The organism is uncultured Roseicyclus sp. (assembly GCF_937892565.1).
GTDB lineage: Bacteria > Pseudomonadota > Alphaproteobacteria > Rhodobacterales > Rhodobacteraceae > Roseicyclus.
In genome coordinates this window covers 1-55,034 of sequence record NZ_CALAHQ010000035.1, presented here as the reverse complement: position 1 = coordinate 55,034, position 55,034 = coordinate 1, and the positions used below count along the sequence as shown (strand labels likewise).

The window sequence follows — 55,034 nt, the reverse complement described above, 5'->3', positions numbered from 1 at the left end:
CGCGCGCGGTAATCGGCGTGTTCGCCCACCACGATGGCATCATCCACGACAATGCCCAGCGTGATGATCAACGCGAACAGCGAGATCATGTTGATCGTCAGCCCCGCCGCCCACATCAGCGCAATCGCCGCCAGCATCGCCACCGGAATGCCCGCCGCCACCCAGAACGCGGTGCGCGCATTGAGAAACAGGAACAAAAGCCCCACGACCAGCGCCAGACCCAGAAGCGCATTGTCCACAAGAATGTTGATCCGCCCGGTGATCGCTTCGGCCCGGGTGCGGATCAGTTCGATGGTGGTGCCCATGGGCAGGGTCGCCTCCATCTCGGTGGCGACCTGTTCGACCAGCGCCTGAATGGCGATGGCATCGCCATCCTCGGACCGGTCGACGCGGATGGTGATGGCGGGATCATCGCCCACGAAATAGGCGCGCTCGCGGTCCATCCCTTCGGTCCGCACGGTGGCCACATCCCCGATGGTCAGGGTCGATCCATCCGCATTGATCCGGAGCGCAAGTGACGCGATGTCGGCCACCGAACGCTGCGCCGCGCCGGTGCGGATGCGCGCATTGGCCCCCGCCACATCGCCCGCCGGCGCACTCGAGGCGGCGGCTGCGATCACGCCCGCGATCTCGGACATGGAGATGTCATGCCGGATCAATCCGGCCGACGGCACCGCGACCACGGTTTGCGGGGCCGCGACGCCGCGAATGGTGGACCGGGTCACACCCACGGCAAACAGCCGGGCGGTGAATTCATCGGCAAAACGGCCAAGCTGATCGGGCGCGACCGGGCCGGAAATCACCACATCGGTGACATTGTCCCACCAAGCGCCGCGCCGCACCGCCGGATCATCGGCATCTTCGGGCAGATCGGCCACCCCATCGAGCGCGGCCTGAACCTCGTCGGCGGCGCGGCCCATGTCCCAACCCGGCTCGAACTCCAGCGCGATCGAGGCGCGCCCCTCGCGGCTGGTGGCCGAGGTTGCCGCGACACCCGGCACGGCCAGCAGCACCGGTTCCAGAACCGCGACAATGGCATCGTCCACATCTTCGGCACCAGCGCCATCCCATGCGATGATGATGTCGATTTCGTCCGAGATGACATCGGGAAAGAACTGCGCCCGCATTTGCGGGATCGCGGCCAAGCCGGCCACGACCAGCAGCATCAGCAACAGGTTCGCCGCCGTCCGGTGGCGGGTAAAGTAGCTCAAGACACCGAAACCGCCGGGCGGAAGGCTGCGCATCATTCTAGCTTCCCATCCGGCTTTCGATGCGCTCGACCATCTGGGCGGGCACTTCGGCCTCTTTCAACTGATCCAGCATGCGCGCCTTGACGTCGGCGGGGATGAAGCCGTTGGCCTCGACAAAAGCGATCAGGCGCGCGCGGCGATCGGGATCAAGCGCGATGGTCTGCGGTTCGGCCGGGGCAACACCGGCGCCCGCATCCCGGATCGGGTTGATGCGGATGCCTGCGCCCAGCACCGGCGTGCGCGCCAGCACGACCTCGCGGCCCGCCAGACCCGGCGCACGGATCAAGACCGCGTCGCCCTGACGGCGCAGCAATTCGACCGACACCCCCTCAAGCCGGTCCTCGGGGCCCAGAACAAGGATCTGGCCATCCGACCCCAGCGCCGTCGCAGGCAGCCGCGCCACCCCGTCCAGCGGCGGTTCCTCAAGCTCGACGCGCACGAAATCGCCCACCCGAAGCCCGCGCGGCACATCGATGCTGGCAAACAACAGCCGCCCCGATTGCCCCGCTTCGACCGCACCGCTTTCGCGCGTCAGCACCGCGCCCGAGGCCAGATCAAGCCCAAAGACATCAAGAACCACCCGCACAGGCGCCGCGGGCAAGCCAGCCCCGGCCCCGATCAATTGCGCATATTGGGCGGTGGAAATGCGAAACGCCACTTCAAGCGCATCGGGATCGATCAGCCGCGCGATCTGTTCGTTGCGGTTCACCAGCCGGCCCTCGACCAAATTGACACCGGCCAGAACCCCATCGAATTCGGCGCGCAACACCGTTTCGGCGCGCGCGCGCTCGGCTTCGGCCAAGGCGATGCGGCGGCGTTCCAGCGCCGTGTCGGCCTGTGCCAGGCGCGCTTGGGCCTGGGCCAAGGCCTGACGGCGCGACAGAACGGCCTGACCGGCATTGGCCACGGCCAATTCGGCATCTTCGACGCTGGCGGCGCTGCCGACGCCGCGCGCCAACAAATCTTGCTGACGCGCCAGCGCGCGGGCGCGCAGATCGGCCTGCACGCGCGCAGCAGCCACATCCTCGGCCGCCAGATCGACGGCACGGGCCGCATCGGCCAGTTCGGCATCGGCATCGCGCAGATCGGTGCGCGCGCTGGCCAGGGCCGAATCCGCCTGTGCAGGATCGATGCGCAACAGAACCTGACCCGCAGCCACCGCGCCGCCTTCTTCGAAACCGGGGGCCAATTCGATGACCATGCCTTCGGCGGGGGCCCGCAATTCCAGCGTCCGGCGCGACCGGATTTCCCCAAAGGCGGTCAAGATCGGGGTTTGCGTGCCAAGGGCAATGGTCGCGACCTCGGCGGCAAAGACACGTTCGCGCACAGGCATGCCGCCGCCCGCATCGGCCATGCGATCCTGAAGCGCGCCATAGATCGTGTTGCCCGCCATGGCGAGCAGACCAAGCGTTATGGCCACAAGGAACAGGCCCGTCAGGGCACGGCGGAAAAAGCGCATCTGAAACTGCCTATCTAGGTGGCTATGGCTGAACTAGGCCCGATCCGCGACAGGGCAAAGCACCTTTGTCACAAAGCGTGCAGTAAAAACGCAATCATTTCCGCCGCAGGTGTTCATCAAGCCGCGGCAGGATCTCGACGAAATTGCAGGGGCGGTGACGATAATCGAGCTGAAACTTCAGGATTTCATCCCATGCGTCGCGGCATGCCCCGCTGGAGCCGGGCAGCGCGAACAGATAGGTGCCCCCCGCAACGCCACCCGTGGCGCGCGATTGCACCGCCGATGTGCCGATCTTTTGGTATGACAACATCGTGAAGACGGTGGCAAAGGCCTCGATTTCCTTTTCATAGACATCGCGATGCGCCTCGACGGTCACATCGCGGCCGGTCAGACCCGTGCCACCCGTGGTCAAGATCACATCAATGCCAGGATCGGCCACCCAAAGCCGCAACTGGGCCGCGATATCGGCCCGGTCATCGCGCAGGATATGGCGCGCGGCAAGGATGTGGCCCGCTGTGGTCAAGCGCTCGACCAGAAGATCGCCGGATTTGTCTTCGGCCATGCTGCGGGTGTCCGATACCGCCAGAACGGCAATGCGCACGGGGTAAAAGGGGCGGGTTTCATCGATGCGGCTCATGCGTGCGCGGCCTCCCAGCCGATACGGGCGGCCAGCGCCGCGAAAACTCCCGATGTGGCGCGGCGCAGGCCCCGTTCCACGCGCGGTGATTGCACCAGCACCCGACCGATGCGGGCCGAAAATGCGCCGACCGCTGCATTGACCCAAAAGCCCCCCAGCGCAAGCACCGCCCCATATCCAAGGAACTGGGGCAAGACAGGGCGCGCGGGATCGATGAACTGCGGCACAAGTGCAAGGATGAACAAGATCACCTTGGGATTGGACAGGTTCACCACCAGCCCATCGCGAAAGGCCCGCGATGACGCACGCGGCGGCGCCTGTGCGCCAGTCAGGGGCGTGGCCCATGTTTTCCACGCAAGCCAGATCAGATAGCCCGCGCCGATCCAGCGGATCACGCCAAAGACCCAGGGAAAGGCCGCAAGCAACGCGCCCAGCCCGATGCCCGCCAGAAACACATGCACCATGAGGCCAAGGGAAATGCCCGCCGATGCCGCAACGGCCGCGCGCGGCCCGCTGCGCACGCCCTGGGCGAAACAGAACATCATGTCGGCCCCCGGCGTCAGGTTCAGCGCCAGCGCCGCAGGCAAGAACGCCAGAAACAAGACCGAATCGATCATCGCGGCCCGTCCAGCCGCGCTTTCAGCGCCAAAAGATCGGCCCATGCCAGCGCCTTGTCGGCCGGTTTGCGCAGCAGATGCTCGGGCGACAGCATCGCGATGGCGGGCCGGTCCAGCACCTTGGCCCAAGTGCCGCGCAGCCGGATGATGCCGCTGTGGCCCAAAAGACCCTGACAGCCATGATTGCCCATCAGCACCAGCACTTCGGGGCTGATCAGGGCGATGTGGCGGCGCATGAAGGGCACCAGCATCGCCATTTCCTCAGGGGTGGGCGGGCGGTCCTGTGGCGGGCGCCATGGGATCATCGGCGCGACATAGACCGGGCGTGCCGCACCGTCACCGCCGCGCGACAGCCCGATGGCGGCCAGCATCCTGTCCAACAGCTTGCCCTCGACACCCACGATCGGCCGTCCTTGCTGATCTTCCTCGCGGCGGGGGGCGTCGGTCACGATCATGACACGGGCATCTGACCTGCCATCGGCAAAGACCAGCCGCGTTGCGGTTTGCGCCAGAGGGCACAGATCAAAGCCTTCAAGCGCCATGCGCAACGCCGCCAGATCATGGGCCGCCGCCGCCGCGCGTTCGGCCAGCGCCACGGCATCGACCGCCAGCGTGGCGGGTGCATCGGCGATCATGACCGGCTTGGGGGGCGGGGCCACGGGCCCCTGGGCCGCTTGTGCCGCATCGGACAGGGCAAAGCGATCGACGGGCGCATCGAGAATCGCCTCATCGGCCCCCAGCTCGATCTGCCAATCGAGCATCGCCAGCGCGTCGTGATACCCCAGATCATCCATGCCCACAGGCTATGCCGGCCCGCGCGCCGATGGAAGAGCCGAACAGCTTGCCGCCCCACCCCACCCGCACCTATAAGCAGGAAACGCGCGCGACCGGGGCAGAGCCATGACGTTCAGCCAGACCCATCTTCTGGGGATCGAACACCTCCACCCGCTGGAGATCACGACCCTGCTGGACCGGGCCAATGCCTATGCCGAGGCCGAACGCGGCCGCCGCGACCATGGCCAGCCGCTCAAGGGGCTGACCCAGATCAACATGTTCTTCGAAGCCTCGACCCGCACACAGGCCAGCTTTGAAATCGCAGGCCGGCGTCTGGGTGCGGATGTGATGAACATGTCGATGGCAGCAAGCTCGCTGAAAAAGGGCGAGACGCTGATCGACACCGCGCTGACGCTGAACGCGATGCGCCCCGATCTTCTGGTTGTGCGGCACCCCCATTCGGGCGCGGTCAAGCTGTTGGCCGACAAGGTGAATTGCGCGGTTCTGAACGCGGGCGACGGGCGGCATGAACACCCGACGCAAGCGCTGCTTGATGCGCTGACGATCAAGCGCGCCAAGGGGCGGCTCCATCGCCTTGTCATCGCCATTTGCGGCGACATTGCCCATAGCCGCGTGGCGCGCTCGAACATTCATCTGCTGGGCAAGATGGAAAACCGCATCCGCCTGATCGGCCCGCCAACCTTGATCCCGGCGGGCGCAGCCGATTGGGGCGTTGAGGTTTATGGCGACATGGCCGAAGGGCTGAAGGGCGCCGATGTGGTGATGATGCTGCGGCTTCAGAAGGAACGGATGGATGGTGCCTTCATTCCGTCGGAACGCGAGTATTTTCACCGCTTTGGCCTGAACGCCGAAAAACTCGGCCATGCCAAGCCTGACGCCATCGTGATGCATCCGGGGCCGATGAACCGGGGGGTGGAAATCGACGGCACCATCGCCGACGACATCAACCGCTCGGTGATTCAGGAACAGGTCGAGATGGGCGTGGCCGTGCGCATGGCCGCGATGGAGCTTCTGGCCGAAAACCTGCGCAAGCGGCGGAACATGGGGGCGGCATGAGCGACGGCTGGGCCGAACACCTTGAACGCGGCGTCCATGCTTTGATGCGTCGCCTTGCGCCGCTCCGGACAGGGTTTGTTGCCATCGCATGTCCCGGCGCGGCCTGCTCGGCGGGGATGGCGCCCACCCTCGGGCCGGGGGCAAGGCGGGGGGTCATGGCATGACCGACACGCTCCACATCTTTGCCGTCACCCTGGGCACCGACCTGCGCCATACCCACCTGACGCGGGCCGAGGGGCTGGCGCCCGACCTGCCGCCCTTGACCGACTGGCTGGGGGCCGAGGTCGACGCGGACGAGATCGAGCTTTTTCCCGTCCGCGATCTGGGCGACATGGCGCTGTCTGACTATGTCACCATGGCTTTTGCGCCCGAAGACATCCCGCCAGAGGCCCAGCGCCGGATCAATGCGATCAAGGGGCATGTCCTGATGGTGCCCGAACGCGCCCTGTCCGAAGAACCCGCGCCGGGCAAACAGGCGGTGCTGATCGCCTCGCTGCCGCTGGCCCGGCCCGACCATGCCGCCCATCTGCCCAAGGCCGATGTCACGCCCCTGCCACGCCCGGCCCCGCCGCACCCGCGCGCAGCCAAGCCCGGCGGTTTGCGCCTGTGGCTGGTGGCGGGCCTTGTTCTTCTGCTCTCGATTGTCTTCCTCGTGGTGGTGTGATGGAAACGCCGCTCACCACCCGCACGGCCCTTGTGCCTGAAACCCCTCTGGGCTCGGGCGAGGCGGTGATCGCGCGCTTTCCGGCCGACCCCGCCACCTATTGGCGCGAAAACGCGTGGTTGGCTGTCTTTGCCATGGCGGGCGGGCTGGGCATCTTGTGGGCCGTCGGCAATGCCCATGTCTGGACCGGGGCGGTGGGCGGGTTGTTCGCCATCGCGGTGCGCGCGCTTTACCTGTCGTCGGACGAGACCCGGATGCGCTGGGACCTGACCGACCGCCGCCTGCTTGGTCCCGGCACAAGGGCCATCGCCCTGGGCACCATCGCAAACGTGAACACGATCTTTTCCGCCGTGCAGATCGTCACGGTGACGGGCGACAAGCATCTTTTGAAATATCAGCGCGATCCGGGCGCGGTAAAGGCCGCGATCACGCGCGCAGCCGGGCACCCCCGTGGCGGAATGGATAGCAAGACATGACCAACGCATTGCTGCGAAACGCGCGACTGATCGACCCCGAAGCGGGGACCGAAGGCTTGGGCTGGCTTCGGATCGAGGGGGGGCGCATCGCCGAAACCGGGCTGGGCCCGCGCGCGGGCGGGATGGATTGCGGCGGCGCCTGTCTTGCACCCGGCATCGTCGATATCGGCGTCAAGGTGGGTGAGCCGGGCGAACGGCACAAGGAAAGCTTTCGCACGGCGGGCCGCGCGGCGGCGGCGGGTGGTGTCACAACCATGGTCACGCGGCCCGACACCGCCACCCCCATCGACACGCCCGAGGTGCTGGAATTCGTCACCCGCCGTGCCGGACAAGATGCCGACGTCAAGGTGCGCCCCATGGCCGCCCTGACCAAGGGGCGCGCCGGGCGCGAGATGACCGAGATCGGGTTTTTGATGGATGCAGGCGCCATCGCCTTCAGCGATGGCGATGCGGTCTGTGCCGATGCGCGGGTTCTGTCGCGCTGCATGACCTATGCGCGATCCTTGGGCGCGCTGATCATCGGCCATCCGCAAGACCCGGTTCTGTCCTCGGGGGCTGCGGTCACCAGCGGAAAATTTGCCTCGCTCAAGGGGTTGCCGGCGGTGTCGCCCATGGCCGAACGCATGGGGCTGGAGCGCGATCTGGCCTTGGTCGAGATGACCGGCGTGCGCTACCACGCCGACCAGATCACCACGGCCGCAGCCCTGCCCGCGCTGGCGCGCGCCAAGGCGGCGGGGCTGGATGTGACGGCGGGCATCTCGATCCACCACCTGACGCTCAATGCCTTTGACGTGGGCGATTACCGCACCTTCTTCAAGGTCAAGCCGCCCTTGCGCGACGAGGATGACCGCATGGCGATGGTCGAGGCGCTGCGCACGGGGATGATCGACATCCTGTGTTCGATGCACACCCCGCAAGACGAGGAAAGCAAACGCCTGCCGTTCGAGGCGGCGGCATCGGGCGCGGTTGGCCTCGAGACGCTTTTGCCCGCCGCCTTGCGGCTCTATCATGCCGAGGCTTTGAGCTTGCCGGAATTGTTCCGCGCCATGGCGTTGAACCCGGCGCGTCGGCTGGGGCTGGAGCAGGGTCGCCTTGCGGTGGGCGCCCCCGCCGATCTGGTGCTGTTTGACCCAGACGTGCCCTATGTGCTGGACCGGTTCACGCTCCGGTCGAAATCGAAGAACACACCCTTTGACGGCCAGCGCATGCAGGGACAGGTTCTGCGCACATGGGTGGATGGCAATCTGGTCCATGACCGCAACGCAAAGACCTCGGCATGATCCCCGCATTGGAAACCGGACCGGCGCTGTTGGGTGTGGTGGGTCTGTTGGCCTATCTCCTGGGATCGGTGTCGTTTGGCGTCGTGATGGCGCGGCTGTTTGGCTTGGGCGATCTGCGCCAGATCGGATCGGGCAATATCGGGGCCACCAATGTCTTGCGCACGGGCAACAAGACGGCGGCCTTTCTGACCTTGGTGCTGGATGCGGCCAAGGGCGGCATCGCGGTCTTGATCGCGGGGGCGCTTTTGGGTGCGGATGCGGCACAGGCCGCGGGCCTTGCCGCCTTTCTGGGGCATTGCTACCCGGTGTTTCTGGGCTTTCGCGGTGGCAAGGGGGTGGCGACTTTCCTGGGCACGCTCTTGGCATTGTCCTTGCCTGTCGGTCTGGCGGCTTGCGCCACATGGGCTGTGGTGGCGGCCCTCAGCCGCATATCCTCGCTTTCGGCCCTGATGGCAGCGGCAAGCGCCCCGATCTGGGCGCTGGTTCTGGGCTTGCCCGATGCGGTGGCGCTGTTGATCGCTCTGGCGGTCGTGATCGGGCTGCGCCATGAGGGCAATATCCGCCGCCTGATCGCAGGCACCGAGCCAAGGATCGGGCGCAAATCCTAGGATCGTGCGCGCCGGTCAGTAGCGATAGCTGTCGTAAATCCGCGTCAGATCCCCGGCCCAGTCGCCGTTGAAATGCTCCAGCAACTCGTCGGCCGGAACGCGTCCGGTTTCCACGCTGTCTTTCAGCGCGTTCAGAAAATGCGTCTCGTCGGTGATCAGCCCACCCGCACCGGGGCGCGCGCGCGCCTTGAGACCGGCCTCCGACATCGCCACCGCCTCGCGCGCCAGATCATGCATGCGGATCTTGCCCACCACAGCCTGTAACCCATCGACCGAGGCCGCCACACGCAGCGCGTCGCGGGTTTCGCCATCCCATCCCTTGACCAGATCCCACGCGGCATCGAGCGCGGATTGATCATACATCAGCCCCACCCAGAATGCAGATAGCGCGCACAAGCGCCGCCAAGGGCCCCCATCGGCGCCACGCATCTCGATGTATTTCTTGACGCGTGCTTCGGGAAACACCGTAGTCAGATGATCGGCCCAATCGCTGAGCGTCGGCATCTCGCCGGGCAGCGCGGGCAGTTGCCCTTTCAGGAAATCGCGGAACGACTGACCCAGCGCATTGATGTATTTGCCGTCGCGGTAGACGAAATACATCGGCACATCGAGGACATACTGCACCCAAGCCTCAAAGCCGAACCCGTCCTCGAAGGCAAAGGGCAGCATGCCCGTGCGCGCCGGATCAAGATCGCGCCAGACGCGCGCGCGCCATGACTTGTGACCATTGGGCTTGCCATCGAGGAAGGGGGAATTGGCGAAGAGCGCGGTCGCCACCGGCTGCAACGCCAGCGCCACGCGCATTTTCTGCACCATATCCGCCTCGGAGCCGAAATCGAGGTTCACCTGCACCGTACAGGTGCGCCGCATCATGGTGGTGCCCATGGTGCCGACCGATTGCATATAGCCATCCATCAGCTTGTAGCGGCCCTTGGGCATCAGCGGCATATCTTCGTGCCGCCAGATGGGGGCCGCCCCCAGACCGATGAATTCGACGCCCAGACGGTCGGCCACCTCGCGCACGTCGCGCAGATGGTCGTTCACCTCATCGCAGGTCTGGTGGATCGTTTCCAGCGGCGCGCCCGAAAGCTCCAGCTGGCCACCGGGTTCAAGGCTGACATTGGCGCCATCCTTGGTCAGACCGATGATGTGATCGCCCTCGAGAACGGGGGTCCAGCCGAATCTCTGGGCCATCCCCTCCAGCACGGCCTTGATCGAGCGCGGCCCGTCATAGGGCAAGGGCGCCAGCGTATCGCGGCAATAGCCGAATTTCTCGTGTTCGGTGCCGATGCGCCATTGGTCCTTGGGCTTGCAGCCCGAGGCGAGATATTCGGCCAATTGGTCATGATGTTCGATCGGGCCGCCGCCGGATTGGGGAATCGACATGAGTGTTTCTTCTTCCGCGCTCGGGGATCGTCGGAGGCAGAGGTGGCCCGGTGGGGCTACTGTGTCAAGGCCGGAACGTTCGCACGCCGCCACAGGGTCTGTGTGCCCATGCGCGGGTTGGAGCGGGCGGTCAGCAAACGCTGCGCGCCCAAGCCCGGCAAGGTGGTAAATGCGTCAAACAGGGCATCGGCCCCGGCAGCGTCGATGGGGATGACCAGCATCTGCCCCGGTTCGGTCAGAATCCACGCGGCAGCCCCCTCATGATCGCGGCGCAGCGAGAGCAATGTCAATTCCGCCAATGACACAGCGCCGCCTGTGACGGGGCCCATGTAAAGGATGCGCCCCTCGATCACCTGCACCACGCCCGGCCCCTGACCTTCGGCGGCAAAACGGGCACGGCGGATCGCGGGGATCAGGGCAAGGGCCGCCAGCGCCATAAGCACATAGCCAAATCCCTGCACCACGGGGCCGGGGCGCGCGGCGATCCACAGGCCAAGCGCAATGACGCCGCACGCGGCAATCACCTCGGCCCAGCGGCGCAACAACACCGCTACCTCGGGGCGCAGAAACCCGGTCATGGCGCGCCCCCAAGGTCACGCGGCGATTTCAACAGCGCCAGATGATAGCAGCCAACGGGTTGAAACCCGATCCGCGTGTAGGCCCGCGCCGCCGCATCCGAGGCCGCGAACAGGATCGCCACCTGCGCGCCTTGTGCGCGGTCTTGGGCCAATAGACCCGCGACCATCGCGCCCGCGCGCCCGGCCCCGCGCAAGGCGGGCGGCACAAAGACACCGCCGACCTGCACCGCGCGCCCGGCGCGGGCATTGATCGCGGCCATCGCTACGGCGCGCCCGTCTTCGATCAGCAGCCGAACCTTGGTGCCCGTGATCGCCGCCTCGGCGCGGATGCGGGCGGCCTTGGCCAGATCGCCGGGCGGCGCTGTCTGCGTTTGTGCCATGTAGGTTGCGAACCAGTCGGCCAGCAATGTGCGATCGCCGTCGACGGGGTGGCGCAATTCCACCGGTGGCGCGGCAAGATCTGCAAGGTCCAACCGAAAAAGCGGCTGGTCTTCGTCAAGCTGCCAGAGCGTTGCGGGCCAGCCCAACGCATCGCGCAACACCGCCACCTGGTCAGCCGCGCCGGTGATGCCCTTGATCCTTCGCCCGGCGACCACGTCAAGCATGCGGCGCGCAAGCGGCGCGTCGATGCCGGGGGCTTGCAGCAACAAGAACCCGTCATGGGTCAGGCCCAAGACCGCCGCGATGCCGCTGTCGGCATCCGCCACCCAATAGGCCGTTGCATGGGCATGATCGGCCCCGCACAGGCCGTGCGCCTCGAGGTTGCCGAGCAGAAACATGGAGGTTTCGATCCGCGCCGCCAGAAAGGCCCGCAGCGCCGCCAGATCATCCGCAGCGGCGGGGCGGATCACGCCCAATCCCCCAGGCGTGCCTGAAACAGGGTCAGGGCCGCAACCGCCGCGGTATCGGCGCGCAGGATGCGCGGGCCCAGCGAAAGCGGCGTGACAAAGGGCAGACCGCGCAAGCGCGCGCGCTCGGCTTCGGAAAACCCGCCCTCGGGACCGATCAGGATGGCCCAGCCGTCACGCGGCGGGGCGGCGGCAAGGCTGGCTTCGGCACCCACCAGTGCCTCATCGGCAAAGATCAGCCCGCGCCCCTTGGGCCAGTCGGCCAAAACCCGGTCAAGGCGCTGCAGATCACAGACTTCGGGCACGAAGGTTCCGCCGCATTGCTCGGCGGCCTCGACGGCATGGGCCTGAAGACGGTCTTGCCGAATGCGTTCGGCATTGGTGAAATCCGTCTGCACGGGGATGATGCGCGCGGCGCCCATCTCGACCGCTTTTTCGACAATGAAATCGGTGCGCGCCTTCTTGATCGGGGCAAACATCAGCCAAAGATCGGGGGGCGCCATCAACGGCGCTGTCAGCATGTCGCAGATCAGCCGCCCGCCGCGTTTTCCGGCCTCGGCCACCAGCGCACGCCATTCACCATCGCGCCCGTTGAACAGCGCGACCCCGGCGCCCGCGTCGAGCCGCATCACGTTGAACAGATAATTCGCCTGGTCCCGCGACAGGTCAACCGTTTGCCCCGGCCCCAAAGGCTGGTCTACATAGAGGCGTATCTTGGGGCGGTCTGACATGGGGCACAGACTATGAGCGAGGCAAGCGAAACGCCAGAGGGGCAGGTGGCGGATGCCGTGCGCGGCAACTGGGTGGACCGTCTGGCCCCGCCCGCCACGCGGCCCTATCTGCGGCTTAGCCGCGCGGATCGGCCCATCGGCACATGGCTCTTGCTGCTGCCGTGCTGGTGGGGGCTGTTTTTGGCGGCGGGTGCAGGCGGGAATGGTCTGGCCCTTGCCGATCTGTGGCTTTTTGTGGGTTCGGCCATTGGCGCCTTTTTGATGCGCGGCGCGGGCTGCACATGGAACGACATCACCGACCGCCATATCGACGGGGCGGTGGCGCGCACAAGGTCGCGGCCCATTCCATCGGGACAGGTCAGCGTCAAGCAGGCGCTGATCTGGCTGGTGGCGCAAGCGGTAATGGCTTTTGCGATCCTTTTGACCTTCAACATCGATGCGATCGTTTTGGGCATCGCCTCGCTTGTGACGGTGGCGGTCTATCCTTTTGCCAAGCGCTTCACATGGTGGCCACAGGTGTTTCTTGGCCTTGCCTTCAACTGGGGGGCGCTGCTTTTGTGGACGGCGCAATCGGGCAGGCTTGGCTGGCCTGCGGTCTTGCTTTATCTCGGCGGTATCAGCTGGACGCTGTTTTATGACACGATCTATGCCCATCAAGACCGCGAGGATGACGCGCTGATCGGGGTGAAATCCACCGCGCGGCTGTTTGCGGACAACACGGCGATCTGGCTGCGTGGTTTCTTGATCCTGACCATGGCGCTGATGGCTGCCGCAGCCCTGATGGCTTTGGCAACCGCGTCGGCTTTGGGGCTGGCGCTGGCCGTGTTGGGGGTCGGGGGCATGGGCTTGCACATGCTTTGGCAGCTGCAGCGCCTCGACATCGACGACGCCGACACCTGTTTGCGGCTGTTCCGCGCCAACCGCGATACCGGGTTGATCGTTGCGCTGTTTTTCGCCGCCGCGGCGCTGGTTTGATTGAACCCGGGCACACAAGCCTGTAGGCCGCTCGAAAGACAGTCGCGTAACAGGCGCCGGGACAGCCATGATCCGATCCCCCCATTTGCAGATGATCGCGGCCTTTGGCCTTGCCTTGGCAATGGCGTTGGTCACGGCAATCGTCTTGGCGATGGCGATGGAACGGCGGTCGGTCGATGCGCTGAATGTCGCCCTGGCCGAAGGTGGCATGGATTGGGCGACGGTTTCGGCCAATGGCCTGCAGGTGTTTCTGGATGGCACGGCGCCGAACGAAGCAGCGGCCTTTCGCGCGGCGCAGCGTGCGGCGATGCTGGTCGATGCCGACCGGGTGGTCAGCCGGATCGAGGTGGCGCTGCGCGCGGATCTGCAACCGCCTCGCTTTTCGGTCAACATCTTGCGCGCGCGCGACGGAATTCAGGTGATCGGCCTTGTCCCAAGAGCGACGGGTGTCGAGCGGATCAATCAAGCCATCGCCGAGATCGCCAATGGCACACAGGTGGCAAACCTTGTGGAAACCGCCGATTTCGCGGTCCCCGCGCTATGGGAGGCCGCGCTGGACTTTGGGCTGGAGGCGCTCAAGCAGCTCCCGCGCGCAAAGGTGACGGTCTATGAAGACCGGGTCAAGGTGCAAGCCATCGCCGACAGCGCCGCGCAACGGATCGCCTTTCTGAGCGCGCTGCAAAACCGCAGCCCCGAGGGGATCGAGGTTGTTTTGGATATTTCCGCACCGCGGCCTGTCATCACGCCATTCCAGTTCCGTTTCACGATGGATGCCGGAACCGCGCGGATCGAGACCTGCGCAGCAGACACGCCCATCACGCAAGGCCGGATACTGGCAGCCGCAATCGCCGCCGGGGCACAGACCACAGCGGCCTGCACCATCGGCTTGGGTGTGCCATCACCGCAATGGGCCGACGCGGTCGTCGTCGCGATCCGGGCTTTGGCCCGGTTGGGCGCAGGCACGATCGCCTTTTCGGATGCCGATGTGACCCTGATCGCGGCCGAGGGCACCGCGCAAGATGAATTCGACCGCGTCATGGGTGAGCTGGCCAGCGCCTTGCCGGATTTCTTTTCGCTTGCGGGTGTGCTGGGCACACAAAGCGAAACCGGTGCCGCGACGGCAGGGCCCGCACGGCTGATCGCGACACTGGATGCTGAGGAGGGACGCTTGCTGTTGCGCGGACGCTTGCCCGAGGGCCCGGTCGGGCGCTCGGTGGAGGCCTATGCGCGGGCGGTGTTTGGACGCGACCGCGCCGATGTCGCGACGCGCATGGTTGACGATCTGCCGACCGGTTGGGCCGTGCGGGCGATGATCGGTCTGGATGCGCTGTCGCGGCTGACCGACGGAACCATGACGCTTGAACCCGACACCCTGATCTTGCGAGGCCGGACCGGAAACACAGAGATCGAATCGGACATCACGCGCTTTCTGAGCGAGGCGTTGGGCCCGGATGGGGATTTCCAGTTGCGCATCAACTATCTGGAACAACTTGACCAGACCGCATCGCTGCCCAGCCCCACCGATTGCCAGATGCGGATCGAAGACATCCAGCGCGCGACCAAGATCACCTTTGACCCCGGATCGGTCACGATCAACCCGCAAGCGGGCGCCATTCTGGACCAGATCGCCGAAGTGCTGCGCGATTGCCGACATGTCCCGATGGAAATCGCGGGCCACACCGATTCCCAGGGTCGCGATGAAATGAACCTGAACCTGAGCCGGTCACGGGCGAACGCGGTGCTTGACGGGCTGCTTGCGCGTGATGTTCTTGTGTCAAACCTGACGGCACAAGGGTATGGCGAAAGCCAGCCCATCGCCTCGAACGAAACCGAAAGCGGGCGCGAACAAAACCGCCGCATCGAATTTCGCCTGCTCGGGACGACCAGCGATGACGCCACAGCCGACGGCGGCGAAGCGGATCCGGCGACACTTGCGCCTATGCCCGCAACGCCCGAAACGCCAACCGGACCGCGCCCGATCCCGCGACCTGCGCAACGGCGCGATCAAGAAAAGGACAGCCCATGAACCGGCTTGAATTCGTGATCGCCATTGCGGCCATATTGTTTGTCGCCTTTGCGCTTGGCTGGCTTGCGCATTGGCTGCTGAGCCGCGTCCATCGGGTGAGCAGCGCCGATCTGAACGAATTGGAAGCAATGGCGAAGGCATTGCATGATGCCGAAGAAACCCGTGATCAGGCGACAGAATATCTGCAACAACGCGAGGCCGAACTGACCGGACAGTTGAGCCAGACCGAGGCCGAGTTGCGCGCGGCAACCGACGACTTGCGCGAAGCGCGGCAAGAGACCGAAGAGCTGCGGCTGTACATCGAACGGATCAATCAAGGGCAAGATTGAAGCGGGAGTGCGAATTTTCGTACGAAAATTCGCGTGCCGCGCCCGTCCATCCGGCGCGGGTGGCCCACACCGATGCGAAAGCCGCGGCGCGCGGGTCAGGCGGGTTTTGACCAGCGCGCCAGCGCGGCTTCGTCTTCGCTCAGCGCCTCGACCCAAGTGGCGCGGGTGGCGGTGATCTCTTTTTTCCAGAAAGGCGCGCGCGATTTGAGATAGTCCATCAAGAATTCCGCCGCCGCAAAGGCATCGGCCCGGTGGCGGGCGGCGGTGGCGACCATCATGATGGGATCGGCGGGCCTGAGCGGACCGAAGCGGTGCAAGATCATCGCATCGGTCAGGCAAAACCGCGCGATTGCCTCATCGCGGATCGCGGCCAGGGCCGCTTCGGTCATGCCGGGGTAATGTTCGATTTCCATCACCTGCAGATCGCCGCTGGCCAGATCGCGGGTCAGGCCCGAAAAGCTGACCACGGCGCCCGCACCCGGCACGCGCGCGGCAAAGCGGTTCAGCTCGGCGCCCATGTCGAACGGGGCGGATTGCACGCGCACGGGCAGGGTCATCGCGCTCAGCCCCCGGTCATGGGTGGGAAAAATGCCACCTCGCGCGCGCCGGCCAAGGGCGCATCGAACGCGACCAGGCTCTGATCAACCGCGGCGCGGATCGATGCCAGATCGGAAAAGGCATAGGCATAGCCTTCGTCACGCGCGCGCAACTCGTCGATAAGCCCCGCCACGGTTGTGGCTTTGGTCTCGACCTGTTCGGCGGCGGTGCCGACACGTTCGCGCAACCATGCGAAATAGCGAATATCGAGTTTCATGCCGGATCCCTCAGATAGGGCATCGCCTTGCGGAAATAATCCAGACCGGTCGCCACCGTCAGCGCGGCAGCCAGCCAGAGCAACACCAGCCCACCATAAGAGGTGAACATAAGACCCTGATATTTCCAGCCCAGCCCGACACTGTCGGCGATATCGCCATTCAAGATCCCGGTCACGATCTGCGCGTTCATGCCCAGTGTCTGCATCAGGAAATAATGGTCAAACAGGCCCCAGGCGAACAGCATGGTGATCGCGATCATCTGAACCGAGGTTTTCCACTTGGCCAGCGCCGTGACCTTGAGCGTTCCCGCATGATGGCCAAGAAATTCCCGCAGACCCGAGACGAAAACCTCGCGAAACAAGATGGCCACCACGGGGATCAGCGTCCAGCCGCTGATGCCATGCACGCCCAAAAGAACGGCCAGCGCGATCACGACCACCGCCTTGTCGGCGATGGGATCGAGCATGGCGCCAAAGCGGCTGATCTGGTTCCAGGCACGGGCGAGATAGCCATCGACATAATCGGTAAGCGAGGCGGCCAGAAACAGGATCATCGCCACCCAATCGGCATAGGGCCGCGGCAGCAACAAGAACACCAGACCCACCATGGGGGCCGCGATCATCCGCGCAACGGTGAGAATATTCGGAAAGGTCCAACGCATGGCATAGCTGTAGCGCGCCCGCTTGCCGGAGGGAATAGGCGGCTTGCGGCGCTGCCCCCGCGCGGCTGCGCCCTCAGCCTCGTTCGTGGAAATGATCGTAGATTTTTTGCGCCAGCGCGTCGTTTACGCCTTGGACCACCTTGAGATCGGCCAGATCGGCGCGGGCCACGGCCTTGGCGCTGCCGAAATGGGCCAGAAGCGCGCGTTTGCGTGCGGCGCCCACACCCGCGATATCGTCCAGCGGCGTGGCGCTGACCGCTTGAGCCCGTTTCGCGCGATGGGCTCCGATGGCGAAACGATGGGCTTCATCGCGCAGACGCTGGATGAAATAGAGCACCGGATCATTGCGCGGCAAGGCCATGACCGGCTGGCCGGGGCGGTGGAATTCCTCTTTGCCCTGATCGCGGTCGATGCCCTTGGCCACGCCGATAAAGGGCAGATCGTCGATGCCCAGATCATCCATGATCTGCTTGACCGCCGAAACCTGTCCGGCGCCGCCGTCGATCAACAACAGATCGGGCCAGGCTTCGGTCGCGCGGTCGGGGTCTTGCTGGATCAGGCGCTGAAAACGGCGCGTCAGAACCTCGCGCATCATGCCGAAATCATCGCCGGGCGTCAGATCGGTGCCGCGGATGTTGAACTTGCGGTATTGCGATTTCAAGAAGCCGTCAGGGCCCGCGACGATCATCGCGCCGACGGCATGGGCGCCCTGGATATGCGAGTTGTCATAGACCTCGACGCGTTTGGGTGGTCCATCAAGATCAAGGGCATCGGCCAGCCCGGCCAGAAGTTTGGATTGTGCCTGACCCTCGGCCATGCGGCGGGCAAGGCTTTCGCGGGCATTTCTGAGCGCGCCATCGATCAATTCCGCCTTTTCACCGCGCTGGGGCACAAGGATCTCGACCTTGCGGCCCAGTTTCTGGCTGAGCGCATCGGTCATCAGATCGGCGTTTTCGATCGGATGGCTCAGGATCAGCTGTGGCGGCGGATCCTTCTGGTCATAGAACTGACCCAGGAACGCCTCGAGCACCTCGGGCGGGTCGATGTCGGGGCCGACACGGGGATAATAATCCTTGTTGCCCCAGTTCTGATTGGCCCGGATGAAAAACACCTGAACGCAAGCCTGACCCCCCTCCATATGGAGCGCGATCACATCGGCTTCGCGCACGCCGCGCGGGTTGATGCCCTGGACCGATTGCACATTGGTCAGTGCGCGGATGCGGTCGCGCAGCGCCGCGGCGCGTTCGAATTCCATCGCCTCGGAGGCTTGCGCCATCTGGGCGGCAAGCTGGGCCTGCAATCGGGTGCTGTCACCCTTGAGAAAGCGCATCGCATCGGCAACGGAGGCTGCGTAATCCTCGGCGCTGATCTGGCCCGTGCAGGGCGCCGAACAGCGCTTGATCTGATACAAAAGGCAGGGCCGGGTGCGGCTTTCAAAAGTTGCATCGGTGCAGTTGCGCAACAAGAACACTCGCTGAAGCTGGTTCAAGCTGCGATTGACGGCGCCCGCGCTGGCGAAGGGGCCGAAATAATCGCCCTTTTCCGTCTTGGCGCCGCGGTGCTTTTTGATCTGGGGATAGGCATGGGTGCGGCTGACAAGGATGTTGGGAAACGACTTGTCGTCGCGCAACAGCACGTTGTAGCGCGGCTTGAGCTGCTTGATGAGGTTCTGTTCCAGAAGCAGCGCCTCGGTTTCCGTCCGCGTGGTCAGAAACATCATCGAGGCGGTTTCGCGGATCATGCGCGCGATCCGCGGACTATGGCCGTTGGGATTGGCATAATTGGCGACCCGCTTTTTCAGCGCGCGGGCCTTGCCGACATAAAGCACCCGGCTTTGCACATCGAGCATGCGATAGACACCCGGCGAATTGTCGAGCGTGCGGAGGTAGGATTGGACCAGCTCATGGCCCGTTTGAGCGCTGTTTTCGGGTATCTCTGACATCTCGGCGCGGGCTTTCGCGATTCCCATTCTGGCTGCAACGGAAACAAGGGCTTTTCAAGGGGTGAGCTTTCCACGGAATCTGTGGATAAGACTGAGGAGAAAACTGTGGCCGGGGCAAATTTTCCTTTTCACAAGGCAGCTTCTACGGTTTGCCTAAATTTTAAGCATATAATCAAGATACTGTTTTTAAACAAAATATCTTTCGAAATTTGGGCAGGTCACTGTGCTGTCACAGCAGCTTCACAAGAGCGTCACACAAACGAGCGTGGTGGAAAAGTTACCTGCGCGCAATTATCCAAGCTTATTCAACGCCCAGAACGTCTGGCGTTTGCCAGCCAAGATGCTGGCCGCCATCGACGCAGAGCAACTGCCCCGTCACGGCCCGTGCGCCGAGCAAATAGCGCAGCGCGTCACAGATCCCTGTCAGATCGGCGCCACGCCCCAAAATGGTCGCCGCACGCTGACCGGCGAAATGTTCGGCCGATTGGCGCGCGCCCTGCAACGTGGGGCCGGGCCCTATGGCATTGACCCGCACGCGTGGCGCCAAGGCCTGTGCCGATGTACGCGTCAGGGCCCAAAGCCCCATCTTGGCGATGGTGTAGGTCATGAATTCGGGGGTCAGCTTGTGGACCCGCTGATCGATCATGTTGACGACAAGACCCTGAGCCACCGGTTCGCCAAGATCATCCGTGACGGGGTCGGGCACCTGTGCGGCCAAGGCCTGGGTCAGCACGAAGGGCGCGCGCAGGTTGGATTCCAAATGCCGGTCCCAACTGTTGCGGGTGGCGCTGGCCAGCGTGTCATACTCAAAGATCGAGGCATTGTTGACCAGGACCGTGATCGGCGCGCCCAATGCCGCCGCCGCACGCGGCACCAGCGCCTGCATCTGATCCTCGACGATCAGATCGGCCTGCAAGGTGACGGCCCGCACGCCCAGCGCGCGGATGTCTTGGGCGGTGGCCTCGGCCTCGGCCATGCTGCCGGAATAATGCACCGCCACATCATGACCCGCCCGCGCCAGTTCCAGCGCCATCGCACGGCCAAGACGGCGCGCGGCGCCGGTCACAAGTGCTGTCATCGATCGGACCTCATGGTGTGAACATCACGGTTGCGCGCAGATAGGGCAAATCGCCCGTCGGGCAAAGCGGGCCCCGCGATCAGCCCGCATTGCCCCGGCACTTGCTGCAAGGGCCGCCGCGCAGATTGTAGCGCCCGCAATCGGGACAGAGCCTTGGCTTGGGAAGACCGCCGCCGCGGCCCTTGCCGCCCTTGCCCGGCCAGCGCAAGCGGCCGAACATGGCCAGAACCGCCATGAAGACCAGAAACAGGGTGATGATCTTGAGCATCAGTTGACCCCGTAGCGCGACCAAAGCGCGCGATCCTCGATCCCGGCGGTAATCTCGGCGGTCAGACTGGCACCGAAACGCTGGAAAAGCCCGCGCTTTGGCCCGAAATGCTGCACACGCACCTTGTCGCCATAGAGCGTCTTGAGCTTGGGCGCGATATGCGCGACGCCATCGGCCAGACCAAGTTCGACCGCGCGGCCCCCGGCCCAGAATCGGCCGGTGAACAGGTCTTCGTCGGGGCGGAGCCGATCACCGCGCCGCGTGCTGACATGGGCAATGAAGGCACGGTGGATCTGATCCTGAATCTCGCGCAGGCGGGCAATGTCGTCGGGGTTCTCGGGCCGAAAGGGATCAAGCAGCGATTTGTTCGCACCCGCCGTATAGACACGACGCTCGATCCCGATGCGGGCGATGGCATCGGAAAACCCGAAGCCTGCCGAAATCACCCCGATCGACCCAAGGATCGAGCTGTCATCGACCCAGATGTCATCGGCGGCACAGGCCAGCCAATAGCCACCCGAAGCGGCCACATCCTCGACAAAGGCGTGGACGGGAATTTTCTTGTCCTCGGCCAGCCGCCGGATGCGCGCGGCGATCAAGGCCGATTGAACGGGGCTTCCACCCGGTGAATTCAGCACCAGCGCCACGGCTGTGGGCTTGCCCTTGGCAAAGGCGCGCTCGATGGCGGGGGCGAGCGCGTGATCGCTGAGCGTGCCACCACGCGCAGAGGCGGCGATCACCCCCGACAGGCGGATCACCGAGACAAGCGGGCCCTTGGGAAAGAACGGGATGAAACGCTTCATGCAACGGCATGTAGAGCTTGGGTCGACGGGGAACAAGGCGCTTGAGAATTCATTGCGCCGACTGCGTCGTCGCCCGGGCGCGCGCCGCTTGCGCGGCGCGGGGGGGGCGCCGCCCCCCGGGCCATGCTTCCAACGCGCACGATCAGGGCAAAGATCACTGTGCGGTCCAGCCCCCATCAACCGGGATCGCCGCGCCGGTCAGATTATGGGCCAAAGGCGCGCAGAGCCAAAGCGCCAGCGCGGCGATTTCCGCAGGCGCCGACATGCGCAAAGAGGGCTGTTTGGCCGACAGGAGATCGGCCACAGCCGCGTCGCGATCCCCGCCATGAGCGACAGCGCGGGCGGCAATCTGGGGGTCAAGGATCGCGGTTTCGGTCCAGCCGGGGCAGATGCAATTGACGGTGACGCCGCCCTTTGCCGGATCGCCCGCCGCGGCGTATTCAAGTGCGGCGACCTTGGACAGGCCGATCAGACCATGCTTGGCCGCGACATAGGGGGCCTTGTGCACTGACGCGACAAGACCATGGACCGAGGCGATGTTGATCACCCGCCCATAGCCGCGCGCGGCCATCAGGGGAAGTGCTGCCTGCATGGTGTGGAAGGCGGCCGATAGATTGACGGCCAGAATATCGTCCCAGGCGACACGCGGCATTTCGGCAAGGGGGCCCGTTTGCTGGATACCCGCGTTGTTGACAAGAATATCGACCCCGCCCCAAGCGGCGACGGCATCCATCAATTCGGCGATGCGGTCAGGGTTGCGCAGATTGCCCGCGAAAAACTCGGCCTGTGGGCTGCCGGATTTGCGCAGATGGGTGCAGGTCTCGTGGATCTGGGCGTCGCCGGCAAGGCCGTGAACCGCAATGCGCGCGCCCGCCCGCGCCAGCGCCTCGGCGATGGCAAGACCGATGCCTTGAACCGATCCGGTGACAAGCGCGGTTTTCCCCGAAAGCTCGGTCATCGCATCTCCTCCAGCTGTTGGCGCAAGACGGTCTTGAGAACCTTGCCGTAATTGTTGCGCGGCAGATCGGCGATCTGGATATAGGCCTTGGGCCGCTTGAAACGCGCCATCTGTGCAAGGATATGGGCATCGAGCGCGGCCGTATCCAGCCCCGCGCCCGGGGCGGGCACGATGAAGGCCACCACCTCTTCGCCCCAGTCGGCCGAAGGGCGGCCCACCACCGCCACAGCATCGACCGAGGGGTGGGTCAGCAACAGCTCTTCGATCTCGCGGGGGTAGATGTTGGTACCGCCCGAGATGATCACATCCTTGGACCGGTCCACCAGGGTCAGATAGCCGTCGGCGTCAAGATGGCCGATATCGCCGGTCATCAGCCAGCCGTCACGCAGGGTTCTGGCGGTGGCTTCGGGGTTTTGCCAATAGCCGGGCATGACCGGGGCGCCGCGCACCATGATTTCGCCTGTCTGGCCTGCGGCAAGCGGCTGGCCCGTGGCATCCACGACGGCGATCTCGACCGCGCTTTGGGCGCGCCCGACCGAGGCAAGACGCTCGCGCCAGCGCGGCTGGGTGCGATCCGCGATATCGGCGCGCGCAAGGGCCGTGATTGCCATGGGGCATTCGCCTTGTCCGTAGATCTGCACAAAGCGGGGGCCGAACCAATCGACCGCTGCTTCGATATCGGCGCGATACATCGGGCCACCGCCATAGATGATGGTCTTGATCCCCGCGCCGCGCTGCCCCGCGGCTTTGGCCGCATCGGTCACACGCTTGAGCATGGTGGGCGCCATGAACAGGGAGGTCGGGCCATGGGCGGCCGACAGCGCCAGAACCTCGGCCGGATCAAAACCACCCGAGGGCGGCACCATGTGGCGCGCACCCATACGCACATGGATCGGTGCATAAAGCCCTGCGCCGTGGCTCATCGGGGCGGCATAGAGCGCGGCATCGTCGCATGCGACCGGGTCGACATCCATGGGATAGCACAGCGATGTGGCGGCAAGCATGCCATGCGTGATCTGCACCCCCTTGGGCCGCCCTGTGGTGCCCGAAGTATAAAACAGCCATGCCAGATCGCCGGGCGCACGGTCGCAGATCGGCGCGGCCGGACCGATCGTCATCGCCGCAAAATCAGGCCCGTCCAGCGCGGTGACCGGCAGGGTGCTTTCGGCGCGCAACCCTGCAATCAGATCAGTGCTGGCCAAGACATGGGCCGAACCGCTGTTTTGCACTATGAAATGCGCCTCGCGCGGGTGCAGCTTGGCGTTGATCGGCACGGCGGCCGCGCCCATGATCCAGATGCCATAAAGCGCCACCAGATAATCGGGGCTGTTGGTCGCGAACAGCGCCACCCGGTCATCGGGGGCAATGCCCTGTTCGGTCAAGGATCGCGCCAGCGCACCCGCGCGGGCATGGAATGTGGCATAATCGGCCAAGACCTGCCCGCCGCGCATCAGGGCAGGGTTGCCGCCCGAGGACCGGGCGGTGCGGGCCAGCCAATGGGCGATGTTCATGATGTCCTCCGCGCAAAGCTGGCGGGGAGTGTTTCGCCATTGTGACAGACTGGCAAGGGGGGGGAGTGCTGGCGTTGCGATGTTCAAGGGCATGGCCCTTGCGCCGGTCCCGCGCGGCGATGGTGCCCCAACTCGCTCAGATGGCCAAACCCGCGAGCGCCAGTGCGGACTGTGCGGCGCCATGGTGGGCCTTGGGCAAGATGTCGAGAAACCGCCCACGGATGCCCGGCCACTGTGGCGCGGCTTCCAGAAACCGGAACCGGTGATAATGCAGGATATGGGCATCGGGTGTGCGCAAGATGTCCCGGCCGCGATAGGACAGACCGTAGTTCCAGCTTTCGTCCAGCACATGGGCGCGATAGCCAAACCGCGCCACGGTCAGCGGCAGGGTGATCTGGTCAAGCCATGGCCGCTTGCCCGCGATCTTGCAGCGGTGATCGAAATCCAGCGCGGTTTCCAGCCAATGCGTGGCAAAGCGTTTGCCATCGGCTTGCGGGGCTTCGGGCATAGCCACAAGCCCCGCGTTGAAATAGGGCAGATGTTCGGGCCTTTGGCCGCGCAACAGCCGCACACGGTCGGCGGGCACCGGCAGGCCGAAATGCGCATAAGCCCGCGCCCAGCGGTCTTCGGGACCCCATGTGGGGCGGCCTTCGGGGGCGGCTGCCACATGGCTGTCGGACAGGGCAGCCAGATCCGTCAGCGGCTTGAGGCAAACCATATCCGTATCCAGAAAGATCGACCGCCCCGGCCCGCGCCAATCGGTTGCGGCCACGATCTTGTTGCCATGCGGATAGGGTTTCGCCCAAGCTGCTGGCGCGGGCAGCGGGCGCAGTTCGACGCGTGCCGCGCGATAGACCGCGCGCGTTACCGGGCCGATCCGAGGCAGCCATTCCGGGCTTGCATAGGCGTAAAGATGGACATCGGCCTGCCCCGCATGGGCATGGGCAAGGCTTGCCGCCAAGATCCAGGATTGCACCTCGAGCCGCTCTCCATCGGCAACGAAGAAGATATGTGTCTTGCCCATGTCGGCCCGATCCTTTGCCCAGCGCTTTGCGCGAAAGATGAACGCAAAGCGTGAGGCTGGCCAGATCAGACCTCCAGATCGGCGACGAAAATCCCGTCATGGCCGCCCTTGCAGGCCGCCACCAGCATGGCACCCGCACGGATATGGTCGGGATGGGCCTCATAGGCCAGATGCGCGGCGCGGTCGGTGAAGCAAACCGAAAAGCCATAGGCAAAGCGGGCCGATTTGCCCTCGAAATCGCGGTTGGGGCCATGGGCGAAACCCGACGCCCCCGGAAGCGCCGCACAGACAGCGGCAAGGATCGGCATGGCGGCGCCGATCCGGGCCAAGCCTTGCGGGCCGTCGGGTTCCATCAAGACGATATGGTGCAACATGGGCTTACCCTTCGATCAGAATGGCGCGGAAATCATTCACATTGGTCAGTGTCGGGCCGGTCACGACCTGACGATCAATCGTGAAAAAGAATGTATGGGCATCGTTGCACGCCAGCGCATCGGCCGCGTCGATGCCAGCGGCTTTGGCACGGCTCAGCGTATCAGGGCCGATCACCGCGCCCGCCACCTCGGCCGCACCATCCACACCATCGGTGTCACAGGCGATGGCATGGATGCCCGGCGCGCCGTTCAGCGCCAAGGCCAGCGCCAAGGCATATTCGGCATTGGGCCCGCCCACACCATTCCCCCTGCGGGTCACGGTCAGCTCACCCCCCGACAGGATCAGGCGCGGGCCCTTGGCCGCAAGGGCAAGGGCTGCGTGCCGGGCGGCCACCTCGCGCGCTTCGCCCTCGATCGCATCGCCCAGAATCTCGACCGGGTAGCCATGCGCACGCGCCAGATCGGCTGCGGCGGCCAGCGATTGCGCGGGCGCGGCATAGATCACGTTTTCGACCCGCGACAATCGCGGATCATCGGGTAGAACCGGGTCGCCGCCCGCCGCCAGATAAGCCGTGATCGAGGGTGGCGGCTCAACGCCCCAGGCCGCAAGCGACGCAAGCGCGCGTGCCGCATCGCCGCGATGGCCCACCGTCGGCCCCGAGGCGATATCGCCCGGATCATCGCCCGGCACATCGGAGATCATCAGCGCCAGCATCCGCGCCGGATAGGCCGCCGCCGCCAGACGCCCGCCCTTGACGGCCGATATTTCCTTGCGGATCGCGTTCATTACACCGATGGGCGCCCCCGAGGCCAGCAAGGCCTGGGTCAGCGCCTGTTTCTCGGCCAATGTGATGTCACCCGCCGGGGCGCACAACAGCGCAGACCCCCCGCCCGAGATCAGCGCAAGGATGAAATCCCCCGCGCCACAGCCCGCCACCAGATCAAGCATGCGGCGCGTCGCGGCCACGCCCGCCGCGTCGGGAACGGGGTGCGCGGCCTCGACGATCTCGATGCCCTTGCAGGGGCGCGCGTACCCATAACGCGTGATCACCAACCCGTCGCAGGGGCCCCATGCCGCCTCGACCGCTTCGGCCATGCGCGCGCTGGCCTTGCCCGCGCCGACCACCACAATGCGACCCGACGGCCGGGGCGGCAAGGCCGCCGCAAGGCTTTGCATCGGATCGGCCACGGCAACGGCGCGATCAAACAGGGCCCGCAGGAAATCTGAAACTGTCATGCATGCCTGCCATGGTTTGTGGCGCGCGATGCCGGGCATCGCCCGCCCGCGCGCGAAAGCGTCAATCCGGCCCCACCGGGGGTGTGCCATGGGTGTGAAAGGTCTCGATGGTTTTCAGGCCCCATGCCTGACCCTTTTTGCGCTCGGTCTCGGTCCAGACCACGGGGGCATGGTCGGGCGCCAGGATCAGCCGCGCGCCGGCATTCGCCAATTCGATCCGGTTGCCGGCAGGTTCCCAGACATACAGGAAAAACGTGCCCTGAATCGCATGCTTGTGCGGGCCGGTTTCGATATGCACGCCGTTTTCCAGAAAGATGTCGGCGGCGCGCAGGATATCCTCGCGCTGATCGGTGGCATAGGTGACATGGTGCAGACGCCCGTCGCCGCGGCCATGTTCCTCGGTGCAGGCCAGATCATAGGTCTTGTTGTTCACGGTAAACCAGCAACCGCCCACGCGGCCATTGTCGAGCGCGATCATCTCGGTCACGCGGCTGCCCAGACAGGTTTCCATGAACCGGCGGAACTCGGCCACATCGGTGGCCAACAGGTTCAGGTGGTCGATCCTGCGCGGGCTGGCCCCCTGACCGGTGAACTTCGACGCCATGTTCTTGAGCGCCGGGCGGTCGCCAGCATCGGGTTCGGCGCGGCGCGTGTCGAAATACAGCTCGAAAACATGGCCGAACGGATCCTCGAAGCGAAAGGCGCGGCCATGGCCGGGGTCGTCATCGACCCAGCCATGCGTCTTGTAGCCCGCCGCCGTGATGGCCGCGACCCGGCGCTCCAGCGCCTCGGGGCTTTGCGCGCGGTAGCCGATATGGCCCACCCCGGTCGTGTGATGGCGCGTCAGCTTGAGCGAATGAAACTCGTAATCATCCCACGCCCTGAGCCATGCACTGTTGCCTTGGACCAAAGACAGTTTCAGCCCGAAAATCCGGGTGAAAAAATCGAGGCTGTCCTCGAAACGATCCGTGTAGATCTCCACATGACCCAGATGGGCGACATCCGCCATGGTTTTCCGCTCCCTTGACCCCCGTCGTGATGGCGCGGGCATGGTCGCGACCCGCCGCGGCGCGAAGATGCGCCGGAGTTGTGTCGCTTGCCAAGCCGCAATCGGGATCTTTCCGAAAGGCGGGCTTTCCCGCCGCGTCCATGCTTTGGCCCCCGGACCATCCCCGGCGCGGCGCCTACGTTGCGACGCGGGGCCTTGCGGATGGCGCTACAGGCACTAACCTCCGGGCTGACACACGGAATTCTTGGGGGCAGGGCATGACCAACGACGCAACGCTGGATACCTTGGGCCTGTTGTGTCCCCTGCCCGTGCTCAAGGCGCGCAAGCGGCTGAAATCCATGCAACCGGGGCAGGTGCTGCGCCTTTTGGCCAGCGATCCGGCGGCAATCGTCGATGTGCCGCATTTCTGCGCCGAAAGCGGGCATGAGCTGTTGGGCATCGAAGATGCAGGCGATGGCGCGCGCGCCTATCTCATCCGCCGGACCTGACCCCGAACGACGCATAGGGCAGGTAGCGCACAAGATCGCCCGGCGCGATGGTGCAGGCGGCATCGGGCAATTCCACTAGCCCGCTGGCCCAGCTCAGCCCCGATATCCGGCCCGATCCCTCAGAGGCGAATACCTCGGCCTGTCCGCTGTCGGTCAGGCGCGCGCGCAGATATTCCCGCCGCCCGGCTTTCTTGCGTTTGGAAAAGGCGGCAGGCACGACAAAGCCCTGCGGCTCTGACCAGCCCGCGCCGGACAAAAGCGACAGCGCGGGGCGGGCAAAGACCAGCGCGCACACCAGTGCTGCCACCGGGTTTCCGGGCAGACCGAAGACCGGCACCCCACCCCACAGCGCCAAGGCCAGGGGGCGGCCCGGTTTCACCGCAATCCGCCAGCTCGACAGCGTTCCGCGCGCCCGCAACAGCCGCGAAACATGATCCTCATCCCCCGCCGAGGCCCCCCCCGATGTCAAGACGGCGTCAGCCGATTGGGCCCCCTGATCCAGCCGGGCCGCGATCTGGTCCGCGTCATCGGGCGCATGACCCAGATCGACCGCATCAAACCCCCAGCCCGCCAGCAGGGCCAACAGCATCGGGCGGTTGGCATCAAAGATCTGGTGGGGTGCGGCTTGCCCGGCCGGATCGGCCAGCAATTCATCCCCCGTTGACAAAACCGCCACGCGCAGCCGGCGGTGGGCCTGCACATGGCCCAGCCCCACCGCCGACAACAGCGCCAGATCGGCGGGCGTCAGCACCCGCCCCGCGGGCAGAATGGGGGCACCCTCGGTCACATCTTCGCCCGCCTGACGCGTGTTGATCGCCCGCTTGACCGGGCCGTCAAAGGCCACGATCTGCCCATCGGTGGCGCAATCTTCCTCCAGCACGACGGTATCCACCCCTTGGGGCAAGATCGCGCCGGTCAGGATACGCAGCGCCGCGCCCGGCGGCACCGCACCCTCGAACGGCTGACCAGCCGCGGCGCGACCGGGCAAAAGCGGCAAACGCTGCACGCCATCCCCCGTGGCGGCATGGGCGAACCCATAGCCATCGACCGCCGAATTGGGCCGGGGTGGGTTCGACCGCCGCGCCACGGCGGGGGCGGCCAACACCCGCCCATGGGCATGCGCGACGGAAAGTGCCTCGGTCCCGGTCACGGCATGAAGCCGCGCGCGCAACAGCGCGAGCGCCTTGTCCACCGGCACCCATTCCACCCCCTGCGGCATGGCGAAACAATCATTGCGCAGGCGCGGCGGGGTCAAAGGCGTGGTCATAGCCCCACCTCGGCCCGGATAAAGGCCGCGATCCCCGTGACATCGTCCAGATCGAACCGCGGCAGGCGGGTCTCGAGCGGGCCATCGCTGGCGATGGCGCGGATCGTCGGGTTCGACATTGCCAAAAGTTCACGTCCCGAAGCCTGACGATGGGTTTCGATCTTGGGGTGCGGCGCGGATTTATACCCTTCGATCAAGATCAGGTCGCAAGGATCAAATCGTGCCAGCAATTCGGCCAGGGGCGGCTCCGGCGCGCCGCGCAATTCGGTCATCAAGGCCCAGCGCAGCGGTGAGGCGACGATGACCTGCCCCGCGCCCGCCGCGCGGTGGCGATAGCTGTCGCGGCCGGGGTGGTCGATCTCGGTCGCGTGATGGGCGTGCTTGACGGTCGAAATGCGCAGCCCCTGGCCCACCAATTCGGCCACAAGCCGTTCGGTCAAGGTGGTCTTGCCCGTGTTTTTCCAGCCGGTGACGCCGTAGACCCTCATGCCGCCCTCATCAGCGCTTCAGCGGTCAGGATATCCTCGGGCGTGTTGACGTTGAAGAAGGGATCAAAGGGCGCGCTGTCAAAGACCGCCTGCCCTGCGCCATGGGCATCGGTCCAGATCACGATCTTGCGCAAGCCCCCCACCAAGGCCGCGCGCAGATCATCGCGCAAGGCCACGGGCCAAAGGCCAAAGGTCGGGTGGCGCTGCACGCGGCCCGTCTCGTCCGGGCTGGCCGCCAGACACAGACCCGACGGGCCGGCCCCGGCCCGCAGCCGCGCCACCAGATCGGTCGGAAAGAACGGCGTGTCGGCGGCGGCGGTGACGATGGCCGTGGCGCCAAGGGCTGCCGCCCAATCAAGACCCGCCAGCACACCGGCCAAGGGCCCCGGGTGATCGGCCAGGCTGTCGGGCAGAACCGGCAGACCAAACCCGGCCAACCGTGCGGGATCGCCATTGGCATTGATCGCCAGCCCGCCGCATTGGGGTGCAAGCCGGTCGATCACATGATCGATCAGCCGCCGACCGCCCACCATCCGCAATCCCTTGTCGCCGCCGCCCATCCGTGTGGCGCGCCCGCCCGCAAGGATCACCCCCGGGGGCGCGCTCATGCGTCATCCTCCGCGCCCTTGCGGCGGTTGCGGCGATCCTCGTCGGGCACGGCCGACAGATCGGCGTCGCGGATCAGGCGGCTTTCGCCCGACAGGCAGACAAACCGCTGCCCGCGCATCCGCCCGATCAGCGTCAGGCCAAGCTGGCGGGCGATCTCGACCCCCCAGGCGGTAAAGCCCGAGCGCGAGGCAAGGATGGGAATGCCCATCATCGCCGTCTTGATCACCATTTCCGATGTCAGACGGCCCGTGGTATAAAGGATCTTGTCGCCCGCAGGCACATCATGGTGGCGCATGAAGCCCGCGATCTTGTCCACCGCGTTGTGGCGGCCGACATCCTCCATGTAGACCAAGACCTGATCGCCCTGACACAGCACCGTGCCATGGATCGCGCCCGCGCTGAGATACAGCGACGGCAGCGTGTTGATCTGGCGCGCCAGCGCGTAAAGCCAACTGGTGCGCAGGGGCGCGGGCGGCAGCGTCACGCCCTCCAGCCCCTCCATCATGTCGCCAAAGACCGTACCCACGGCACAGCCCGAGGTGCGGGTCTTTTTCCGGAGCTTGTCCTCATAGCTGGTCTGACGGTCGGTGCGGACCACGACGGTTTCGATCTCTTCGTCATAGTCGATACCGGTCACGGTATCATCGTCGCGCAGCATGCCCTGGTTGCGCAAGAACCCCAGCGCCAGATATTCGGGGTAATCCCCGATGGTCATGGCGGTGACGATTTCCTGACTGTTGAGATAGATGGTCAGCGGCCGTTCTTCGACCACCGACAGCGTGACCTCGGCGCCGGTATGATCATGACCGCTGAGCGCGCGCGTCAGCCGCGTGGCGGTTGGATCGGGCAAAAGGGGCAACTGGGGCAGCATGGATGCTCCTTTACTGGGGTCGTTCAGCTATAGCGCATGCAGCGGGCGGGGCCAGTGCCGATCACCGGCTGGCGCGCTCCAGAAACTCGACCAGCGCCTGCCTGTCGGCCGGATCGGCCACGCGCTGATCGGGCATGCGCGATCCGGGCGTGTAGGCATCGGGGCCAAATTCGAACAGCTCGGCCACGGTGCGCGGGGTCCAGACAATGTCAAGATCGCCAAGCGCGGGCGAAAAGGCATAGCCCGCGACCGAGGCGATGGGGCGGTCGAAAATCCCATGCAGGCTTGGCCCCGCGCGGGAATGGTCCCCCGGTGCCAGCGAATGGCAAATGGCGCAGGCGCGATAGACATCCGCCCCGCGGCTGCCGTCATGAAAGGTGTCGACGGCCGCGGTCAGCCCGCCGCCGATCAGCGTGCCGTCAGCGGTCGCATAGCGGCGGATCGCACCCGTTGCCGCGCCCGCAAACAGCGTGTCCCCACTCAGCGCCAGCGCCCAGACGGGCCCGGTATCGGCGGGAATACCGGCACGAAATTGCAAGCTGTCGGCTGCCAGCATCCAGATGGCCCCATCGACGGCGGCGGCGGCCACGATCGCGGGGGTCGCGGCGATTGCGATCAGGGGCCGATCGCTCAGGAACCGTTCGGGCAAAAGCGCACCATCGGCCGAAAACAGCCGCAGCGAGCCTTCGGCAAAGATGACCGCCAAGCGATCACCCGCCCGCGCAAGACCATTGGGCAGATCGGGCAGGCCCGCGCGCGCCTGTGGCGCAAGCCCCCGATCCCAGCGCGTAAAGCGAAGGTCGGCGCCCACGCTGACAAGATCGCCCGTGGTCAGAAACGCAAGCCCCGAGACCCGACCAGCATGGGCCTGTGTCGCGGCGATTTCGCCCTGATCGGGGTCAAGGATCGCCACCCGCCCATCCCAGAACCCGACCGCAATGCGCCCATCATCGGACGCAACCGCCAGCGCCGAAACCGGCGACACCCCATGGGCTGTCACCAGCGCCGGTTGCTGATCGGTGTCTGCCCATACGGCAACGCGGCCATCCTGCCCGCCGGTCACAAAGCGGCCATCCGACAAGATCGCCACCGCCGTGACATTGCCATCGTGAAACCGCAAGACACGGCGCGCGCTTTGCGCATCCGCCCCCCACAAGATCACGCGGCCATCAAAGCCGCCTGACAACAGCGCGTCTTGTGTGGCAGCCATGGCACTGACCGGCCCGGCATGGCCCGACAGATCCTGTGCCACCGCAGGCCCGGCCAGAAACAGCGCAAGGACCAGCGCAGCACCACGCAGCAGGGTAAAACCCATGGGCACGGATCGGGTGAAGCCAAGGATCAGTAGCTGATCAGGTTCGTGCCGGGCTGATCCACCCGCGCGCCTTCGGTGGCAAAGGCCGAAGACACGGAGGTCTGGAAATTGTCATTCAAGACAAAGGCAGCGCCAGCCGCAAGAACGACGGCAAAGATCACAGAGGCGAGAAAGGCTTTCATGCTAGGGTCTCCTGTCAGGGGCGGCTGGGCTGTGCCAACCGCTGTCGGGGTTCCAACCCGGCCAAGACGGCACGGGCGATCTGTTGATAGATTTGGCCCAACGGTCCGTCGGGATCGCGGGCGGTGATGGGTTGGCCCGCATCAGAGGCGGCGCGCAAATCCATGGTCAGCGGGATGGCCCCAAGAAACGGCACAGACAGCCGCGCGGCTTCGGCCGCTGCGCCGCCTTGGCCAAAGATGGCATGCGCCCCACCACAATCGGGGCAGACAAAATGCGACATGTTCTCGATGATGCCAAGGATCGGCACGTCGACCTTTCGGAACATGGAAATGCCACGCCGGGCATCGATCAGCGACAGATCCTGCGGGGTGGAGACGATCACCGCACCCGACAGCCGCGTGCCTTGGGCCAGCGCCAGTTGCGCATCCCCCGTGCCGGGCGGCATGTCGACCAAAAGCACGTCGAGCGCGCCCCATTCGACATCGGCCATCATCTGCGTGATCGCCGACATGACCATCGGCCCGCGCCAGACCATCGCGGTTTCAGCATCGACCAACAGCCCCATCGACATCGCCTTGAGGCCATAGGCCTGCATCGGCTTGAGCTTGCGACCGATGGCTTGGGGCTTGCCGTGCAAACCCAACAGGGTCGGCAGCGATGGGCCGTAGATATCGGCGTCCAGAACACCGACCGACAGCCGCTGAGCGCGCAGCGCCAGTGCAAGATTGACGGTGGTGGTGGATTTGCCCACCCCGCCCTTGCCCGAAGCGACCGCGATCACATGGCCAACGCTTGCCAGTGGGTCGGGCTTTTCGGTCTTGGGCTTGGGCGCAGACAGATCGGGGGGGGCAGCAGGTCTGGCAGCAGGCGTTTGGCTGGTCAGAACCACAAAGGCGCTGGTCACACCGGGCAGGCGCCGCAGGCGGGTCTCGACCTCGTCGCGCAATGCGGCAAAGGCGGGGGCTTCGTCGGGCGTGATGGTGATCGACAGGTTCACACGCTGGCCATCGATGCGCAGGCCAGAGAGCCGATCCGAGGCCAAAAGCGGCGCGCCATCCGGCAGGTTCAGCCCCTGCAGGGCATCGCGAACCCTTATGTCGCCAATATCGGGCACCTGTCGTCCTTACCTCTGTGACGAAGATCGGCCCGGCGCAGGTTCTATACGCAGGGCCGACCGGGTTTTTTCAGACCGATATCACTCGGCGGGTTGGGTGCGGCCTTTGGATGCCTTGGAGCCCTTTACTTCCTCGACCCAGAGGGAGTGGTGTTCCTTGGCCCAGTTTTCGTCGACCTCGCCCGTACCCATGGCATCGAACGCGCCTTCCATACCGACCGAGCCGATGTAGATGTGGGCGATGATGATCGCCGACAGGACAGCGGCGGTCAGGGCATGGATCGTCTGGAAGAACTGCCAGTCGGCGGGCGTGCCGGCTTCGGCCGGGAACAACAGCATCACACCGGTATAAGACAGCGCGGCACCACCCGCGATGACCGCCCAGAAGATGATCTTTTGGCCGGCGTTGAACTTTTTGGCCGGGGGGTGGACACCCTTTTTGACCAGACCACCACCTTGCTTGAGCCATTCCAGATCAAGCCGGTTGGGAATGTTGTGAACGACCCACAGCAAAAGCACCATCACAAGCGCCACCATGAAGGGCCACGCAAGATAGTTGTGCGCGATCTTGCCCCATGCGCTGAGCGTGCCAAAGGCAGCTTCACCGAGCAGCGGCAAGATGACGGTCTTGCCGATGATCAGGTTGAGACCCGACAGCGCAAGGATGATGAAGGTCGACGCCAGCGTCCAATGCGCGAAGCGCTCGATCGTGTTGAACCGCAAGATCTTGCGGCCCGACAGCCCGCCATCGACCCGGATCTTGCCCCGCAGGACATAGAACAAGGTCAAAAGCGCCACCATTCCGATCACGGCCCAGATCGAAATCTGATGCAGCGTGTCGCCCTGAAGCGCCGCCCAAAGCTTGTTGTCGGGCTTGATCAGGTAGCCCGCGCTTTCATCGGGGATCGTGATGCGACCGGCGACATTGCCGCCCGAACCAAGCGCCTCAAGTAGCGCCCCCTCGTTCACGGATTGCTGGGTCGGGTTGACCTGTGCCTGCGCCGCGGGTGCGGCAAGCATCACGCCAAGCACAAGGCCCAGCGTCATGATCAGGCGAGAGATTGGATTTGCCATCATTGTTTGCCTCACACCGTCACGGTTTCGCCATAGGCCGTCCGCCAGCCCCATGCACCAGAGCCGTAACCACGCGTGATCACGCGCTCACGGTAGATTTCCGCGATGATGTCGCCATCGCCCGCCAGGAGCGATTTGGTCGAACACATCTCGGCGCAGAGCGGCAGCTTGCCTTCGGCCAGACGGTTGGATCCGTATTTGACATATTCCGCTTGGCTCATGTCCGGCTCGGGGCCGCCCGAGCAATAGGTGCATTTGTCCATCTTGCCGCGGGTGCCAAAGTTGGCGGTCTGCGGATACTGGGGTGCCCCAAAGGGACAGGCATAGGCGCAGTAGCCGCAGCCGATGCAGGTGTCCTTGTTGTGCAGAACAACGCCGTCATCGGTGGTATAAAAGCAGCTGACCGGGCACACCGCCGCGCAGGGCGCATCGGTGCAATGCATGCAGGCCATCGAGACCGACCGTTCGCCCGGAAGACCATCATTGATGGTGACGACCCGGCGGCGGTTGATACCCCACGGAACTTCGTGCTCGTTTTTGCAAGCGGTGACGCAGGCGTTGCATTCGATGCAGCGGTCGGCGTCACACAGGAACTTCATGCGTGCCATTCGTGATGTCCTCCCTTACGCCGCAGCGATCTGACAGAGGGTGACTTTGCCCTCATGCATACCCGTCACGGGGTCATAGCCATAGGTTGTGATAACGTTGACGGATTCGCCCAGAACGATCGGGTCGGTGCCCGCAGGGTAGTTGCCCCGCTGGTCGACGCCCTGGAACCAGCCCGCGAAGTGGAAGGGCATGAAGGCCACCCCCGCACCCACACGTTCGGTCACCAGCGCCTTCATCCGCGCCTTCGATCCGCCTTCGGGCCCGGTCACCCAGACCCATCCGCCATCCACGATGCCGCGCGCTGTGGCATCGGCGGGGTTGATCTCGACGAACATGTCTTGCTGCAATTCGGCCAGCCATGGGTTCGACCGGGTTTCGTCGCCGCCGCCCTCGTATTCGACCAGACGGCCCGAGGTCAGGATGATCGGGAACTGTTCGGCCACCTTGTTCTCGACATTCGCCGACTGGATCGTTTGGCCGATGTTCGGCATCCGCTGCTGACGACCATTTTCGCGCGTCGGATACTGTGCAACCAGATCCGGACGGGACGAATAGATCGGCTCGCGGTGGACAGGGATCGGGTCGGGCAGGTTCCACGCAACCGCGCGAGCCTTGCCGTTGCCGAAGGGCACGCAACCATGCTTGAGCGCCACACGCTGGATGCCGCCCGACAGGTCGATGGACCACGACACATTGCCCATCGCTTCGGGGTCATTGCCGCCGATGCGCTGGATGGTGGCCAGCTCCTGGGGGGTCAGGTCGACATCCCAGCCAAGCTGCTGAAGCACCGCATAGGTGAACTGCGGATAGCCACCCTCGATTTCCGATCCCACCGGCCAGCTGCCTTCGGCCAGAAGGGTCTCGCCGTCGCGGTCCAGACCAAAGCGGGGACGGAACGCACCGCCGCCCTCCATCGGGTGCAGATGCGGGTTATAGAGGATATGCGTGCCAGGGTGGCGCAACTCGGGCGTGCCCCAGCAGGGCCAGGGCAGACCGTAGTAATCCCCCTTGATCTCTTCGGGCGCTTCGGGCTTGGCGCGGAGCGTGATCAGGTCGAAATGCGCCTGATTGGCCATATGCGCCTTGAGCCGCTCGGGCGACTGACCGGTGTAGCCGGTGGACCAGCCGCCGCGATTGATCTCGCGCAGGACGGATTCGGGCGTGGGTTCCATGCCGAACTTGCCCTGCACCATCTCGTAGTTCTTGAACATCTGATCGGCAAAGCCAAGGCGCTCTGCCAAGGCATAGATGACCGCATAGTCGCTATCGGATTCAAAGATCGGCTCAACGATCTTTTCGCCCCACTGGACCGAACGGTTGGATGCGGTGCGCGACCCTGAGCATTCGAATTGCGTGCAGATCGGCAACAGATAGGTGTTGTCGGTGCGCGAATGCAGCGCCGCAAACGTCGTCGGGTGTGGGTCAGCCACCACCAGCAGATCCAGCGCATCCATGCCGCGCTGGGCGTCTTGCATCCGAGGCACGGTGTTGCCGCCATGGCCGAACACAAGCATCGCCTTGATGTTGTCTTGCTGGTCGACTTCCTCGGCGTCGAGCGTCACGGCATCGAACCAACGGGTCGAGGTGATGCCGGGCACTTCCATGTTCTGCTCGGGCGTGCGCGCGTCGCGGCCACCTTTGGCAGGAACGGCATCGAAGCGGCCTGCGAAGTAATCATAGGGCACTTCCCAGACGCGCGCCCAGTGCTTCCATGCGCCGGCACCCAGACCATAGTAAAGCGGCAGGTTGCCCACATCGAGACCGAAATCCGTCGCGCCCTGCACGTTGCAATGGCCGCGGAAGATGTTGGCACCGGTGCCTTCGCTGCCCACGTTGCCGGTGGCCAACAGCAAGATGTTGTACATCCGCACATTGGCGGTGCCGACGGTGTGCTGCGTGCCGCCCATGCACCAGATAAAGGTCGAGGGGCGTTCCTTGGCAAATTTCTCGGCCGTGCGGCGCAGCGTGTCACCATCGACGCCCGAGATCTGTTCGACCACTTCGGGCGGATAGGCTTTCACGGCTTCGCGGATCTGGTCCATGCCCCAGACGCGCTGGGCGATGTAGTCCTTGTCTTCCCAGCCGTTCTCGAAGATGTGCCACAGCATCCCGTAGATCACCGCAATGTCGGTGCCCGGGCGGAAGCGCACATATTCGGTGGCATGCGCCGCCGTGCGGGTGAAGCGCGGATCGAAAACGATGACATTCGCGCGCTGGGTTTCCTTGCCCTCAAGGATATGCTGCAACGAGACCGGATGCGCCTCGGCGGCGTTCGAGCCCATGAAGATCACGGTCTTGGCGTTGCGGATGTCGTTGTAGCTGTTGGTCTGTGCGCCATAACCCCAGGTGTTGGCCACGCCCGCCACGGTGGTCGAGTGACAGATGCGCGCCTGATGGTCGACGTTGTTGGTGCCCCAGAAGGCCGCGAATTTGCGGAACAGGTAAGCACCTTCGTTCGAGAATTTGGCCGATCCCAGCAGATACACGGAATCCGCGCCAGACCGGCCACGGATCTCGGTCATCTTGTCGGTGATTTCGGTCAGGGCCTGATCCCAGCTGATGCGCTGCCACTGCCCGCCGACTTTCTTCATCGGGTATTTGATCCGGCGATCCCCATGCACCAGTTCCCGCACCGATGCGCCCTTGGCGCAATGCGTGCCACGGTTGATCGGGCTGCCATAGGCGGGTTCCTGACCGACCCAGACGCCATTCTGAACCTCGGCCTTGACCGTGCAGCCCACCGAACAATGGGTGCAGATGTTGGTGCGGATCTCGATGGGCTGCGACATGTCGGTAAAGCCCGCGGCTTCGACCCGGCGCGTCATGCCCGCGCCCAGCGTGCCCAGTGCGGCAAGGCCGCCGACAGTCAGACCTGACGCGCGCAGAAAGCTGCGGCGGTCAAGGGGGCGGGCCGATACGGCTGCCGCCATTTGTGACAAGCGTCCGGTCGACGCGGTATCACCATTTCTGCGCTTTACGAGCATCAGTTGGTCCCCCGAGGATAATAACGGTTGGTCCGGTAATAGGTTTCGACATGTTCGGTTGCCTGATAGCGGGCACGGGTGCGGTCGTCGCCTGTCTGTTGTGCAAAGGCGGGCGTTGCGCTTCCCGAACCAAGGGCAACGCTTGCCGCTGCGCCGACAGATGCTGTGCCAAGAAATGCACGGCGACTGATCGGTGTCGATTTTTCCTTAGTCATGTCGTTCCCCTTTCTTGCTGCGGACCGGGCCCCGAGATGCCCAAACCGCATTCAATTCCCTAAGCCGCAAGCGAGAATGCCCGCGCTTCGATGTCTACAAGCAACCGGCCGATTTCAGCGACCGGCCGATAGAAAGATGCGCTGGGCGCAATCGCGAGATCGTCAAAAAACTGTGCGGCCCAAGGCGCGATGTGGCGCGCAAAGAAATCGGCCTCTACGGCGGCGTCCACATCCAGCACGCCCGCTGCCAGATCGGCCATGACCTCAAGCAAAAGGGCGATGTGATCTTCGGGCTCGTGGCGACCTTCGACGCGGGCAACCCCGATGCGGGCCAGATCGCCACGCAATTCGGCCAAGGGCCGCTCATTGAGAAAACCTGTCTGATAGAAGCTGGCATAGGGAAGCAACTCGCCCCGGCCAACGCCGATGAACAGATCGAAAAACTCACGTTCGACAGCACTCGCCACAGCGGTGCGGGCCGAATCAGACAGCGCCGTAATGGCATGGCCAAGCGGGGTCTGATCGCCTGTCAGAACGGCGATGCCGTCGATCAGTTCCTGATTGGGTGCCGTGGAAAGCAGTGCGGCCACAAAGCGATACATCTCGCTTCGTGCCGAATTTTCGGCATCTGTGGCGCGCCGGTTTACCGGCTGGCTGGCAGACATGGCTCGCAAAATCTCCCTTCATGCTGCTGGTGTATACAGCCGCATGCCTCAACATTGATTGCACCTGAAATGGGCGGCCGAAGCAAGAGAAATCTGTCCTTTCCCTGCAGCATTTTCGGTGGCGGCGCCATGTCTTGGGCGCGGCGGCCCGCAAAAAAAGACAACAATATATAATTATTTCATTGACCTAACCCGGAAGCGCCGAACCATGGCGGCGGCGTGGCGGCGCTTCGGTCATGGGGGCCGGGTCATCAGAGGCGATCTGAGCCTTGTCCGGCACCGCAACGGCAACCTCATCGGGTGCATCGGCTGGCGGCGTATCGGCGGGGGCTTGCTCTGCCGTGAGCGCGGCATCGGATGGCGGCTGATCGGTCGCGGCCGGCGTTTCATGGCGCGGCTTGAGGATATCTTGGAACATCTTGGCGGCTTTTTCGGGTGACGGCCCGACACCATCGCCCGGCACGCCGCCCGGCGTGTTCCAATCCCATGCGTAATCCACCGCCGGATCGCTGTAATCGCGAATGGCTGGCGTCAGCATCCACATCCGGCGCATTGCGGCATTGCGCAGCTGACGCGGCACGCCCGCCCGCAAAAAGGCGCGGATGTCGCTGCCTTCGATCAGATCCTCGATCCGGGGCAGCGCATCCAGTTCCTCCTGGCTCAGCGGCTCGGGCTGGGGCGCCGGCACAAGATCAGGCTGGCTTTCTTGCGGGGGGGGCGGCGCGATCTCGGGATCGGGGACGGATTGCGCGGCCGCGCGTTTGGTGCGCGACCAACGGCCCAGAAACCCCTCGGGGGTGTCGTCGGTCATCCCTCCGGCCCCCGGCCCTTGCGGGTTTCCCATTTGTCCGAATGCTGCAAGATGCGCGGCGCGCGCGATGTCATCGCATTGGGATCCGCCGGCTGGCGCTGGCGCTTCTTGAAGGGCATCTCAAAGAAATGGGCATCCGCAAAGGCCGCCACGGCGCGGGCAATCGCATCGGGCATCGGCACGGCGTCCACGATCAGGTCCGGGTCAGATGCCAGCCCTTCGCCCTCATAGGGGTCGGCGGTCACGGCAACCACCTCGGCGTGCGAGGGGTGAGTGCCGCGCAACGCCACCCAGACCGACGGCCGCCCCGACGTCAGATTGTCGCGATGATGGCTGGCATCGCCCGACCACAGCACCAGATCGCGCCCGCCCAGATACCATGTTTCGATCCCGGCCTCGTCGGACAGGCGCGTGCCCGGCGGCGTCGCGGGCTCGGAGGGCAACACCATCAGCGCCCGCAATTCGCCGGTGCTCCAACGCGTGACGGGGGGGCGAAGCTGGGCCAGAACACCCAAGCGCAAGATTTCTTTGGGCATGGGTCGTCCCTTTCAGTGCAAATCCGGTGACGCCAGCGGCAGCCCCGCCAACAGGTTCTGCGGCTTGATCCGCACCGCCCCGTCCGCCCCAAGGCCCAGCAACAACCACACGGGTTGCCCGGCCAGATCGGGCCGCACGGCGGCGGCATCGGCAAAGTCCAGCCGGAACACACCGATCAGCGTAGCGGGAACCGGCTGTCCGCGCCACAGCGCATTGCCGATGGCCGTGCCGTTGGGATCAAGCCCGACATACCAGCGCAGGTCGACATCTTCGACCCTCGTGTGGGGGGTGACCGTGACCCTGGCCCCGGTCATGTGGCGGATAAAGGCCGCGAGCGCCTGTGCCATGCCGCGCCGGGCTTCGGGGTCGCCGCCAAAATTGAAGATCATCGTATGGGCATCGGACCGCGACCAATAGGTCCATTCATTGCCCCCCCCAAGAACATCAAGGCTGTCCATGCCGCCGGAAAACATCGCCATCAGGGGCGAGGCGTGCATGTCGGCCTCATAGAGGGCGACCAGTTCCTCATCAGCCAGCAACACGACGCCGTCCTTGACATGGGCGCGCTGGGGGCGAAACAGGCATTCGGCGGCGCGCAGCACCTGCGGATCGTCGCACCCGTCCAGTGCATTGCGCAAGATCAGCTGCACCAGCTGCGCCAGGAACACGACCGGCAGGCGCAGCCCCTCGCGCATGATGGCGGCATAGCCATCCTCGATGGTGCCCGCCTGCAAGAGCCGGTCGCGCAGGGTCAGAAAGAATTGCCAGTTTTCGCGCGCGTCCGCATCCTTGATCGCGGCCAGTTCCAGCGGCGGCACGGGGCTGCGCGGCTGGGACATCAGCCGGGCATGGACCGCCCGTTCGGTGGCACAGGCCTCGGGCGGGGGCACGATCTCGGGGCGGGCCAGCCACGCCAGCAGCAGTTCATCGGTCACCACCATCCGCCCGGCGCGATCCAGCCGGGCAAGGTGATGGCCAGAGGCAACCCAGAATTCCGGCATCAGTCCTGACCTCGCAATTGCAACAGATCGACGTGATCCTCCAGCTCTACCTCTTCCTCGAAGAACTGAAAGGCCCTGTCATGACCCATCAGATGGGTGGCGGAAAAGGCGGTTTCATCGCGGGGGCGCAACGTGCGGAACTGTTCGCGGATATCGCCGTCATCGCCGCGTTTGCGATGAAGCGCGATCAGCGTGCCAATCGCATGTCCGGCACACAGGCTTTCGGCCAGCGCCACCTCCTGTTCGGCGGCGGGCCGCGCGATATCGATGGACGGTGCGCCCAGATGCACGACAAGCTGGGCTGCCAGCCGATCGACCATGGCGGCGCGTTCATCGGGGCGGGCATCTTGCACCGCGACAAGGGTGGAATGACCAAAGCTGTCCACCCCCAGAAACCCCGAGCGAAAGGCAATGGCCTCCTTGCGCGACAGGCTGTCGGCGGGCCTGTCCCAGAACAGGAACGTGCCGGGAACCGCCCATTCCCCAGGGTCCGCGGCGGGCGCAAAGATATGCTTGTCCGACGGATCAAGCCGGATCGTGCGCGGCAGCCGTGTCACAGCTTGGGTCCCAGATCGTCGCGCCATGTCTGGGCCAGCAAGGCCTCGCGGATGGGGGGAAAGCTGCGGCTGCCGCCCGCGGGCTTGATCTCGATCATCCGGTCGCCGTCAATGCGGCGCACGCCCCGCAACAGCGGCGGATCGATCCGCATCAGGTAACGGTTCGACACGGCGGCAAAGCCGTCATGCGCCCAGCGGTCAAAATACAGCATGAGATAGGACGCGAAGGTCGACACGATGTCTTCGGCCGCGTCAAAGGCTTCCTCGTGCAGCGAGGTGGAGCCGGGATACTTTCCCGGTTCGTCGATCTGGTCGCGGTCGGCGATCAGATCAGCGGCAAAGACCATCCAGTCGGGCACGCCATCCTCGGCCGTGCCGGGCGCGACGGCAAAGCGGCCCCCGCCGATGCGCGCGGCATCATAGGTGACCTGATCGGGCCAGATCAGCCGCACGGGGCGTTCGGGCGGGCAATGCGCAGCCAGCGCATCGCCCAGCGCGGTCATGCCCAAAAGAAAGGCAAGCTGTGCCTCGGCCAAGGGTTGTTCCGGCTCAAGCACGACGGCAAAGGCCAAAAGCCCGGGCGATTGGTGCAACACCAGCGTCCCCGCGCCATGGGTCGGCGCAAGCTCTGCGGCCACGGCCAGCACGTCGCGCCGGGTCGTGCGATGCAACGAGAATGGGGGCGGCAGATGCACCCTGGATCCGGCAAGATCATCGGCTATCTGATGCGTCATTTGTTTTCCCTCCCGAGAGCGCTACCCATTCCGCACGGATCGGATTACACCGCGCCTGAGATAGTGCAGCCTAACGCCAGACGAAAGCCCCATGCCAGTGCACCGTGAAACCCGCCTGATCTGCAGCTGCGAAGGCACCATGAGCCTTGCCCCCGAAACCCTTGGCGCCACGGGCAAGCCCGCCAGCCAGTTGTGTCGCGCCCAGCTTGACAATTTCCGGCAGGCCTTGGGCGAATTTGCCGCCATCACGGTGGCCTGCACGCAAGAAGCGCCGCTTTTTGCCGAAGTGGCCGAGGATGCGGGCTTTGCGGGCGTGCTGCGCTTTGCCAATATCCGCGAAACGGCGGGCTGGTCGGCCGAGGGCGCACAGGCCGCCCCCAAGATGGCCGCCCTGCTTGCCATCGCCGAAACGGCGGGCTCTTCGTTCGAAACGGTCAGCCTTGAAAGCCGGGGCGTGGCCTTGGTGCTGGGCCGCGACGAGATCGCGCTGGATGCCGCGCGGCAATTGTCAGGGGTTCTGGACCTGACCGTCCTGCTGGTGCCGGGCGCCGATGTGGCGCCCCCGCGCCAGACCACATGGCCCGTGCTGCAAGGGCGCATCGCGCGCGCCACGGGGCATATGGGGGCGTTCGAGCTGACCGTCGATGCCTATGCCGCCCCCGCGCCCTCGTCGCGCGCGCGGCTCGATTTCGGCCCTTCGCGCAATGGTGCGGTGTCGCGCTGCGATCTGGTGTTGGATCTGACCGGCGCGCCGGCGCTGTTTCACCATACGCGCCCCGGATATCTGCGCGCCGATCCGCGCGACCCTGTGGCGGTGGCCGCGCTGGTGGCCGAGGCAGGCCAGATGGTCGGGATTTTCGACAAGCCCAAATACATCGATTTCATCCCCGACCTTTGCGCCCATTCGCGCAATAAGAAAACAGGCTGCACCCGGTGCCTTGATCTGTGCCCCACGGGCGCGATCGTGCCCGCGGGCGATACCGTGATGATCGACCCCGCAATCTGCGCGGGCTGCGGCCAATGCGCGGCGGCCTGTCCGACGGGGGCTGCATCCTATGCGCTGCCGGTGGTGGGCAGCCTTGCCGCCCGCCTGCGCAGCGGTCTGTCGGCATGGTTTGCGGCGGGCGGGCGCAGCGCCCCGGTGATCTTGTTCCACGACGAGGCCCATGGCGCAGCCCTGATTGACGCCGCGGCGCGCTTTGGCCGGGGTCTGCCCGCCCATGTCATCCCGGTCCAGATCAACGAACCCAGCCAGATCGGCCCTGAAACCATGGCCGCAGCCCTTGCCTGGGGCGCGGGGGGCGTGCGTGTGCTGGCCAAGGACCGCACGGCCCATCCGCTTGATGGGCTGGCCAACACGCTGGATCTGATGGCCGCGATCTGTGCGGCGACGGGCCTGCCCGAAACGGCTTGTGGCCTGATCCAGACCGATGACCCCGACACGCTGGAGGCAGCCCTATGGCAGCCTGCGGCACCCGCACGCGGCGCACGGTCAAGCTTTCTGCCCCCCGAGGACAAGCGCGGGCTTCTGACGCTGGCGATGGAGGAGCTGAACCGCACCGCCCCCCGCCCGGCCGAACGGATCGAGCTGCCGCAGGGCGCGCCGTTTGGGACCGTGCATCTCAACCTCGACAGTTGCACGCTGTGCCTGTCTTGCGTCGGCGCCTGCCCCACCGGCGCGCTGGGCGACAACCCCGACAAGCCGATGCTGCGCTTTACCGAAAGCGCCTGTGTGCAATGCGGGATCTGTGCGGCGACCTGTCCCGAAGACGCCATTGCCATCAAGGCACAGATGGATTTCGCCGCCTGGGCCACCCCAAAACGCATCCTGAAGCAAGAAGAGCCGTTTTGCTGCACGCGCTGCGGCAAGGGTTTCGGCACCGGGTCAAGCATCCGCCGGGTGATGGAACGGCTCGACAGCCACTGGATGTTTTCAGGCGAAGACGGCGCGGCGCGCAAACGGCTGCTGACGATGTGCGATGATTGCCGCACGCAAGAGGTGGTGATCGCAGGCTTCGACCCGCATGAGGCGCCGAACTGAACAGACCTTGGGCGGGCCTGTGTCAGATTGGCCTGTGTCAGATTGGCCTGTGTCAGATTGGGCGCGGGGGCGTGACGCTGGCGTTCGCGGCGCGTTGCGCCGCCGTCTTCATCGCAGACAACCCTCCGCTTGGCTCAAGGGCTGTTTCACCGCTCGGTCGCGCCTTTGCCATCGATGATCTTGCCGCGAAACCTGTCGATCCGGTTGATCTTGGTCTGCAAGGTCTTTGCACCATTCAGATTGATCACATAGCTTTTTTGCCGACCTCGGGTCAGGGCATGGAACGCCTCTGACAGCTCGGGATCGGCATCAAGCGCGGCGACAAGTTCATCGGGAAGGTCAAGCGCACTGTCGTCTTTGGGCGGCCTTTGCCCGGCCTCGGCATAACCCTTTGCTTCCCTGAGATAGGCCCGGATCACATCCTCATGTTGTGTCGGTCCGTCATGCGACGTGAAGCGGATCATGTCAGGGTGTCGCGTGTTCGGACCTTGCTTTTCCAGCACCCCCTCAGGGTCTTTCATGAGTGCGGCATTGAAAAAGCTCAGCCGGAAATTGCCATGGACCGCGCCGATGATGACGATGTTCCTCTGGGCATGCATGTAACAGGGATGTCCCCATTTGGCCGTCTCTTGCAGCCCCTCCGACAGGCAGATGTGTCGCAACCGTGCAAGACCCGCGCCCCAGATCCGCGCCGCACAGCCTGTTGTATCGAAGCGATCACATCGACCGCATCCCTTTGCGAAATAGTCCTGAGCGTCCGAGATCATCATGCCCCGAGATTACCAGGGCACGGCACACCTTCCAAGCCTGCTGTGGCATGGCCCGCCGGTCAGACGGCCAGCGCCGGGTGCGGGTCGGGTAATGTTGCAAGACACCATGCGACGGCGGCGTCGGCATCGGGGGAAACTTCGACGGCCAGCCCTTCGGCAAAGGTCAGGAACGCGGGCAGGTGGCCGCCGGACACGCTGGTCAGGACCGGGATGCCCGCGATCAGGGCGCGGCCGATCACCTCGCGGAAGCCGCCGCCTTCGGCCTCCTGCTTGCCGAACTTGTTGACGATCAGAACCGATGCCGCGCGCTGGTCCAGAACGCTTTCCACCCGCTGCACCGCATCGGCCAGACCGCGCGGATCAAGACGGCAGCCCCGCGCATGACGGCCGCGATCCTCGGAAATGCGCAACACATCGTCCCGGCCCAGAATGCGCAGGTCCATGTGACAGTGCCGGGCGGGATCATGTTCGATGTTGATCTGAACCGCACCTGCCACCGCGACGCCGCGTGCCGCAAGCTGTTGGGCAATCGCCATCATCAGGCGGTCGCCCGTGCCCCGCCCGGACGAGATGATGTAGCCCAGCATTGACCGCTCCCCGTGTGCGCGCCCGTTCTGGCTCCCGGCATGTTGCTTAGGCAAGCGCGCGCGGCCTTGTCAACGCTGACCGATCAGCGCGGATCAAAGCCCAGCGCGCGCAGATCATCGGCGCTCTGGGCCAGCGCCACCTCAAAGGCGGCAAGGGCGCCGCTGTCGCGCGGGTCTTGCCAGACCGCGAAATCGTAATGCTCATCGGCCACCGGCAGAAAGCCCAAGCCCATCGCCTCGGCCACGGGCAGGATCGCCAGACCCCAATCGGCGCGGCCCTGCGCGACGCTGGCGGCCACGGCATTGTGCGAATTGGGCTGGTTCCAATAGCCTGCGGGTCGCGCGCCGCCCAACAGGCGGTCGATCAGCACCCGCGTGCCAGAGCCCTGATTGCGGTTGACCATGATCGCCTCGGGATCAGCCAGAAGGGCGGCCAGCGCATCCGGCAAGGCGCGGTGTTCAAGGCGGGCATCACCGGGGCGAAACACGATCCCCTGCATCCGCCGCCAACCGGGGATCAGGCGCATCCCATCGGCGAGATAGGGGTTGTTGAAGCTGTTGGTCGCCGGATCGAACAGATGGATCGGCGCGATATCGCATTCGCGCCGCTTGAGCGCGCCAAGCCCGCCCTGCGATCCGGTGGCAAGGATGCGCACCCCCAGCCCCTGTTCGGCCAGCCGCCCGACAACCGCATCAAGCCCGATGCAATGGCTGCCGATCACGGCAAGCCGGGGCGGCGTGACACCGGGGCCAAACAGCGTGACCTCGGCCCGTGTGCCGGGGGCCAGGCTTTCGACAAGGGCGGGCACGGTCACAAACCCATCGGCCTGTGCAAAGGCCGTCACCGCACCCGAGCCCTTGGCCACCGGATGGGCGACCGCGCCATCCGGCCCTTCGGTCAGCGCCACCATGGCGAATTCCGTGCGCCCAAGCTCGGACGTCAGCCGAAGCGGCAGCGTCGCCTCGATCCGCGCGCTGCCCTGTGGCGGCAGGCCGGCCATGGCCCTCAGCGCGGGGGCGACCATCTCGTGAAAGGTGAACATCGCCGAGGTCGGGAACCCCGGCAGAACCACCACCGGCTTGCCGTCACACACCGCAAGGCAAAGCGGCTTGCCGGGTTTCAGCGCCACGCCATGGGCAACAATGCCCGGCATGCCCAGACCGGCGATCACCTTGGTCGTCAGATCGCCCGCGCCCTTGGACGTGCCCCCCGACAAGATCAGCGCATCATGGGTGGCAAAGGCGCCCCGAACCGCGGCAGTCAGCAGCGCCGGATCATCGGGGACAGCCCCCAGATGCGCCGCGTCACAGCCGTTTTCGCGCAGCGCCGCCGCAATCACGGGGCCGTTGGAATCATAGACCCCGGCCGGTTTGAGCTTATGGCCCGGCTGGACCAGCTCATCCCCCGTCGACAAGACAGCGACACGCGGCTTGCGCCAGACCGGGGCGCGATCCAACCCGACGGCGGCCAGCATCGCCACCTCGCGCGCGCCGATCATCGTGCCTTTGCGCAGCACCGTCTGACCCCGCGCAATGTCCGAGCCGGCAAAGGAAATGAAGCTGCCCGGCGCAAGCGCGCGGGCCACCGCGATGCCATCGCCCTCTGGCTCTGTATGTTCGATCATCACCACCGCATCCGCCCCGCGCGGGATCGGCCCGCCAGTAGCGATGGGGGTGGCCGTGCCGAGGGTGACGGGCAGCGCGGGTGCGGTGCCGCAATGGATCACCTCTGGGTTCAGACGCAGCCGGACGGGTTCGGCATCCGAGGCTTCGAACAGATCGGCGGCACGCAGCGCGAAGCCATCCACCGTCGCGCGGTCAAAGGGCGGCGCATCGACCGGGGCCGCGATGTCTTGGGCCAGAACCCGGCCCGGAAGCTGATCGAGCGTCACCGCCTCGTCACCCAGCGGGCGGGGCCGCAACGCCGCGACAAAGGCCGCTTCGGCGGCATCACGCGACAGCACCTGCAGGAATTGGTCCTGCTGCGGCACGCTGAACTCTGGGGGGGGCGTGTCGGGCATGCGGTTCAACCGAAGGGGGAGGAAAGACTGATACCGGCCAGCGGGGCGCCGGCCGGCAGACCCTCGCTGTCGGGCGGCAAAATGGCAAAGGCATCCGCCGCGGCAAGACCCGCCAGCGTCACCGCACCCGTCGGGCCGGGATGCCAGCTTGCGCCTTGCCGGGTCAAAAGCACCAGATCCGCCATGCCAAGCGCCGACGCCAGCTTTCGGGTCAGCGGACGTTCCACGCTCAGGGGCGCCGACCCGGTCAAGGCCGCCATCGCGGGCACGCCCAGCGCAAGGCAGGCCGCCACCATGCCATCGAACCGGCGCGGCACGCTCAGCACAAGCGCCGCACCCTCGCGCCCGAGCCAGGCGGTTTCGCCCGGTGCCAGCGCAAGACACGGGCTGGACCCCACGGCGGCGCGCAGGATCAGGTGCCGCGGCGCATCCGTCACGATCGTGGCACCAAGCCCGGTCAGAAAGGCACAGGCAAATCTGGCCTGCACAAGATCGGGCAGCTCAACAGCCACGCGCGGCCGCCGAATGCGGCCCTGTGTCAGACCCGCCAGCGCGGCAACCAGACCAAGCCGATTGGACACGAATGTGCCGGCCGGTGCCATCAGCGTGCCTGCGCGGCCATCGTGACCGGCGCGGCGCACGCCATGACCGGGGCCGACAGATCGGATCGCATCACAGCCTGTGGCGGTGATCTCGACCCCGTCTTGCGGCAAGACCGCATCGGTGCCGGGCGGCAGGGGATCGGCGGGCAAGACATGCAGCGGCGCGCCCAGCGCGACGGGCACGCCCGAACTTGCCCCCGTCAGCTCAAGCGAAGCGACGGCAAAGCCATCGCGCAAGGCTTGGGCGGTCGGGGGCATGTCGCAGGGAAACATCAGCGGCTCGGCCAGCACGGCACCAAGAGCATCGGACAAGACCACGGGTTCTGCCGGGGCCGGGGCAATATCGCGCAAGGCCGCTTGCAGGCAATGATCAAGGGCTGTCAGGCTGTCCATTCCAACCGACTTAGTGCTGTCGCGGCGCGAAGGCCAGTGCCGGCGCAACGGCGCGGCACCGGCCCGGACAGGCGAGGGGTTATTGCACCGATGGAAAGAACAGCTGCTCGCCTGCCACGGTGAAGCTGGCGATGGCCTGCTGGCCTGCCTCTGACACGATCCAGTCGATGAAGGCCTGACCCTGCTCGGCTTTCACATGGGCGTGCTTGTCGGGATTGACGAGAATGATGCCATAGGGGTTGAACAACACCGGATCACCTTGGGCCACGATCTCGAGCGGGCCGCGATTGGCAAAGGAAAGCCAGGTGCCGCGGTCCGTAAGGGCATAGGCCGGAACCTGCGCGGCGGTGTTGAGCGTGGCGCCCATGCCCGATCCGGTCGACAGATACCAGTCGCCCGCCGGGTCGATCCCGGCGGCCGACCAAAGACCCTTTTCCGCCGTGTGGGTGCCACTGTCATCCCCGCGCGAGGCAAAGGATGCACCCGCACCCGCGATGGCGGCCATGGCGGCGGCGGCGCTGTCGGCGGCGCGCACCCCCGCCGGATCATCCGCCGGCCCGACGATGACGAAATCATTGTACATCACGTCAAAACGCTGAACCCCGTAGCCTTCGGCGACAAAGGCTTCCTCCTGCGCACGGGCATGGACGAAGACCACATCCGCATCCCCGCGCCGTCCGGTTTCAAGCGCTTGCCCCGTGCCTTGCGACACGACGCGCACCTCGATCCCGGTTTCAGCCTGAAACATCGGCAAGATATGACCGAACAGGCCAGAATTCTCGGTCGATGTGGTCGAGGCGACGATGATGAATTCCTGCGCCACGGCAGGAAGGGCTGCCAGCATGGCAAGGCCCGAGGCAAAGCCCAAAAGGGCAGAACGGCGTGTATGGGTCATGGTCATTTTCTCCTTGTGTTCACCAGATCAGATCGCCCGCCAGAAAGGCGCGGGCCTCGGGGGCGGCTGGCCCCGCAAAGAAATCGGCGGCCGGGCGATGTTCGATCAGCCGCCCGCGATGCAAGAACGCCACATCTTCGGCAAGACGCCGTGCCTGACCAAGATTGTGGGTGGTCAGCACGATGGTGATGCCTTCGGCTGAAAATCCCATCAGCATCTCTTCGATGATCCGTGTGGCCGACGGGTCGAGCGCGGATGTGGGTTCGTCCAGAAACAGAACCTCGGGCTGCATCGACCAGGCGCGCGCCAGCGCCAGCCGTTGCTGTTCGCCCCCCGACAACAGCCGCGCGGGCCTGTCGGCCAGGGGGCCCAGACCAAAGCGATCCAGCGTGCGGGCCACCGTCGCGCGCCGGGCTTGGCGCGACAGGCCACGCAGGGCCAGCGGATAGTCTAGGTTGGCCGCCACGGATCGGCGCAACAGGATCGGGCGTTGAAACACCATTGCCTGCGCATGGGCGCGGATCGATCCGTCGGCCCAGATGCAGCGCCCCGCCGTTGGCGCGATCAGCCCGTGACACAGCCGCAGCAAAAGGCTTTTTCCTGCCCCGTTCGCACCCATGACGACCAGCCGCCGCCCGGGGTCCACGGCCAGCGAGATATCCGACAAAAGCGTCTTGCCGGCCACGTCATAGCCCACGCCCTCCAACCGAAGCGGCAGGATCGTGGGGGATGTGGGGCGCGGATGCGTCATCCCAACCGGCCCCGCGCCCATTGGCCCGCGCCCCATGCAACCGCGTTCAGCGTCAGCGTCAGGGCAAGCAGGATAATCCCCAAAGCGACCGCCAGCCCAAGGTTGCCACGGCTCGTTTCCAGCGTGATGGCGGTGGTCATGGTGCGCGTGTGCCCGGCGATGTTGCCGCCGACGATCAGCACCGCGCCGACCTCGGCGCTGGCGCGCCCGAAACCGGCCAAGACCCCGGTGAGCAGGCTGACCCGCCCATCCCACAACAGCGTCGGCACGGCGCGCAGGCGGCTGGCGCCAAGGCTTTGCAACTGTTCGCGGTATTCGGCCCAGATATCCTCGACCACCGAGCGGGTCAGCGACACCACGATGGGCAAGATCAGCACCGTCTGCGCAAGGATCATCGCCTCGGGCGTGAACAACAGCGCCAGATCGCCAAGGGGACCGGAGCGCGACAGCATCAGATAGACGACCAGCCCCGCCACCACCGGCGGCAAGCCCATCAGCGCGTTGAACACGACGATCACCGCACCGCGCCCCGGAAAGCGCGCCAACGCCAGCGCCGCGCCCAGAGGCAGGCCGATCGCACAAGCCACCAGAACCGCCGTCAGCGTCACGCGCAGCGACAGCCCGATGATCTGCATCAAGGCGGCATCTGCGGCCATGATCAGACCGATGGCGGTGGAAAATGGCCCGTCCAATTGAAAAACCCCCCAGAAGTCTCTGGAAACTAGAATGGAACTGCAATAATCTTCAAGGATGGAATTCGTGCAGCAATTTACATATTAATGCAGGATCAAGCCGGTATGACCACGCCCCCATGGCGCGATGACGCAACAGCCTTGATGACCACGGGCGAGATCGCCGCCTATCTGCGGCTGCGCGAGCGGACGATCTATGAAATGGTGTCGCGCCAGACGATCCCCTTTACCCGTGCCACCGGAAAGCTTTTGTTTCCAAGGCGGTTGATCGATGCCTGGCTGGAGGCGCAGACGGAATTGCCCGATGCCGGCATTGCACCCGCACCACCGATCTATGCCGGATCGAACGATCCCTTGCTGGAATGGGCGCTGCGCCAATCGGGAAGCGGGCTGGCCGTTCTGGCGCGCGGATCGACCCAGGGGCTCGATGATCTGGTCGCAGGCCGCGCCGTATTGGCGGGGCTGCACCTGATCGACCCGGACAGCGGGCGCTGGAATCTGGCCGCCGTGCGGGCGCATTTGCCGGGGTCGCGCCATGTGATGATCCATTGGGCGCGCCGCACCCAGGGCCTTTTGGTGGCCCAGGGCAATCCGCTGGGCATCACCGGGCTGGCCGATGCGGTCAAACGCGGCCTGCGGTTCGCCATCCGCACCGAAGGGGCGGGGTCGCAGCGGTTGCTCGATGTGTTGCTTGCGCGCGAAGGCGTGTCGCGCGCGGCGCTGGTCACCGCCGGGCGCGGTGCGCAAACCCATGCCGATCTTGCCGCCCTGATCGAAACGGACGAGGCGGATTGCGGCCTTGGTCTGCAATCGGCGGCGGGGCAACTTGGCTTTTTGCCCCTGATCCCGGATGAAAGCTTTGATCTGGTGATGACCCGGCGGGCCTATTTCGAGGCACCGATGCAAAGCCTTTTGGCCTTTGCGCAATCGGATGCCTTCCAAAAACGCGCCGCGCATCTTGGCGGCTATGATATCGCGCATCTGGGTCGCGTGGTCTGGAACGGCTAGGGCTTTGGCGGGCTGCCCTGCGGCGGTCGCTCAACCAGGGGCGATCGGCGCGTCGGAAACCCTGTGGTGGCGCGGTTTGCCAGACCGCAAGATCGGCAGCACGACACCCAGATTGACCAGCGCGATGGCGATCGGCATGGCCAGTGACCCAAGCGGGCGACCGGCCAGACCGCTCCATGCCGCGATCGACAGGACCAAGCCTGACACAAGCACACCGACCCAAGACGCGACCCATTGGCGGCGGCTGGGCCCGATCACCAAGCCCGTCTGGGGTGCCGCGCGCGCGACCCGCGCAACCAGCGCTGTGACGAAATCCGTGATCTCCCGGTCGCACTTGCGGCCCTGCTGCAACAGGAACGACACATCGCGCCCCGATGATGGTGTCAGCACAAGCACCGCACGCTTGGGCGCGTGGCGGTGAAACCGGATCGCGCGGATCGCGTCATAGCCGATCCGGCTCACCGCTGTGCCGCGCAAGATGGAAAGCCCATCATCCTGCAGGCGACAGGTGACCGACACCTTGAAAAAACCGGCGCGCGCGGAAATGGCATGATTTCGGCTGTCAGACATCAGATCGACCTCATGTGGCAGCACATTTTTTTCGCCCTACGCATCGGCCCGGCCAAGTTGGATGTGGCAGGGTCGCATGATCGACAAAAGACGCGCCGCTCTATTGACCTTTGATATGATCGAAAGAGAATGTGGTGAAAAGGCAAGCAAAGGGGATGTGGGATAGAATGCAACCAACAGTGACACCCTTGTCGCGCAAGCCCGTGGCATGCGCCGTGGTGATTTTGGGGGTGGCCGTGGCGCTGGCCGCACCGCTCAAGGCCCAGCCGGTGTTTTCGCCCGAAGCCACCGCAACCTGTGTGGGTGCGGCCTATGCGATCTCGCCCGGGCTGTCGGATCACGGGGTGCTTGACTGCGTCGGGCGCGCCGCGCAGGCTTGCATGATGACACCCGGCGGCGATACGACCATCGGCATGCTGGAGTGTCTGGACGCCGAGCGCGGGTATTGGGATGCGCGCCTGAACGCGGCCTATGCCGAACGCGTCGGCACGGCCAAGCAACAAGACAAGGAACTTCGCGATCTCGGCTCTGCCGCCGCCTCGATCGGGGACAGCCTGAGGGCGATGCAGCGCGCATGGATGGCGTTCCGGGATGCCGGCTGTCTTTATGAACAGGCGCAGTGGATGGGCGGCACGGGCGGTGGGCCGGCGACCATGGCCTGCCACATGCATGAAACCGCGCGACAGGCGCTGAAGCTGGAAGGCTGGTGGCAACAATGATCCGCAGCATCACTGTTGCAGGCATTCTGGCAATCATCGCGCCCGGGATGGGCTTTGCCAATGGGGGTGGCTTGCCGCCCCTGCCCTCGTGGCAAACAGACGCTGCGACCTGTTCGTGGCACTGGCGAGAGGGTGGCGGAATAGGGCTTTGGGGCGAAACCTGCGACCTGGGCGGCGCCACATGGCAAGTCATGTGGGATGACGCCCAGGGCGCATTCGTGACCCGCCGCGATGACGCGGATATGGGGATCGCGGTCCAGAGCTTTACCGTGCCGCAGGGCGCAAGCATCGCCGCGCTCAGCCAAACGCTGATCGACGCCGGGGCGCTTGGGCCTGATGCGCCATGCACATGGCAAGCCATCGCGCTGCGCCCCGCGCCGCGCACCATGGTCTTTCATGTGCTTGCGCCCAGCGATCCGAACGCGCTTGCGCCGACCGCACAGGGCGAGGTGCCCGATCCGCTGTGCGGGCCCTATGGCGCATCCACCCATGGCGTGCGCTATTTCATCACCGATCTGCGCTGGCCGGAACGCGCGATCTTTGTCGAGGAAGGTCAGGAACGCCCCATGTTCGACCCGATGAGCATCACACCCCTGCAGTGACCTTGACGCAAGGTCAGGGCATGAATTCCAGAATATCGAAATCCGATTCCGCCAGGGGCGCCGGGAATTCAAGACGCATGCGCCCATCATCCAGCCGGGTCAGAACCGCCATGTGGTTGCGCGCCGGATCATCGCCGAACCACATCGGCGCCTCAGCCGCATAATGCAGCGCCCCGAGGTAGAGCAAACGATCCTCGGTCAAGCGATAGAGCCGCCCCCTGCTGCGCTGCGAGCCGGTGGTTTTCTCGATCACCCAACCCGCGCCATCGTCAAAGACCCGGCATGAAAACCATCCGTAAATGTTGAGCAGCAGCTCGCCACCCAGCTTGAGGTATCGGCACTGCCACGCGCCGCTCGGGTCGTAGCCATCATCGAACGACAGCACGCGCCCCGCGAGCACCTGTTCAAGCGTGGCGACGGCGGCCGCGTCGGGCAGGCCCCGGGCCAAGGTGATCGCCGCCGCGCG

General features: G+C 65.3%; 59 protein-coding genes and 1 pseudogene (1 of these 60 running past the window's edge). 13 read left to right on the top strand and 47 right to left on the bottom strand.

Features of this window, described 5'->3' with window-relative positions; translation table 11 throughout:
• From Q0094_RS05300 to Q0094_RS05280, 5 genes are all read right to left on the bottom strand, one after another.
• Window positions 1–1,247, bottom strand: partial view of an efflux RND transporter permease subunit gene (locus Q0094_RS05300; protein ID WP_297616001.1) — the start only. It extends 2,143 nt beyond the left edge of the window; 1,247 of the gene's 3,390 nt are visible here — the first part of the coding sequence; the start codon lies at window positions 1,245–1,247; the stop codon falls past the left edge of the window.
• A gap of 1 nt (window position 1,248) precedes the next feature.
• On the bottom strand, window positions 1,249–2,709 hold the full coding sequence (locus Q0094_RS05295) for an HlyD family efflux transporter periplasmic adaptor subunit (RefSeq protein WP_297615999.1): 1,461 nt from the start codon (window positions 2,707–2,709) through the stop codon (window positions 1,249–1,251).
• 94 nt (window positions 2,710–2,803) lie between these two features.
• Window positions 2,804–3,346: a molybdenum cofactor biosynthesis protein B gene (gene moaB, locus Q0094_RS05290; protein ID WP_297615997.1), complete on the bottom strand. Its 543-nt coding sequence runs from the start codon at window positions 3,344–3,346 to the stop codon at window positions 2,804–2,806.
• On the bottom strand, window positions 3,343–3,963 hold the full coding sequence (locus Q0094_RS05285; protein WP_297615995.1) for a LysE family translocator: 621 nt from the start codon (window positions 3,961–3,963) through the stop codon (window positions 3,343–3,345). The genes moaB and Q0094_RS05285 overlap by 4 nt, the downstream gene beginning before the upstream one ends.
• Window positions 3,960–4,757, bottom strand: a complete 798-nt coding sequence (locus Q0094_RS05280) for a uracil-DNA glycosylase (protein WP_297615993.1) — start codon at window positions 4,755–4,757, stop codon at window positions 3,960–3,962. The genes Q0094_RS05285 and Q0094_RS05280 overlap by 4 nt, the downstream gene beginning before the upstream one ends.
• A 106-nt stretch (window positions 4,758–4,863) precedes the next feature.
• On the opposite strand from Q0094_RS05280, the gene Q0094_RS05275 reads away from it, so the two are divergent.
• The 5 genes from Q0094_RS05275 to plsY all read left to right on the top strand — a co-directional run bounded on the left by Q0094_RS05275 (window position 4,864) and on the right by plsY (window position 8,842).
• On the top strand, window positions 4,864–5,814 hold the full coding sequence (locus Q0094_RS05275; RefSeq protein WP_297615991.1) for an aspartate carbamoyltransferase catalytic subunit: 951 nt from the start codon (window positions 4,864–4,866) through the stop codon (window positions 5,812–5,814).
• A 160-nt stretch (window positions 5,815–5,974) separates the two neighbouring features.
• Window positions 5,975–6,478: a hypothetical protein gene (locus Q0094_RS05270; RefSeq protein ID WP_297615989.1), complete on the top strand. Its 504-nt coding sequence runs from the start codon at window positions 5,975–5,977 to the stop codon at window positions 6,476–6,478.
• Window positions 6,478–6,954, top strand: coding sequence for a hypothetical protein (locus tag Q0094_RS05265; RefSeq protein ID WP_297615987.1), 477 nt, complete (start codon window positions 6,478–6,480; stop codon window positions 6,952–6,954). Before Q0094_RS05270 ends, Q0094_RS05265 begins: the two co-directional genes overlap by 1 nt.
• Window positions 6,951–8,234 carry a dihydroorotase gene (gene pyrC, locus Q0094_RS05260; RefSeq protein ID WP_297615985.1) on the top strand — a complete coding sequence of 428 codons (1,284 nt, stop codon included), beginning with the start codon at window positions 6,951–6,953 and terminating at the stop codon, window positions 8,232–8,234. The genes Q0094_RS05265 and pyrC overlap by 4 nt, the downstream gene beginning before the upstream one ends.
• Window positions 8,234–8,842 carry a glycerol-3-phosphate 1-O-acyltransferase PlsY gene (plsY, locus tag Q0094_RS05255; RefSeq protein ID WP_297616048.1) on the top strand — a complete coding sequence of 203 codons (609 nt, stop codon included), beginning with the start codon at window positions 8,234–8,236 and terminating at the stop codon, window positions 8,840–8,842. The genes pyrC and plsY overlap by 1 nt, the downstream gene beginning before the upstream one ends.
• Window positions 8,843–8,857: 15 nt before the next feature.
• On the opposite strand, the gene Q0094_RS05250 is transcribed toward plsY, so the two are convergent.
• The 4 genes from Q0094_RS05250 to Q0094_RS05235 are packed head-to-tail and all read right to left on the bottom strand — an operon-like array spanning window position 8,858 to window position 12,385.
• Entirely contained in the window at window positions 8,858–10,228 is a 1,371-nt protein-coding gene (locus Q0094_RS05250) for a glutamate--cysteine ligase (RefSeq protein WP_297615983.1), read from the bottom strand.
• Window positions 10,229–10,284: 56 nt separating this feature from the next.
• Entirely contained in the window at window positions 10,285–10,806 is a 522-nt protein-coding gene (locus tag Q0094_RS05245; protein ID WP_297615981.1) for a hypothetical protein, read from the bottom strand.
• On the bottom strand, window positions 10,803–11,657 hold the full coding sequence (locus Q0094_RS05240; protein WP_297615979.1) for a GNAT family N-acetyltransferase: 855 nt from the start codon (window positions 11,655–11,657) through the stop codon (window positions 10,803–10,805). The genes Q0094_RS05245 and Q0094_RS05240 overlap by 4 nt, the downstream gene beginning before the upstream one ends.
• Window positions 11,654–12,385, bottom strand: a complete 732-nt coding sequence (locus Q0094_RS05235) for a 16S rRNA (uracil(1498)-N(3))-methyltransferase (RefSeq protein WP_297615977.1) — start codon at window positions 12,383–12,385, stop codon at window positions 11,654–11,656. Before Q0094_RS05235 ends, Q0094_RS05240 begins: the two co-directional genes overlap by 4 nt.
• Window positions 12,386–12,397: 12 nt before the next feature.
• Here Q0094_RS05235 and ubiA point away from each other — a divergent pair, with 12 nt between their 5' ends.
• The 3 genes from ubiA to Q0094_RS05220 all read left to right on the top strand — a co-directional run bounded on the left by ubiA (window position 12,398) and on the right by Q0094_RS05220 (window position 15,715).
• Entirely contained in the window at window positions 12,398–13,360 is a 963-nt protein-coding gene (gene ubiA / locus Q0094_RS05230; RefSeq protein WP_297615975.1) for a 4-hydroxybenzoate octaprenyltransferase, read from the top strand.
• Window positions 13,361–13,427: 67 nt separating this feature from the next.
• Window positions 13,428–15,386 carry an OmpA family protein gene (locus Q0094_RS05225; protein ID WP_297615973.1) on the top strand — a complete coding sequence of 653 codons (1,959 nt, stop codon included), beginning with the start codon at window positions 13,428–13,430 and terminating at the stop codon, window positions 15,384–15,386.
• On the top strand, window positions 15,383–15,715 hold the full coding sequence (locus Q0094_RS05220; RefSeq protein ID WP_297615971.1) for a hypothetical protein: 333 nt from the start codon (window positions 15,383–15,385) through the stop codon (window positions 15,713–15,715). Before Q0094_RS05225 ends, Q0094_RS05220 begins: the two co-directional genes overlap by 4 nt.
• Window positions 15,716–15,810: 95 nt before the next feature.
• Here Q0094_RS05220 and Q0094_RS05215 read toward each other — a convergent pair whose 3' ends face one another.
• The 13 genes and pseudogenes from Q0094_RS05215 to Q0094_RS05155 form a co-directional block, all read right to left on the bottom strand.
• Complete coding sequence (locus Q0094_RS05215) at window positions 15,811–16,266, bottom strand: molybdenum cofactor biosynthesis protein MoaE (RefSeq protein ID WP_297616046.1); 456 nt, start codon at window positions 16,264–16,266, stop codon at window positions 15,811–15,813.
• A gap of 11 nt (window positions 16,267–16,277) precedes the next feature.
• Window positions 16,278–16,529, bottom strand: a complete 252-nt coding sequence (gene moaD, locus Q0094_RS05210; RefSeq protein WP_297615969.1) for a molybdopterin converting factor subunit 1 — start codon at window positions 16,527–16,529, stop codon at window positions 16,278–16,280.
• Window positions 16,526–17,191 (bottom strand): CDP-diacylglycerol--glycerol-3-phosphate 3-phosphatidyltransferase, encoded by a 666-nt coding sequence (gene pgsA, locus Q0094_RS05205; RefSeq protein WP_297615967.1) that lies wholly within the window; start codon window positions 17,189–17,191, stop codon window positions 16,526–16,528. Before pgsA ends, moaD begins: the two co-directional genes overlap by 4 nt.
• Before the next feature lie 73 nt (window positions 17,192–17,264).
• Window positions 17,265–19,133 carry an excinuclease ABC subunit UvrC gene (uvrC, locus tag Q0094_RS05200; protein WP_297616044.1) on the bottom strand — a complete coding sequence of 623 codons (1,869 nt, stop codon included), beginning with the start codon at window positions 19,131–19,133 and terminating at the stop codon, window positions 17,265–17,267.
• Between the two features lie 301 nt (window positions 19,134–19,434).
• Window positions 19,435–20,214 (bottom strand): annotated as a pseudogene (locus tag Q0094_RS05195) (SDR family oxidoreductase); the annotation flags it as partial.
• A gap of 76 nt (window positions 20,215–20,290) precedes the next feature.
• Window positions 20,291–20,479, bottom strand: coding sequence for a hypothetical protein (locus Q0094_RS05190; protein ID WP_366940222.1), 189 nt, complete (start codon window positions 20,477–20,479; stop codon window positions 20,291–20,293).
• Window positions 20,479–21,282: a S49 family peptidase gene (locus Q0094_RS05185; RefSeq protein WP_297615965.1), complete on the bottom strand. Its 804-nt coding sequence runs from the start codon at window positions 21,280–21,282 to the stop codon at window positions 20,479–20,481. The genes Q0094_RS05190 and Q0094_RS05185 overlap by 1 nt, the downstream gene beginning before the upstream one ends.
• A 154-nt stretch (window positions 21,283–21,436) precedes the next feature.
• Window positions 21,437–22,240: a 3-hydroxybutyrate dehydrogenase gene (locus tag Q0094_RS05180; protein WP_297615963.1), complete on the bottom strand. Its 804-nt coding sequence runs from the start codon at window positions 22,238–22,240 to the stop codon at window positions 21,437–21,439.
• Window positions 22,237–23,751 carry an AMP-binding protein gene (locus tag Q0094_RS05175; protein WP_297615961.1) on the bottom strand — a complete coding sequence of 505 codons (1,515 nt, stop codon included), beginning with the start codon at window positions 23,749–23,751 and terminating at the stop codon, window positions 22,237–22,239. The genes Q0094_RS05180 and Q0094_RS05175 overlap by 4 nt, the downstream gene beginning before the upstream one ends.
• 136 nt (window positions 23,752–23,887) lie before the next feature.
• Complete coding sequence (locus Q0094_RS05170; protein ID WP_297615959.1) at window positions 23,888–24,775, bottom strand: hypothetical protein; 888 nt, start codon at window positions 24,773–24,775, stop codon at window positions 23,888–23,890.
• A 65-nt stretch (window positions 24,776–24,840) separates the two neighbouring features.
• A complete protein-coding gene (locus Q0094_RS05165) occupies window positions 24,841–25,149 on the bottom strand; it encodes a Dabb family protein (RefSeq protein WP_297615957.1) in 309 nt (102 codons plus the stop codon).
• A 4-nt stretch (window positions 25,150–25,153) separates the two neighbouring features.
• Window positions 25,154–26,386 (bottom strand): glycerate kinase, encoded by a 1,233-nt coding sequence (locus tag Q0094_RS05160; RefSeq protein ID WP_297615955.1) that lies wholly within the window; start codon window positions 26,384–26,386, stop codon window positions 25,154–25,156.
• A gap of 61 nt (window positions 26,387–26,447) precedes the next feature.
• A complete protein-coding gene (locus Q0094_RS05155) occupies window positions 26,448–27,395 on the bottom strand; it encodes a VOC family protein (RefSeq protein ID WP_297615953.1) in 948 nt (315 codons plus the stop codon).
• A gap of 257 nt (window positions 27,396–27,652) precedes the next feature.
• Here Q0094_RS05155 and Q0094_RS05150 point away from each other — a divergent pair, with 257 nt between their 5' ends.
• Complete coding sequence (locus tag Q0094_RS05150; RefSeq protein WP_297615951.1) at window positions 27,653–27,883, top strand: sulfurtransferase TusA family protein; 231 nt, start codon at window positions 27,653–27,655, stop codon at window positions 27,881–27,883.
• On the opposite strand, the gene Q0094_RS05145 is transcribed toward Q0094_RS05150, so the two are convergent.
• The 16 genes from Q0094_RS05145 to Q0094_RS05070 all read right to left on the bottom strand — a co-directional run bounded on the left by Q0094_RS05145 (window position 27,867) and on the right by Q0094_RS05070 (window position 42,917).
• Window positions 27,867–29,150 (bottom strand): molybdopterin-binding protein, encoded by a 1,284-nt coding sequence (locus Q0094_RS05145; protein WP_297615949.1) that lies wholly within the window; start codon window positions 29,148–29,150, stop codon window positions 27,867–27,869. The two genes, Q0094_RS05150 and Q0094_RS05145, sit on opposite strands and share 17 nt — an antisense overlap.
• A complete protein-coding gene (gene mobB, locus Q0094_RS05140) occupies window positions 29,147–29,638 on the bottom strand; it encodes a molybdopterin-guanine dinucleotide biosynthesis protein B (protein WP_297615947.1) in 492 nt (163 codons plus the stop codon). The genes Q0094_RS05145 and mobB overlap by 4 nt, the downstream gene beginning before the upstream one ends.
• On the bottom strand, window positions 29,635–30,246 hold the full coding sequence (gene mobA, locus Q0094_RS05135) for a molybdenum cofactor guanylyltransferase MobA (protein ID WP_297615944.1): 612 nt from the start codon (window positions 30,244–30,246) through the stop codon (window positions 29,635–29,637). Before mobA ends, mobB begins: the two co-directional genes overlap by 4 nt.
• Complete coding sequence (locus tag Q0094_RS05130) at window positions 30,243–31,118, bottom strand: formate dehydrogenase accessory sulfurtransferase FdhD (protein ID WP_297615942.1); 876 nt, start codon at window positions 31,116–31,118, stop codon at window positions 30,243–30,245. Before Q0094_RS05130 ends, mobA begins: the two co-directional genes overlap by 4 nt.
• A gap of 61 nt (window positions 31,119–31,179) precedes the next feature.
• Complete coding sequence (locus Q0094_RS05125) at window positions 31,180–32,433, bottom strand: c-type cytochrome (protein WP_297615940.1); 1,254 nt, start codon at window positions 32,431–32,433, stop codon at window positions 31,180–31,182.
• A gap of 26 nt (window positions 32,434–32,459) precedes the next feature.
• Window positions 32,460–32,615 carry a hypothetical protein gene (locus Q0094_RS05120; protein WP_297615938.1) on the bottom strand — a complete coding sequence of 52 codons (156 nt, stop codon included), beginning with the start codon at window positions 32,613–32,615 and terminating at the stop codon, window positions 32,460–32,462.
• A 14-nt stretch (window positions 32,616–32,629) separates the two neighbouring features.
• Entirely contained in the window at window positions 32,630–33,730 is a 1,101-nt protein-coding gene (locus tag Q0094_RS05115; RefSeq protein WP_297615936.1) for an Mrp/NBP35 family ATP-binding protein, read from the bottom strand.
• An 81-nt stretch (window positions 33,731–33,811) separates the two neighbouring features.
• On the bottom strand, window positions 33,812–34,804 hold the full coding sequence (locus Q0094_RS05110; RefSeq protein WP_297615934.1) for a formate dehydrogenase subunit gamma: 993 nt from the start codon (window positions 34,802–34,804) through the stop codon (window positions 33,812–33,814).
• Window positions 34,805–34,815: 11 nt separating this feature from the next.
• Window positions 34,816–35,412, bottom strand: a complete 597-nt coding sequence (gene fdh3B / locus Q0094_RS05105) for a formate dehydrogenase FDH3 subunit beta (RefSeq protein ID WP_213686101.1) — start codon at window positions 35,410–35,412, stop codon at window positions 34,816–34,818.
• Window positions 35,413–35,427: 15 nt separating this feature from the next.
• Window positions 35,428–38,397: a formate dehydrogenase subunit alpha gene (locus Q0094_RS05100; RefSeq protein ID WP_297615929.1), complete on the bottom strand. Its 2,970-nt coding sequence runs from the start codon at window positions 38,395–38,397 to the stop codon at window positions 35,428–35,430.
• A 274-nt stretch (window positions 38,398–38,671) separates the two neighbouring features.
• Window positions 38,672–39,277: a molecular chaperone gene (locus tag Q0094_RS05095; protein ID WP_297615927.1), complete on the bottom strand. Its 606-nt coding sequence runs from the start codon at window positions 39,275–39,277 to the stop codon at window positions 38,672–38,674.
• A 187-nt stretch (window positions 39,278–39,464) separates the two neighbouring features.
• Window positions 39,465–40,088 (bottom strand): DUF3306 domain-containing protein, encoded by a 624-nt coding sequence (locus tag Q0094_RS05090; protein WP_297615925.1) that lies wholly within the window; start codon window positions 40,086–40,088, stop codon window positions 39,465–39,467.
• Window positions 40,085–40,624, bottom strand: coding sequence for a DUF3305 domain-containing protein (locus tag Q0094_RS05085; RefSeq protein ID WP_297615923.1), 540 nt, complete (start codon window positions 40,622–40,624; stop codon window positions 40,085–40,087). The genes Q0094_RS05090 and Q0094_RS05085 overlap by 4 nt, the downstream gene beginning before the upstream one ends.
• 12 nt (window positions 40,625–40,636) lie before the next feature.
• Window positions 40,637–41,626: a DUF6352 family protein gene (locus tag Q0094_RS05080; RefSeq protein ID WP_297615921.1), complete on the bottom strand. Its 990-nt coding sequence runs from the start codon at window positions 41,624–41,626 to the stop codon at window positions 40,637–40,639.
• Entirely contained in the window at window positions 41,626–42,210 is a 585-nt protein-coding gene (locus tag Q0094_RS05075; protein ID WP_297615919.1) for a DUF6505 family protein, read from the bottom strand. The genes Q0094_RS05080 and Q0094_RS05075 overlap by 1 nt, the downstream gene beginning before the upstream one ends.
• Complete coding sequence (locus Q0094_RS05070; protein ID WP_297615917.1) at window positions 42,180–42,917, bottom strand: biotin/lipoate--protein ligase family protein; 738 nt, start codon at window positions 42,915–42,917, stop codon at window positions 42,180–42,182. The genes Q0094_RS05075 and Q0094_RS05070 overlap by 31 nt, the downstream gene beginning before the upstream one ends.
• Window positions 42,918–43,008: 91 nt before the next feature.
• Between Q0094_RS05070 and Q0094_RS05065 the strand changes: the two genes are divergently transcribed.
• Window positions 43,009–44,958: a 4Fe-4S dicluster domain-containing protein gene (locus Q0094_RS05065; protein ID WP_297615915.1), complete on the top strand. Its 1,950-nt coding sequence runs from the start codon at window positions 43,009–43,011 to the stop codon at window positions 44,956–44,958.
• Window positions 44,959–45,104: 146 nt separating this feature from the next.
• Here Q0094_RS05065 and Q0094_RS05060 read toward each other — a convergent pair whose 3' ends face one another.
• From Q0094_RS05060 to Q0094_RS05030, 7 genes are all read right to left on the bottom strand, one after another.
• The gene (locus tag Q0094_RS05060) at window positions 45,105–45,725 is read right to left on the bottom strand and encodes a YdeI/OmpD-associated family protein (protein ID WP_366940223.1); all 621 of its coding nucleotides are present in this window, start codon (window positions 45,723–45,725) and stop codon (window positions 45,105–45,107) included.
• Window positions 45,726–45,787: 62 nt separating this feature from the next.
• Entirely contained in the window at window positions 45,788–46,315 is a 528-nt protein-coding gene (locus Q0094_RS05055; protein ID WP_297615911.1) for a DUF2478 domain-containing protein, read from the bottom strand.
• 83 nt (window positions 46,316–46,398) lie between these two features.
• On the bottom strand, window positions 46,399–48,336 hold the full coding sequence (locus Q0094_RS05050; protein WP_297615909.1) for a molybdopterin biosynthesis protein: 1,938 nt from the start codon (window positions 48,334–48,336) through the stop codon (window positions 46,399–46,401).
• A gap of 5 nt (window positions 48,337–48,341) precedes the next feature.
• Window positions 48,342–49,331, bottom strand: coding sequence for a hypothetical protein (locus tag Q0094_RS05045; RefSeq protein WP_297615907.1), 990 nt, complete (start codon window positions 49,329–49,331; stop codon window positions 48,342–48,344).
• A 79-nt stretch (window positions 49,332–49,410) separates the two neighbouring features.
• Window positions 49,411–50,226 carry a substrate-binding domain-containing protein gene (locus tag Q0094_RS05040; RefSeq protein ID WP_297615905.1) on the bottom strand — a complete coding sequence of 272 codons (816 nt, stop codon included), beginning with the start codon at window positions 50,224–50,226 and terminating at the stop codon, window positions 49,411–49,413.
• A 19-nt stretch (window positions 50,227–50,245) separates the two neighbouring features.
• Complete coding sequence (locus Q0094_RS05035) at window positions 50,246–50,977, bottom strand: ATP-binding cassette domain-containing protein (RefSeq protein ID WP_297615903.1); 732 nt, start codon at window positions 50,975–50,977, stop codon at window positions 50,246–50,248.
• Complete coding sequence (locus Q0094_RS05030; RefSeq protein WP_297615901.1) at window positions 50,974–51,633, bottom strand: ABC transporter permease; 660 nt, start codon at window positions 51,631–51,633, stop codon at window positions 50,974–50,976. The genes Q0094_RS05035 and Q0094_RS05030 overlap by 4 nt, the downstream gene beginning before the upstream one ends.
• Before the next feature lie 141 nt (window positions 51,634–51,774).
• Here Q0094_RS05030 and Q0094_RS05025 point away from each other — a divergent pair, with 141 nt between their 5' ends.
• Window positions 51,775–52,677: a helix-turn-helix transcriptional regulator gene (locus Q0094_RS05025; RefSeq protein ID WP_297615899.1), complete on the top strand. Its 903-nt coding sequence runs from the start codon at window positions 51,775–51,777 to the stop codon at window positions 52,675–52,677.
• Between the two features lie 30 nt (window positions 52,678–52,707).
• Here the strand turns inward: Q0094_RS05025 and Q0094_RS05020 are convergent, their stop codons facing one another.
• Complete coding sequence (locus Q0094_RS05020) at window positions 52,708–53,247, bottom strand: hypothetical protein (protein ID WP_297615897.1); 540 nt, start codon at window positions 53,245–53,247, stop codon at window positions 52,708–52,710.
• Window positions 53,248–53,414: 167 nt separating this feature from the next.
• Here Q0094_RS05020 and Q0094_RS05015 point away from each other — a divergent pair, with 167 nt between their 5' ends.
• Window positions 53,415–53,966 (top strand): lysozyme inhibitor LprI family protein, encoded by a 552-nt coding sequence (locus Q0094_RS05015; protein WP_297615895.1) that lies wholly within the window; start codon window positions 53,415–53,417, stop codon window positions 53,964–53,966.
• Window positions 53,963–54,568, top strand: coding sequence for a hypothetical protein (locus Q0094_RS05010; protein WP_297615893.1), 606 nt, complete (start codon window positions 53,963–53,965; stop codon window positions 54,566–54,568). Before Q0094_RS05015 ends, Q0094_RS05010 begins: the two co-directional genes overlap by 4 nt.
• A 13-nt stretch (window positions 54,569–54,581) precedes the next feature.
• Here the strand turns inward: Q0094_RS05010 and Q0094_RS05005 are convergent.
• Window positions 54,582–55,034: DUF4893 domain-containing protein (locus Q0094_RS05005; protein ID WP_297615891.1), on the bottom strand; the 453-nt coding region annotated here is incomplete at its 5' end.

Excerpts from the sequence above, each read along its gene's own strand:
- Q0094_RS05295 (WP_297615999.1), bottom strand. The coding sequence starts at position 2,709 with ATGCGCTTTTTCCGCCGTGCCCTGACGGGCCTGTTCCTTGTGGCCATA.
- moaB (WP_297615997.1), bottom strand. The coding sequence starts at position 3,346 with ATGAGCCGCATCGATGAAACCCGCCCCTTTTACCCCGTGCGCATTGCC.
- Q0094_RS05285 (WP_297615995.1), bottom strand. The coding sequence starts at position 3,963 with ATGATCGATTCGGTCTTGTTTCTGGCGTTCTTGCCTGCGGCGCTGGCG.
- Q0094_RS05280 (WP_297615993.1), bottom strand. The coding sequence starts at position 4,757 with ATGGATGATCTGGGGTATCACGACGCGCTGGCGATGCTCGATTGGCAG.
- Q0094_RS05275 (WP_297615991.1), top strand. The coding sequence starts at position 4,864 with ATGACGTTCAGCCAGACCCATCTTCTGGGGATCGAACACCTCCACCCG.
- Q0094_RS05270 (WP_297615989.1), top strand. The coding sequence starts at position 5,975 with ATGACCGACACGCTCCACATCTTTGCCGTCACCCTGGGCACCGACCTG.
- Q0094_RS05265 (WP_297615987.1), top strand. The coding sequence starts at position 6,478 with ATGGAAACGCCGCTCACCACCCGCACGGCCCTTGTGCCTGAAACCCCT.
- pyrC (WP_297615985.1), top strand. The coding sequence starts at position 6,951 with ATGACCAACGCATTGCTGCGAAACGCGCGACTGATCGACCCCGAAGCG.
- Q0094_RS05250 (WP_297615983.1), bottom strand. The coding sequence starts at position 10,228 with ATGTCGATTCCCCAATCCGGCGGCGGCCCGATCGAACATCATGACCAA.
- Q0094_RS05245 (WP_297615981.1), bottom strand. The coding sequence starts at position 10,806 with ATGACCGGGTTTCTGCGCCCCGAGGTAGCGGTGTTGTTGCGCCGCTGG.
- Q0094_RS05235 (WP_297615977.1), bottom strand. The coding sequence starts at position 12,385 with ATGTCAGACCGCCCCAAGATACGCCTCTATGTAGACCAGCCTTTGGGG.
- ubiA (WP_297615975.1), top strand. The coding sequence starts at position 12,398 with ATGAGCGAGGCAAGCGAAACGCCAGAGGGGCAGGTGGCGGATGCCGTG.
- Q0094_RS05225 (WP_297615973.1), top strand. The coding sequence starts at position 13,428 with ATGATCCGATCCCCCCATTTGCAGATGATCGCGGCCTTTGGCCTTGCC.
- Q0094_RS05220 (WP_297615971.1), top strand. The coding sequence starts at position 15,383 with ATGAACCGGCTTGAATTCGTGATCGCCATTGCGGCCATATTGTTTGTC.
- moaD (WP_297615969.1), bottom strand. The coding sequence starts at position 16,529 with ATGAAACTCGATATTCGCTATTTCGCATGGTTGCGCGAACGTGTCGGC.
- pgsA (WP_297615967.1), bottom strand. The coding sequence starts at position 17,191 with ATGCGTTGGACCTTTCCGAATATTCTCACCGTTGCGCGGATGATCGCG.
- uvrC (WP_297616044.1), bottom strand. The coding sequence starts at position 19,133 with ATGTCAGAGATACCCGAAAACAGCGCTCAAACGGGCCATGAGCTGGTC.
- Q0094_RS05190 (WP_366940222.1), bottom strand. The coding sequence starts at position 20,479 with ATGCTCAAGATCATCACCCTGTTTCTGGTCTTCATGGCGGTTCTGGCC.
- Q0094_RS05185 (WP_297615965.1), bottom strand. The coding sequence starts at position 21,282 with ATGAAGCGTTTCATCCCGTTCTTTCCCAAGGGCCCGCTTGTCTCGGTG.
- Q0094_RS05180 (WP_297615963.1), bottom strand. The coding sequence starts at position 22,240 with ATGACCGAGCTTTCGGGGAAAACCGCGCTTGTCACCGGATCGGTTCAA.
- Q0094_RS05175 (WP_297615961.1), bottom strand. The coding sequence starts at position 23,751 with ATGAACATCGCCCATTGGCTGGCCCGCACCGCCCGGTCCTCGGGCGGC.
- Q0094_RS05170 (WP_297615959.1), bottom strand. The coding sequence starts at position 24,775 with ATGGGCAAGACACATATCTTCTTCGTTGCCGATGGAGAGCGGCTCGAG.
- Q0094_RS05165 (WP_297615957.1), bottom strand. The coding sequence starts at position 25,149 with ATGTTGCACCATATCGTCTTGATGGAACCCGACGGCCCGCAAGGCTTG.
- Q0094_RS05160 (WP_297615955.1), bottom strand. The coding sequence starts at position 26,386 with ATGACAGTTTCAGATTTCCTGCGGGCCCTGTTTGATCGCGCCGTTGCC.
- Q0094_RS05155 (WP_297615953.1), bottom strand. The coding sequence starts at position 27,395 with ATGGCGGATGTCGCCCATCTGGGTCATGTGGAGATCTACACGGATCGT.
- Q0094_RS05150 (WP_297615951.1), top strand. The coding sequence starts at position 27,653 with ATGACCAACGACGCAACGCTGGATACCTTGGGCCTGTTGTGTCCCCTG.
- Q0094_RS05145 (WP_297615949.1), bottom strand. The coding sequence starts at position 29,150 with ATGACCACGCCTTTGACCCCGCCGCGCCTGCGCAATGATTGTTTCGCC.
- mobB (WP_297615947.1), bottom strand. The coding sequence starts at position 29,638 with ATGAGGGTCTACGGCGTCACCGGCTGGAAAAACACGGGCAAGACCACC.
- mobA (WP_297615944.1), bottom strand. The coding sequence starts at position 30,246 with ATGAGCGCGCCCCCGGGGGTGATCCTTGCGGGCGGGCGCGCCACACGG.
- Q0094_RS05130 (WP_297615942.1), bottom strand. The coding sequence starts at position 31,118 with ATGCTGCCCCAGTTGCCCCTTTTGCCCGATCCAACCGCCACGCGGCTG.
- Q0094_RS05125 (WP_297615940.1), bottom strand. The coding sequence starts at position 32,433 with ATGGGTTTTACCCTGCTGCGTGGTGCTGCGCTGGTCCTTGCGCTGTTT.
- Q0094_RS05120 (WP_297615938.1), bottom strand. The coding sequence starts at position 32,615 with ATGAAAGCCTTTCTCGCCTCTGTGATCTTTGCCGTCGTTCTTGCGGCT.
- Q0094_RS05110 (WP_297615934.1), bottom strand. The coding sequence starts at position 34,804 with ATGGCAAATCCAATCTCTCGCCTGATCATGACGCTGGGCCTTGTGCTT.
- fdh3B (WP_213686101.1), bottom strand. The coding sequence starts at position 35,412 with ATGGCACGCATGAAGTTCCTGTGTGACGCCGACCGCTGCATCGAATGC.
- Q0094_RS05100 (WP_297615929.1), bottom strand. The coding sequence starts at position 38,397 with ATGCTCGTAAAGCGCAGAAATGGTGATACCGCGTCGACCGGACGCTTG.
- Q0094_RS05095 (WP_297615927.1), bottom strand. The coding sequence starts at position 39,277 with ATGTCTGCCAGCCAGCCGGTAAACCGGCGCGCCACAGATGCCGAAAAT.
- Q0094_RS05090 (WP_297615925.1), bottom strand. The coding sequence starts at position 40,088 with ATGACCGACGACACCCCCGAGGGGTTTCTGGGCCGTTGGTCGCGCACC.
- Q0094_RS05085 (WP_297615923.1), bottom strand. The coding sequence starts at position 40,624 with ATGCCCAAAGAAATCTTGCGCTTGGGTGTTCTGGCCCAGCTTCGCCCC.
- Q0094_RS05080 (WP_297615921.1), bottom strand. The coding sequence starts at position 41,626 with ATGCCGGAATTCTGGGTTGCCTCTGGCCATCACCTTGCCCGGCTGGAT.
- Q0094_RS05075 (WP_297615919.1), bottom strand. The coding sequence starts at position 42,210 with ATGGCGCGACGATCTGGGACCCAAGCTGTGACACGGCTGCCGCGCACG.
- Q0094_RS05070 (WP_297615917.1), bottom strand. The coding sequence starts at position 42,917 with ATGACGCATCAGATAGCCGATGATCTTGCCGGATCCAGGGTGCATCTG.
- Q0094_RS05065 (WP_297615915.1), top strand. The coding sequence starts at position 43,009 with ATGCCAGTGCACCGTGAAACCCGCCTGATCTGCAGCTGCGAAGGCACC.
- Q0094_RS05060 (WP_366940223.1), bottom strand. The coding sequence starts at position 45,725 with ATGATCTCGGACGCTCAGGACTATTTCGCAAAGGGATGCGGTCGATGT.
- Q0094_RS05055 (WP_297615911.1), bottom strand. The coding sequence starts at position 46,315 with ATGCTGGGCTACATCATCTCGTCCGGGCGGGGCACGGGCGACCGCCTG.
- Q0094_RS05050 (WP_297615909.1), bottom strand. The coding sequence starts at position 48,336 with ATGCCCGACACGCCCCCCCCAGAGTTCAGCGTGCCGCAGCAGGACCAA.
- Q0094_RS05045 (WP_297615907.1), bottom strand. The coding sequence starts at position 49,331 with ATGGACAGCCTGACAGCCCTTGATCATTGCCTGCAAGCGGCCTTGCGC.
- Q0094_RS05040 (WP_297615905.1), bottom strand. The coding sequence starts at position 50,226 with ATGACCCATACACGCCGTTCTGCCCTTTTGGGCTTTGCCTCGGGCCTT.
- Q0094_RS05035 (WP_297615903.1), bottom strand. The coding sequence starts at position 50,977 with ATGACGCATCCGCGCCCCACATCCCCCACGATCCTGCCGCTTCGGTTG.
- Q0094_RS05030 (WP_297615901.1), bottom strand. The coding sequence starts at position 51,633 with ATGGCCGCAGATGCCGCCTTGATGCAGATCATCGGGCTGTCGCTGCGC.
- Q0094_RS05025 (WP_297615899.1), top strand. The coding sequence starts at position 51,775 with ATGACCACGCCCCCATGGCGCGATGACGCAACAGCCTTGATGACCACG.
- Q0094_RS05020 (WP_297615897.1), bottom strand. The coding sequence starts at position 53,247 with ATGTCTGACAGCCGAAATCATGCCATTTCCGCGCGCGCCGGTTTTTTC.
- Q0094_RS05015 (WP_297615895.1), top strand. The coding sequence starts at position 53,415 with ATGCAACCAACAGTGACACCCTTGTCGCGCAAGCCCGTGGCATGCGCC.
- Q0094_RS05010 (WP_297615893.1), top strand. The coding sequence starts at position 53,963 with ATGATCCGCAGCATCACTGTTGCAGGCATTCTGGCAATCATCGCGCCC.